This is a genomic window from Gardnerella sp. KA00288, assembly GCF_049244085.1.
Classification (GTDB): Bacteria; Actinomycetota; Actinomycetes; order Actinomycetales; family Bifidobacteriaceae; genus Bifidobacterium; species Bifidobacterium greenwoodii.
Genome location: NZ_CP058373.1, coordinates 1384117 through 1441787 on the forward strand (window position 1 = coordinate 1384117; position 57671 = coordinate 1441787).

The following is a 57671-nucleotide window of genomic DNA, read 5'->3' on the forward strand; positions in this document are numbered from 1 at the left end:
ATAAGCAATTTATGATATAATTTCGTTACGCCGTGACTGCGCCATATTGCAGGTTTGAGGTTAATCTTCAACACGGCGTCTATTTTTATTATTTCAATTTTCAATAATGCGGCTACCATTAGGCACGGCGACTACTCCGAATCCTTCCGCCTTACCTTGACTATTTCTACGAACGTTATTTCTTATCATATTATAAAAAGTTGAATCTCTTTTAGAGCATTTTCTATAAACTGCTCCTGCAACTAAATCTGCAAACTGTACACCTACGCTGTGATGCGAAGCTGCTATAAATAATCCTTCAATTAAATTGTTATAATCAGCTCGATGTGAGTCATGATTATTAAGCAGATCAAAATGGAAATCATCAAGTTGCTTATTTTGCTTACTATTACGAGCATCAATAACTATCATTCCGTAAATTAGATTATGTAAATATTTATGAGCTATTGTATTTAATATAAATACGAGTATACTTTCGTCTTCTACTGGTATAGTGTAGAAATTGTATTGATACGATGCATTAACTAATGTCAAACTTCCGCAGACAATATGGAGCTAACAATGAGAAGAAATAATAAATATAACGGCATGCGCATACTTACTACTTCAACTATCATTGCAGCAATGTCACTACTTTCTGTATGTCCAATAAGTGCATTAGCTATTACCCCCCCCCATCAGCAGAAGTAACCGTAACTAACCCAGCTCCAAAAACACAACTTGTTGTAGATGGCACAAACGGATTAGATTCCAACGATGGATCTGAAAGTAAGCCATTAAAAACTATTCAAAAAGCTCTTGAAAAAGCCACACAAAAACCTGCAAATATCAACATTAAAGGCAATTTTTCACTTAATGCACCTATAGAAATTCCACAAGGCATTACACTTTCTATCGATAAATCCGGCGCCACAATAGCAGGCTCGAATAATACCAACGATGGCATCACGCTGAAATCTGGTTCCACACTTCGCGGTGACGGCGAATTGAAAATGACTGCATTTAGGGTAGCTCTTACAGCAGAACAAGGCTCTCTTATTACGGATGGCACATACACTTTCAAAGATAACGCAGAAGAAGAAAGTCACGGAATCTACCTTGCAGGAACAGTAAAAGGTACAAGTAAAGATAAATTAAAAATTACTGCCGACGACAAATGTAATACAGATTTTTATGCTGATGGTATTACTTTCGAAAACGCTACTATTAACGTTAAATCACAAATTCGCACATGGTTTGATGCAAGAGATTTAACTTTGGAGAATTCTTCACTTACTGTAGCAGGCTTTGGAATGTCATACTACGTAAACAAATTAAACATGGATAATTCGGAGTTTGTTATTAATAAAATTGGCTGGAGGAACTCAACTGGTTTAACAATTCAAGGCAACTCAACTGTTACCAATAATTCACGGATTGTTGCGAATGCAGGATCTACAGCAGGCATTTCCGTTGGAATAGAAAACGGAAAATTAACTGTTACCAACTCTACTCTTGAATTTAATAATGGTGGCACTGGCGGCTTAAATGTAAATACCGGAAAAGTAATTCTCACAGATTCTACAATCAAAGGTAATGGAAAAAATAGTGGAGCGCTTTTTGGAGCTCAAGAAAACGGCTCTATTGAACTTAGAGGAGACTGCTTAATAGATAGCCCAGCAAGTAAAAATGCAGACGGTGGAGCTGGAACAGGAAATAACTATGTTGTGACTGGAGGCTCACACATGGTTACATATGCTCCTGATTATCACAGCAACAAGGGAAGCACTGTTCCTGTAAACGGTAAAGAAAACGGTAATGAAAAGCTAAGCCTTTTTACTCTTGCCGATAGTTCTGTAAATGAGATAAAACCAATTAACAAAAATGGAAATGCCTACATATACTCAGTTAAAAAAGCTTCTAAAGATAACGAAAAACACGTATGGGTTCCAGCAGCAAAAGTGACATTCGAGCTCAATGATACAAAAGCTGAGGATTCTAAAAAAGCTAAAGAAGCTATATTCTCTGACTCTTCAACTAAAGCAAAAGAATCCCTTGCCATACGAGGTTACGCATTAAACTTTGCAAAAACAGTGGCAGGAGGAAGTACTGAAGTACCAGCAAATCCAATTGCTCCTGGATATAAGTTCCTCGGGTGGTTCTTCAAGAACGCTGAGAATAAAGAGCAACAATTTACTGAAAGTATGCCTATAACAAGCGACACAACAGTGTATGCAAAATGGGAAAAAGATGCCTCATCTTATGCTGTTCGCTACCATAATTGCGCTCAAGATGATGCAACATACCTTGTTAGTGAAACTAACCCAAAACGCACCAGCAAAGTTCTTTCATTCGACGAAGTTATTAAGAATAATGCAAAATTTGCCCGCGAAGGAATGGTCTTCAAAGGTTGGACCACAGAGAAAAACGGCAAAGGTGAGACTGTAAAAGCAGGTAGCAATATTGCTATAGCGAAGAATAAAAACTTAATTGACTTATATGCGAATTGGGAAGAAAAAGAATTTACAGTAAAATTCTCTGCGAATGGCGGAACTTTCTCCGATAGCAGCATCTTTAAGAAAAATACAAAAGTATTTGATATTAAAAAAGATAAGCGCGGCGGAGAAGTTGCTGTTGTGAAGAAAACAGCAAAATTTAGCGAAAACAAGACGCTAATCAATCTTATTAAAAGTTTGGATGATAATGTCAATATAGACACACCTGGCATTAGTGGCAAAGCAAGTTCCGATTCGGATGCAAATTATACGAATCTTGCCACGCGCAAATATTATCATTTAATAAATGAGAAAAAAGAAAACTCACTCTTTGGCTATGTGTATAGAACAGATTACTACTACTGGTTCAAAGACAAGGATGGAACAGAAAAAGCTACTATTGACAATGATCCAAAAGTGAACGATGACCTTACCTTCTACCTTAAGTGGAAGATTGATCCAAGCATTGAACACATACAGCAGGAGAATATTGATCTTCCTGCAGATTTATTAACTGGCGATAACACAGCAACTACAGCATACAAAGTTACACCAGGACAAACTATTGATTTCACTGGAACAATCGCAGCTTCAGTAGTAAAAGACCAAATGAAAGCGATAGAAAATACTTTTAAAACAGTGAAAAAGGAAAATTATAGCAATATTGCTCTCAGCGATATGACATCTTCTTTCATGGCTACATTTACTATCCCAGACGGTTTAACGCTGCCTGAAAATATCACAAAAAATACGCTTAAGCTCGATGGATTCTCAGATACTTTTGCTATCCAGAATGTGCAAGTTAAAGACAAGACTGTAACAGTTACTATTAATTTGAAATCTGGTATTAAAACGTATGCGGAATTGCAGACAGCAGTACAAACAAATCTTGGCGACGCAATGAAAATCACTATTCCGGGAATAAAGATAAACCAAGATTTCTCCGGAAAAGCTACAATTGTTGGAACCGTATCGGGCTCATTCCACGCAGCTGCAACATTTAATGGAACAACGAAATTATTTGACTTTACTTGGAACGGCTCACAAACAAGCGAAGGGAAAAACTCTGACGCAGCAGCAGGTGCTAATGGTATTTCTCTCACCGTAGAATATGATCCACAAACGCCTCCAACTCCTCCGACACCGCCAACACCACCAACACCAGTTCCTGAACCAACACCAGTTCCTGAACCAACACCAGTTCCTGAACCAACACCTATTCCAGAACCAAACCCAGAACAAACACCATGGCCAAAATATAAGCCGACTCCAGAAAAAACACAAAACACTACACCACTTCCAAAAGAAAATCCAAATAATAAAATCATAGAAAAGCGCAAAAACGAAAATAACCAACTTCCAAAAACAGGAAGCGAAATATTACTGACTGCCTTTTCTGCGATTGCAATATTCGGACTTGCTGTAGTAATAGCAAAATTAAAGCGCATAAAAATAAATAAGCAATAATTTCATAAAAAACAAACAAAATAGGGGTTAGTATTGTAAAAACAACTGCAGTACTAACCCCTATTAATACACACAAATATTCAACAATATAATCACGGTTATATTAATCACGGTTATATTAAAAATTAAGGTTGCTGTAAATTATTTTGCGGATTGAATTGAAGCCTCTTGGCGAGCAACGTCAAGCGCTTTGTTGAAGGCATCGCTAGTCCAACTTGCTCCAGCAACAACCGAAATATGCAAATCTTTTAACGGCTTACCAACGATTTTGCCGGGGATAGCCTTTGAGAATGCATCCATATGGCCCTTGGAAATCGGCGTAAACGGATGAGACGTTATTTGCACATCGCTAACATTTCCATTTGCAACGCTTAAATTTATTTCAATACTATCTTCTGCAACCGGGCCATACGTAGCTTTGATTTTGTAGTCGCCATCTTTATAATTGCCGGTGTCTGTTTTAGGCTGATTCTGCTGGTTTTTAGAATCTTGCGAATCTCCAGAATCCTCAATTTGCGCAGAAGACTTAGATTGCTGAGCGCCAGCATCGTACTTTCCAGAAGGATTACCACCATCATCCGCGCTCTGACCGGAATTACCAGCGAACTCATCGTTCATCGGCACAGCACTCGGCTCACCGCAAGCAGAAAACATAGCGGACGACGCGGCTACAATCGCAAGCGTAGCAACGGTTTTTGTAACTTTTTTGGATTTCAAATCATCGCGTGAAACATCGTGAAACATATTATCTGAAACCATAAAATCATCGCCTTTAAATCTTGTATATTTTAAAACTTCGCGCAACTAATCATCTAAATTCGCCAACTTAGGCGATTTAGTAGGCTCATGGTCTTGCAAAGCTTCCGCAACGCTTTCATCAATATGCGCACTCGTAAACGCAGGCTTTCCACCAATCGCCTCGTACGCTTTGCGAGCATCCTCATTATTCCAGCGCTCACCAACAAGCACACCGTGATTAAGCATAATTTCGCGATCCGCACACTGAGCAACCAAAGAATCGTGCGTTACAACAATAATCGTAGTGCCCTGGGAATGAAGCTGCTTAAACAAGTCGAGCACAATCTGCTCATTTTTTTCATCCAAATTACCAGTCGGCTCATCCGCAAGCAGCAACTTCGGGCAGTTTATAAGCGCACGCGCAACGCAAACACGCTGTTGCTCACCGCCAGAAAGCTGGCTTGGCAAATGGTGAGCGCGGTCCTTCAAACCAACTCGATCCAAAGCATCCACCGCTTGAGCTTCGTCAACAACAGAATGATAGTATTGCGCAACCATCACGTTTTCAACTGCCGTTAAATGCGGCACGAGATAAAACTTTTGAAAAACTAAGCCAATTACGTTTTTACGAACGTCTGCAAGTTGACCTGCATTCAAATCCTCAAGTTTGCGACCTTGCAAAGACACAGAGCCTTTAGATGGCGAATCCATGCAGCCAATAATGTTCATAAGCGTGGTTTTACCAGAACCACTCGAGCCAACAATTGAAAGCCACTCGCCTTCTGGCACAGTAAGCGACAAATCGTCAACCGCGCGAAGAGATCCATAAATCTTGGAAATATGGTCCAAAGTCAAAAGCATTTTTGGCGTAGCTTTTGTGTTCTCCGGCTTAGTTTCTTTATTCTCTGTCATATTAAATCCTTAACTCAAATCCTTAGTAATCACTCTAAAATCACTCTAAAAGCTATTCTTCTCGAAGCACAATCGCAGGGTCAATTTTTGAAGCGCGCAAAACAGGCGGCAACGCAGCAACGCAAGAAGCAATCAGGCTAAATGCAACAGAAAATGCAACAAGCCACCAATTCACGCCCAAATCTCTAGCAAACACCATTGCTGCAAGCAAACGAGCAAACACATACCCTACTGCAGTACCAGCAATGCCGCCAATCAAGCCGTATAATCCAGCTTCGGCAGTAAATTCCACGCCAATACTCTTGGCACTTGCACCCAAAGCTTTACGCAAGCCAATTTCGTTTCGACGCTGCTGCACAATCGAAGAAATAGTGGTACTCACACCAACCATCATCAACACTAGAACAACTAGCGACACAATGCAGAACAGGCTGCGAAGCATTGTAATAATACCAGTGTCAGCAGCAGTAACTTTAGTAACCTGCTGAGCGCGCACACGCATAGAAGTCATGTCGTTAATACTTCTCACAACAGCATCAACACTAGGCGCAGAAGACGAGTAAGCAATCACGTCTGCTCCGCGCTTAACTCTAGTAAGAGTATTCACATCCGCATTAAGAGCATAAAGCATAGAATCTTCCGCGCCGCCAGTGTCTAAAATGCCACAAACGCGGAAAGTTGTGCCGTGAGTATCCATAATATCCGTTGAAACGCGGCCTTCAACAAGCTTTTGTTGAGAAGATTTTTGCGCAGACTGATATGAAGACTTACTTGCGGACTTACTTGCGGACTTTTCTGCCGGCTTATGCGAACCGTCAGTATTATCCGAAGACCTATACGCAATCGCAATACGAGAACCTATTTTTAAGCCCATCGCCGAAGCAACATCTCGCCCAACCATCACATTTCCGCTGCTCGGCCAAGAGCCATCCACATTCCAATGCTTATTAAGCGACTTTACCGAACGCACATCAATGCCTGCTAAAACATACGGAGCTGCGTTAATACGCACATTTTCGTAACGATATGTAGCAGAACGCATAGCACCTTTTGCAAGAACCATATCGTTTGTGTGCAAAACCATTGCGCGATCAATACCGTTTTTCCACTCACCCTCTAAAGGAGTTACGATAATATTCGCTCCGTACGCGCGCATTTCGTCGCTCATCTGCTGAGGCACAACCAAGCAGATTGCAGCCAAACAAAACAGCGTAGCAGCACCAACAAGAGTTGCAATAACAGCCATTAAAGCACGCGATTTTCGGCGAAATACCGCGCTAAATAGCATAGTTATAAACATCGAATTGTTGGAAGTCATATAAGATTTACCTGCCATGAAGCACCTCCGCAGGACGCACACTCAGAATCGAACGAATCGACGAGCCTGCAGCCGCAAGCACAGTCAACGCAAGCAGCACAAACACCAGAACAAATACCATTGGTCGGAACAAAATCGCAGAGCCAAACACTGTAAAACCAATAATCTGCGCAACCGCAAATCCTAAAGCCATGCCAAGTAACGCTCCACCAAACGCAATAACCGCGGTTTCCATAAGCATAAGACGAGCAACAGCACCATCACGCGCACCTAAAGCCTTGAGTAAGGCAAGCTCGCCCGAACGCTCAGAAATAGAAGCAGCCATAAGATTCGCCACAGCAACAGCCGCAGCAATCAAGCTCAAAGCAGTCATCAAAACCATAACAGCGCGCGTCTTATTTAACACGTTACCCTGAAGAGCTGCAACTTGACGAACCTGCTTTGCAACAGCTCCAGGAATTACCTCCTCAATTTGGTAAGTAATCGAACTCGGGTAAGCAGTGCAATACCAAGTTTCCCACTCTTCCTGGCTGAGCGCTGCCGGATTTTTAGCCGCCTTACGCGCTAAATCATTTTCCGGAGTAGTAAGCGCTTTTACCTCAATCAAATCAGCCATATTCGGCTTATTTGCAAGGTTTTGAGCATCGCTAGAGCTTGCGTAAATTGCGTTATTATCGTCGTCACCAGAATCGTATATGCCAACTAAGCGCAGCGAAACCTCACGTCCGTCGCGAAGCAAATGCAAACGCTGGCCAAGTTTTAAGTGCAAGCGCTCAGCTAACTGCGAACCTACCATTGCTTCGGATTGATTATCTTTTGCCCAACGGCCTGCATTAATTTTCCACCAAGAGCGCAAGCCTCGAACACCAACAACAGTTGTTTCCCCTGAAGCGAGCGCAAGCTTGCGATTAAACCAAGTTCCAACAATAGGCACAACAGTTTTAGTAGAAGACTTCGATTCAAGATTTGCGTGAACTTTTATTTTCGGCGCAAAATTCGTAATATTAAACGCCCAAAAAATCATTTTAATTTTTGCAGCGTCTGATTCCTTCAAAAAAGCAGTAGACTCTTGGCTTTCGGCAGCTGCTAAATTATGCAAAGAAGCAGCGTCTTCCTGCTCGCGAGAAGCATACAAATCATTTACAACAGCGCTAGATTTTGGCTGAACAACAATATTCGAACCGTACGAGCTAAGCTCGGCGTTAATCTTGTCTCCAACGTCGTACACAACGCTAAGCATTGACACGCTAACGCACGCACTTAAGCACACTACAAGCGCAATCAGCACACGCTTTTTTATTTGCCTCACAAGAGATCGAGCAACCATGCGCATCATAAACATTAGTTGCTCCTTACTTAAAGTGCGAACTAAGCACGTCTAAATCAGCAGTATGAATTGTGATTTTGCCATGCCCAGCCTTGTACGGGAACGGAATCGGATTGCAACCACCTTTAAATCCAATAGTTGCTAAGTTAATTGCTACGTCACATTTACGGCAAATAATCTTACCGTCTTTTTCGTAGTAGCCTGCATCTCCACAGTTTTCACACGCGTCCAAGCCAACACCGTACGCTCCACCATTCTTTTTAATGATTATAAAGCGCATAACAGTGCCATCTTTTGCTTTGTATTGGAAACGATGAAGGTGGCCGTCTGAAATTTGCACAAAGTTGATAGTTGCCAAGCCATCGTGCAATTCGTACGGTTCAGGAGGCGTAAGAGTTGGCTTAATATTCATAATAGATACGCCTGCAGTAAGCGTAAGTATTACTGTAAGCGCAGCCAAAAGTGCTGCGAGCGCAGACTTTCGAGATTTCCGCTTAAAAGCTCGCTTTGTGCGAATTTCTGCAGCATTTTCGCCAACTACTGCCGTCTTAAAACCGATTACGAGAGACGCAACTGCAGGAATCAAAAATACGCTAATTTGCGCCATAATCATAAGCGGATTATTGTTAATCAGCCAAACAAGCACGCTGAAAGAAAAGTCGTCAATATAAAGCAGAATACTTCCTTGCATAATCTGCAAAAGTGAAGTTACGTGCTGCACAAGCAGAATAATCATGCTGAGCACAATTGCAATTTTGAAGGAAATTGCGTTAGATGTGGCTCGCAAAGAGCGCACCATAAGACTTATGCAAATCGCGGCAGCTGCACCAAGCACGAATCCGAGCGCGCGAAGAAGCATGTCGGATGTAAAAGGCGGCGTACTTGAATCTACAAAAATAGTAAGCTGCAAAATAACATCCGGAAGCGCATAAAATACTGTAAATGCTAGTGCGCACGCGCCGATTGCGTTGCTTATGTGCATTGCAAGTGGATGCTCACGCCAGTTTTCAACGGTTTTGCGAGAGCGAATTACAACAGCAATCGCTGCAATATCGAAAGGAACTGCAACGCAAAGCGCCGGCATGTTCACAAAGTTACGCTGATTAATTACTACGCTTGCGCGAAGAATTGCAAAAATAAGTGCAGCAACTGTGCCAAACGACAATCCGTACAGTCTCCAGCGTGCACTCAGCGGCTTATCTCGCCCCTCACCCACTGTAAGAGAAGCACTTAAGCCCATTGTAAGTAGCATAAGAGGGAGCAGCCCAGGAAGCACTGTCACGAACAGTCTGAGCATAACTCCCTCCTTTGCTATTAGTTACAATCTATTATTCAATAGTTTCTAATATTTACTAACTATTACTAATTATTACTAACTATTACTACCACTGGCGAGGAGTGTACTTCCAGTCGTCGAATGTGGCCTTGATTGGCTCAGTCCAGAAGCGGCCGGTTACGCCGGTAGCAGGATCGACGTGAAGCATCCAACCCTTCTTTTCTGGGGATTCGACTGAAAGCACGAGCTTGTAGTTTCCAGCCTTGTCGAGCTTAACGTTTGCACCGTAGTGAGGACCATCGGAAGCATTCATCTGCATGAAAGTACCCTTGACAACAGATTCACCGCTTGCCTTGTCAACAATCTCATAGTTCACAGTCAAATCTGGAATGAACTCGCCCTTACCGTAGCCGAGCTTAGTGCCTTTTTGGTTAGCATGAATATCTGCCTCAAGGTGGAAGCTAGCCTCTGAAGCCTTCAAACCCATGCCAGCTGGAACCATGTCCACTGGCTGGAAGTACACGGCGCCAATAGTAAGAGGTCCAATGTTTTGATCCTGGTGAGGGCCAACTGGAACCTCTTCAAAGCCCTTATCGCCGCCTTTGTCATCAGCCTTGTCGTCAGCCTTCTGCTCGGTTGCCTGTGACTTAGAAGCAGACTTTGCGGAATTTCCGTTAGAACCGCAGCCGGCAAGCGCAAGCACACCTGCGAGAGCCAAAGCTGCAATTGCCATCATTTTTTTATTCTTCATATCTAACCTTTTCTTTTGATTGATTAGTTATTTTTATTATTTATGTTTAGTTGTTATTTAGTTATTTATTTGTTGTTTATTTAATTTTGCCTATTTACCTTCTATCGCGCGCTTTCCACGACTCCGCGCAATAGACACGCAAAGTAGCGAAATTACCACGATTGCAGCAACAATCTGAGCCGTAATCGTTTCCACGTACGGATAGAACCCAAGCCAATCGTTAGTTGGCAAGACTTGAATATACATACCTGCGAGCGCATCACCCTCAATAAGGGCATGCACGCCACCGCCGGCAAAAATCACCACAAGCACAGACATAAGAGCACTTGTGCCGGTAAAGAATGGGCGAATTGGTATGCGAACGGAAGCAAAACGAATAAGCAAGAATATAACTACCAGAACTGCAGCAGCGGCAGCAAAACCACCCCAAATCAGGGAGTCAGCTCCGCTTGAAACAGCAAAAATAGCCTGATAGAAGATTACAGTTTCTGCACCTTCACGGAACACCGCAAGGAAGCTAAGCAGAGCGAGTGAAATCAGGCTGCCTTTAGACACTGCAGCCGTAGTCTGATCACTAATATACTTATTCCACGCTTGTACGGAAGAACGCGAAATCATCCAGTTGCTTGTGTACAAAAGCATAAGCATTGCAAACAGTGCAACCACGCCTTCTGTAATCTCTTGCTGAGGTCCGGAACCGTTGAAAAGTAAGCCAAACAGAGCTGCAACAATCAACGAAGCCACAATACCGGCAGCAAGTCCTAAGTAAATGTACTTAACCATGTTTTTGTGGCCGGATTTAATCAGGTACGCAATAATTGCGGCAACAACCAGCAGCGCTTCCAAGCCTTCGCGAAGCAAAATCACAAAAGCTTGTCCGAAAGAACTTGTTATAAACTGCATAAACGGATTCGCGTTTGAAGATGCGCCTTTGTCTAATTTCGCCGAGTCTTCAATAAGCATTGCTTTAAGATCCGTTACGAACTTTTTAGCTTGCTCAACCGTTTTTCCGTTGTTCATTGCTTGGCGGCACTCTTTGAACTGATATTCGACTGTTGAAACGCGACTACCGCTTATTGCATTCATTACGTTCTTCTCAAAACCGAGCTTTTCGTAATACTGGTAGTAGGCTTCGTTGATTAAATCAACTGCTGCTGCAACTTGAGACTTGTTGCCTTTTGCAGATTTGTAGGTTGCAACGGATTTGTCGAGAATAACGTTCATTTCTCGAGCAACTTGACTCCACGTACGGCCATTGCGTCCAAGATTCTTCTTTTTTGCAGCGTCAAGCTTTTTACGCTCTGCTTTGATTTGCGCACGAAGCTTTTGCGCGTAAATATTCGGCTTATCTATTTTTGAGTTTGAGTCAAGCTGAGCTGCAGTCTGCGCAACATCTGCCGAAAGAGCTTTTGACACAGCTGCTATTTGATCTCCCTGATTTTGCTGGTACACAAGCGTTTGCAGCTGTTGGAATTGATCGCTTTGCGACTGAACTTTATTCTGACCAAAAGTATCTCGAACAACAGTAATCATATTCGAAGCAACATAAACGGAATTATAAGCTGCTTGGAATCTAGTGGCAGCTCCCGAATTATTGCCGCTTTTATATTCGCTTTGACCCTGCTGCAATTGGCTATCAATCGCCTTAGAAACATCCGACCAACTAGCGTACGAACGATCTGCGTCTGTTGCAAAAGCTGGCATAGTTACAGCAAACGAGCTTATAACAAAACTCGCAAACGTGCACATAGACATGCACATAACCATGCATACAGCCAGCATGAGCGCGGTAGCACCGGAAACAACTCGGCGCACACTTTTACACGCGCGCATAACATCTCCTCGTGTCTTCTTACACTTCCTGCTTCTCAACGCGCTCTACCCCGATTGAGCGCACCCAACTAAAACTTGCCATCAAAGGCCCCACAGGTACATAATATCGACATATCATGTAGATTGATATAGTTCGGAGCAAAAAACACGCAAATATTGCAAAAATGATATTGATAACGAGAATTATCAATATCATTTTTCGTGATTAGTCAGCAAAAAAGTGCGCTGGGAAAGCGGCCGTTTTGCGAAGCGCATGATTTGGCGAGATTACAGCAAACTCAGCGCTGGTAGTTTGCACGATTTTTTGCAAATCGCTTTCTTGCGATACGAACAACGCAGTTGCGAGCGCATCAGCGTAAGCAGTTGGAAAAGCGCAAGTTTTAGCAGGAACGTAAGTCCAACTTGCAGAAAGTTTTTGCGCAGGAGTTCCATCTAAAGCGTTAATCAAGTGAGTCGCAATTAAATTAGACTCAAAGCCATTTGCATCTTTTCCTAAATAACTTGCGTCTTTTACTTTCCAACGCTTTCTTGCACTAGACGACGCACACAGCGCTCCGCTTGCAATTGATACCACACCTACCGCTTGAGTTGTGTCAAACGGATTTTCCAGAGCCACTTTTATTTGGCTATTTTCTTCACTAAAACAAGCGCACATATCTCCGCCAGCGTTTACCAAAAAATCGCAATCCGAAGGCGAATCACAATCCGAAGGCGAATCGCCGCTAAGCCCATCTTTAATAATCTTCGCTACAAGATCTACAAAATAGCCCTTCCCAACTGCCCCAAAATCAAGCTGCACTGGCTGATTTGTGTGAAGCGTTGCGCTGCCACTATCTCGCGAAATATCTGCCCACTTAACTGGCAGAGCGCGGCGATATTTGCTCCAGCTGCCACTGCTGATATTCTCATCCTTACCTTCGCCAGCTTTCGACTCCGGAACGAATTGCACGGAATTATCATAGCCAAGCGCAAGCAGATCCGCGCCAACGCAAGCATCAAAAGCTCCGTGCGTGGCAGCGTAAAACTCGTCATAAATCGCAAAAAGCGGCTGCACCCACGCTGGAAACTCAAAATCGCCGCCATGCTCCGCACAAGCCATGCGCGAAACAAGCGAATCTGCACGAAAGCGCGAAAGAGTGCGCTCATACTCTTCAACAAAAGCGCGAATCCGCTGCTCAGCGCGCTCAGGAATCGGCTTGCTGCTGGAAATAATAATCCCCGTTCCAAGCGCGCGCTCAAACGCCATTAGATTCCTAAACATCACTTGCCTCACGCAAACATTTCATTCGCTTTTTTAGAAAGCTCATACCGAATAGGACGTTCGCCGATAGAATCAACCATTCCAAACTCAATCAAACCGTTAAGCGCGCTCACAATCTTTCTCTCACCAACCTGCTCACCAATTGAGTTTCCAACGTATTCGCTTAATTGCTTGCGAGTCATCGGAGTTGGATTATACGAAAAAAGCTTATTTTGCAACAAAATAGACAGAGCTTCACGCTGCACTTTAGAAATTTCTTCCTCTGGGAAAAGCTCACGCAGCTTACCCATACAGTAAATAATGTGCTTTAATTGCACACTAATATTCTCAAACACTTCGCCCTGTGCTTTTACAATATATTCCAACATTGTGCAACAAAACATAGTTAAATCATTGCAATTAAATAGTTCCTGAGCTTTAGAAAAAGCAGCATAGTATCCAGACTTTTCTGCATAAATTATAGAACTTAAGCTCAAAATTGTTGGCATCGAAAGCTGCTCATGCAATTGCAAAGCAAGCAAAAACCGCCCAGTTCTGCCGTTTCCATCATAAAATGGATGCACGCTCTCAAAAGCATAGTGGCACATGCACGCCTTAATAAGCGTTGGAACGTCACTACTATTCATCAAATGCAACATCTGCGTTAAATGCTTTTGAATTTCCGCTTCCGTTGCATCGCCATCATGTACTACATTATTTGCACCATCGCGAATACTTACTTTTCCACTCCTAAAAATCTCACCATCTGGAATATTATTTGTTTCTAATTCGCCCTGCATAATACTGTCGTAGATTTTTCGTATATATTGCAAGGTTTGTGGAATCGAAGTGTCACATTCATTTGAATCTGCAAGTTCAAGAAAAAGCTTAGTAAATTCACTAAAACGCGTATGATTATTCTGCTCGTTTGCAGCATCAAGTGCTTTGGAAAGCTCTTTTCTAGTGCTGTGAACACCTTCAATAATGTTGGTATTTTGCACTTCTTTTGCAATAAGTTGCATTAAATACTCGCGCTGAGCAAACCGCGGCAACCTACTCCACGCTTTTTCAACCGCTTTTTCAGTATTCGCAATATAATTCATGCACGTTACAAGATCCGTTACACACATTGCAAAAATCTCATGAGCGTCAAATACGATTCCAGAACGATACGTCGCAGGATTATCAATGCGCGATCGATATTCTTCTTCAGCAATATCGCACGGTTTTGCATTACTTTTAGACATTGCAACTATTTTGCGTATTGTTTTGTAATCCATAATGCGACTCCATTTATATTATTGCGTTTACATTATTGCGTTTATGCTATTGATGATTTTGTAGTAATGTCTTGCAATATTTTGCTTATATACAAACAACGCATTTATCACAAAATGATTGCATAGCTAACGTAAAAATCTATTCTATACCTACATTTTCGCAAAATGAAGGCATAGCACGCAAAAAACATTCATCTATACCGACATTTTGGCAAAACAGCGGTATAAACTACTCACGCGCGTGCTGTTTTAGTCGCTTAGCATAAATAGGAACGCATACGAAGAAAGGGCTTGGAGCCTGATGCCCCTAGTAGCACCAAACCCAAGCCCTTTAACAAAACCGACTCGTTTCCCTAACAAACAAGCCAGCCAAACACTCAACAGTCACGCCCCCTAAAGCCAGCGCACAACACTACCGTGAAGAAAGAGATTTGGCAAAACAGTAGAATCATGCAAAAGCCCGAAAGCAAACCCGCCACAAAACACTAAACAGCATTCGCAGCACGTTGAGTGAAAGATTTAACAAGTGAGCGCACCATACTCACATACAGCACGCTCACAAATCATTAAACAATCAACACACTTAATGTGCTAAAAGCTTAGTGACGGATCTTGCGAAGAGCAACACCCATGCCAGCAAGCACGGAAGCAGCAACAGCAGCCAAAGCTACAGCAGCACCAGTCTTAGCCAATGGAGCAGCCTTCTTAGCTTCAGCCTTCTTGTCAGACTTCTTATCGTTAGTCTTGTCATCAACCTTCTGACCATGACGCTTGAGGTAGTCAGCGACAGCTTTGCACTCGAGAGAATCTTTACCGTAAAGCTTCACACACTTCTTGTAATCCATGTCCTTATTGCCAAATGGAGAATGCTCATACTTATCTTTCTCGTCTTCAGCCTTAGCCTTCTCTTCCTTCTCTTTCTTCTCCTTATTCAAACGATCAGCAAGAGCTTGAGAGTCCTCAGTCTTATAGAATGACTTATCATAAGTAGCTTCATCACCAGCAGCAGGAGCCTTACCCTGCTCACCAGCAGCAGGAGCCTTACCCTGCTCGCCACCAGCAGGAGCCTTACCCTGCTCACCAGCAGCAGGAGCCTTACCCTGATCAGCCTTTGGAGCAGTCTGATCAGTCTTTGGAGCAGTCTGATCACCGTCAGCCATTGCTGGGGCGGCGAAAGCCAAGCCGGAAACGAGGGTGGCGCCAGCAGCGAGTGCGGCGATAGCCTTCTTGTTAAACATAATATTTTCCTTTCTTCTTCTCCACCACGCTTAAAACGCAGTGAAAAACATAAACCCACAAAATCAATCTCTTGTGGATAACTTTCAGATAGAGCATCTAGCTGAAAGCTGTTATTAACATACCCCCCCCCCGTTCGAAAAAGTCAAGAGCAAAAACAAGCGTCCAAAACAAAAAACATCAACAAAATTACAAAAATATTCAAGTAAAAGCGCGTAAAACTATAAAAAAATACGCTAAACAGCAATGTTTAATCGTAAAAAATACTATTTCACGATTTTCAAAGATTTTTCTCAGAAAACTCTCAGGAAACTCGCGGCAGCTCCCCCGCGCCGCCCGCAAACCCTTGAAAAACCGTCACTTTTCCCGCGACACGCGCGGAGGTCGCCTTCACACACGACATAAACTACTCACGACTGAGTCGTTTTGGTCGGAATCACGCGAAAAAGCGGCATAAACTACTCACCGCTGAGCAGTTTATGCCGCCTACCCAGAAATTAATCAAAAATCAGACATAATAACAAAAAGGTAGGAGCTTGAGAATACCCAAACTCCTACCTTGTAAGAGATTACCTTACTTACGTAAGTTTACAAACTTACAAAAGCAACAAACTTACATAAGCAACAAAAGCAACCTAAATCACCTTAGCGTTAGGCAGCACGTTGCCGTCTTTATCAACGTTACAACTGTGCTCAACAGCAATCGTAATATTGTCAGAGTCAACCGAGAAGAAGCCATCCGTCACCTTAAAAACGTGACGCACACCCTTCAAATCGTCAACCTTCACAAAACCGTGATCAATCAACGCAAGCACAGCCTCATGCCCAGGAAGCACACCCATTGTGCCATTCACAGAAGGAATGACCACAAACTTGGCGTCACCTTCCCAAACAGGATGCCTGGCTGCCACAACACTAACGTGCAGCGATTTTACTTGCTTCTCTGCCATGATCACGCACCAAACTCTTGCTGCATGTCGTGCCAACGACGCTCAAGATCGTCAATGCCACCAATACCCGAGAACGCCTGTTCCGGAATATCATCGTAAGTACCATTGCAAATGCGAGTAAACGCCTCAATGGTTTCGTCTGCTGGCACATAAGAACCTGGACGACCTGTGAACTTTTCAGCCACGTAGAAGTTCTGACCAAGGAACTGCTCAATCTTACGAGCGCGGCTCACAGTGGTCTTATCTTCCTCACCAAGCTCATCGATACCAATCAAGGCGATGATGTCCTGAAGCTCCTTGTTACGCTGCAAAATAGCCTTAACGCGGTTTGCGCAATCGTAGTGAGCCTGACCAACGTAACGCGGATCCAAAATTCTAGAAGTAGAAGTCAAAGGATCCACAGCTGGGTAAATACCCTTAGCTGCAATATCACGCGAAAGCTCAGTAGTTGCATCCAAGTGCGTAAAGGTTGTTGCAGGCGCAGGATCGGTGTAATCATCAGCAGGCACATAAATAGCCTGAAGCGACGTAATGGAATGGCCGCGCGTAGAAGTAATACGCTCCTGCAACGCACCCATTTCATCTGCCAAATTTGGCTGGTAACCAACTGCGGAAGGCATACGACCCAGCAAAGTGGACACCTCAGAACCAGCCTGAGTAAAGCGGAATATGTTATCGATGAACAGCAACACATCCTGATTCTGCACATCACGGAAGTACTCAGCCATAGTCAACGCGGTAAGAGGCACGCGAAGACGAGTCCCAGGAGGCTCATCCATCTGACCGAAGACAAGTGCCGTTTTCTCCAAAACGCCAGCCTCAGCCATTTCGCCAATCAAATCGTTACCTTCACGGGTACGCTCACCAACGCCAGCAAACACAGAAACACCACCGTGGTTCTGTGCAACGCGCTGAATCATTTCCTGAATCAACACGGTTTTACCAACGCCTGCACCACCGAACAGACCAATTTTACCGCCCTGAACGTAAGGGGTGAGCAAATCGATAACCTTAATGCCGGTTTCGAACATCTGAGTCTTAGACTCAAGCTGATCGAAAGCAGGTGGGTTACGGTGAATTGGCCAGCGCTCAGTTACTTCAATATTCTCGCCAGGCTTAGCATTCAAAATGTTGCCGGTAACGTCGAAAACGTGACCCTTAGTAACATCGCCAACAGGTACGGAAATTGGGCCGCCGGTATCTCGCACTAAAGCACCACGAACCAAGCCGTCAGTAGGCTTCAACGCAACTGCACGCACAGTCGAATCACCAAGGTGCTGCTCAACTTCCAGCGTAATCTCGTGAACGGTATCACCTTCCGTGTTTCCAACGGTGTTGATATCGACTTTGAGAGCATTGTAAATATCCGGCAGATAGCCGACTGGGAATTCAACGTCAATCACGGAACCCTGAACGCGGGTTACGCGACCAGCTGTTGGATCGACCTCCTGCTCAGCTTCTGGAGGCGCTGTGGTCTGATTTTCAGCCATATGCTCCTAATCCTCCTCATTATTCAGCGCATCAGCGCTGCCGATAATCTCGGTAAGTTCTTGAGTAATGGATGCCTGACGAGAAGCATTAAGCTTTCTTGTCAAATCATCCACCAAATTGCGGGCGTTATCTGTAGCCGTATGCATAGCGTTCTGCCTACTTGCTGTTTCAGAAGCAGCAGAAGTAAGTAAGCACTCGTGAATACGAGACTGAATATACTTCGGCAAAACAGCATCCAGCACTTCATCCGGACTTGGCTCGAAGCAATACTCAACAGCCTCTGGATTGCTGCGACTCACTGCTTCTTCGCGAGCTGAAACTGCACTAGTAGACGACAACGATGCTGAAGGTCCAGAAGCTGCTTCGTAATCAGGACGGTGCATAGCAAACTCCTCACCATCCTTCAAAGGAACCAGCTCAACTGGCAGCATACGCAACGTACGAACTTTTTGCCTCACCATATTAATAAATTCGGTGAAAACAATATACAGTTCCGAAACTCCGCCTTCTGCTTCCGGCGTCATATAAGCGTCCATTAAAGTATCGGAAATCTTTTCTGCAATAGTAACGTCAGGATGGTCAGTAGAACCTTCCCACGTACCTGCCACATCGCGATTGCGATACTTGTAGTAAGTTGCACCGCGTCGACCGTACACGTACAGTTCCGCGTGCTTACCTTCTGCATCGAGCTTGGCTAAAAGCGCTTCAGTCTCACGAATAATCGAAGACGTAAACGCACCAGCCATTCCACGATCAGAAGTAAGAGCTAGAACTGCTACGCGATTGCCAGCATGCTCTTTACCGAAAATAGGATGCTTAATATTTGCTTCGTGATGAGCTACCAACGCCTGCACGGCATCGAAAATTGCGTCACTATAAGGCTTAGCATTAAGCGCAATATCACGCGCTTTTGCAATATGCGAAGACGCAATCATTTCCTGAGCCTTAAAGATTTTACCTAAAGACTGTGTGGAAATAATTCTCGATTTCAATGCAAGTTGGGAGGACATACGCTACTTCCCCTCAGGCTCGCGACTATCTGCTTTTGGCTTAGCTACAAGCTGTTCCTTTTCAACAGGAGCAGGATTTTCAGCCGGCGGCAACGAATCCTTTACAATCAAAGGCTTGCCAACAGAAGTCTTAAACGTCCTACGGAAATCTTCAATGGCCGCATCAAGCTTAGCTTCAGTTTCCTTAGTGAAATCTTCAGTATCGCGAATTACTTGCAAAATGTCAGTTCCCTTATCGAGGTAATCCAACAATTCGTCTTCAAAACGCAAAACATCCTTCACAGGAATATCGTCAAGCTTGCCGTGCGTACCTGCCCACACAGAAACAACTTCTTGCTCCATTGCTCGAGGAGAGAACTGCTTCTGCTTAAGCAGCTCCGTCAAACGCGCACCGCGAGTAAGCTGAGCCTTGGAAGCTGCATCCAAATCGGAAGCAAACATTGCGAAGGATTCCAAAGACTTGTAACGAGCCAAAGAAATCTTCAACATGCCTGAAACTTTCTTCAAAGCCTTAGCCTGTGCCGCACCACCAACACGAGAAACAGAAATACCGACGTCAACTGCTGGACGCTGACCTGCGTTGAACAAATCAGACTGCAAGAAGATCTGACCGTCGGTGATAGAAATCACGTTGGTTGGAATGTATGCAGAAACGTCGTTTGCCTTGGTTTCGATAATTGGAAGGCCGGTCATAGAACCGCCACCCAAATCGTCGGAAAGCTTAGCGCAACGTTCAAGCAGACGAGAGTGCAAATAGAACACGTCGCCTGGGTATGCTTCACGCCCAGGTGGACGACGCAAAAGCAAGGAAATTGAACGGTATGCTTCTGCTTGCTTAGACAAATCGTCGAAAACAATCAAAACATGCTTACCGTTGTACATCCAGTGTTGGCCGATTGCAGAACCGGTGTAAGGTGCAATGTACTTAAAACCTGCAGAATCAGAAGCTGGGCTTGCCACGATTGTGGTGTACTTCATAGCGCCAGCTTCTTCGAGGCTTTGACGCACGGAAGCAATTGTTGAACCCTTTTGACCGATTGCTACATAAATGCAGCGAACCTGCTTCTTTGGATCTCCAGTTTCCCAGTTAGCACGCTGGTTGATAATCGTATCGATTGCAATTGCCGTCTTACCAGTTTGACGGTCGCCAATAATCAACTGGCGCTGACCGCGACCGATTGGCGTCATTGCGTCAATAGCCTTCAAACCAGTAGACAAAGGTTCGTCAACTGGATGACGGTGAATAACGTCTGGAGCCTGGGCTTCAAGAATACGACGCTCACTGCACTCAATCGCACCCAAACCATCGATTGGATTACCCAACGGGTCCACAGTACGACCAAGATAAGCGTCACCAACCGGCACAGACAACACTTCACCTGTGCGGTATACTTCCTGCCCTTCCTCAATGCCTGTGAAATCGCCAAGAATAACAACGCCGATTTCATGCGCATCAAGGTTAAACGCAAGGCCCAAGGTGTCGTTCTCGAATGTGAGCAGCTCGTTTGCCATGCAGCCGGACAATCCAGCTACGTGCGCAATGCCGTCACCAGCCGTAACAACATAGCCAACTTCTTGTGTTGGCATGTCGGTAGGCTTGTACGAGTCAACGAACCCGTCGAGCGCCTTGCGTATCAGGGCGGGATCAATAGATAGTTCCGCCATAATTCTCCTTAATTTACTACTTCACTGCCTGTGTCCAAGCGCCATTGCGCGCAGAACGTTGCAACTGCTTAAGCTGCATCAACATGGTGCGATCAGTTATTTGATCACCAATCTGTATACGCATGCCGCCAAGCACGTTTGGATCCACAATTGGGTTAATGTATGCACGATGACCCAACTTATTACTGTAGATTTCAATCAAACGCTTAATTTGCTTATCTGTAAGCGGCTGAGCAGTAGTGACAGTGACCAATGTTTCGCCAGCTTCACGCTCAAATCCTGACCAAGCGCCGCCGAAGCTGCCGGTTTTGCCACTTTCAGAACCACCATGCCACGTTCCTACTAGATAATGCATAATGCGCAATACGACAGGGTGCGCTTTACCTCCAATAAGCTCGTCAATTAGACGAGACTTATCTTCCGAAGATCTATTCGGATCGGTAATCGCATCAGAAAGCTCAGGATACTGATCAATCATGTCCATCATTGACGAAAGTTCGTCAGCGATGCGCTGCGCTTCATCGTGCGCATCTGAGATGGCCTGCGCAAGAGAAGAACGCGACAAACTGTCGTTTGCACGCGATGCCTTTTCTGGCATTCTTACCTCCTCGTTTCTGTAATAACGAAGTAACGCAATTTACGTATTAATCTCAATAAATTAATTTAGATGAATACTTTAAAGCTTTACTTGCTTTGATCCGAATTTTTAGCTTCTCCAACTTCATCAATCACATGATCAATAATTTTGGAGCTCACAGTATCGTCATCCAGCTTGGATGCAAGAATCTTGCCAGCTAATGCCGCTGCAAGAACCGATACCTCTCCTTGGAGGCTGGACATGGCATGCTGATGCTGAGCTTCAATAGAATGCTGCGCTTCACTAATGATTTTTGCAGCATCCTTTTCAGCGCGTTGTCTAGCTTCGCCAATGATTTTTGAAGCTTCCGTACGAGCCTCTTCTCGAGTTTTTGCAGCATCAGCTTGAGCTTGAGCAAGCTCTTCTTCCATCTGACTTTTTAATTCGTCAGCTTCATGCTGCACGTTTGCTGCTTTAGCTATTCCGCCTTCGATTTTTTCTGCACGTTCATCGAGAATTGCCTGGAATTTAGGCATAACGAACTTGTAGAAAAACGCTGCAAGAACTACCAAAACAACTAACGACCACACTAAGTCATAAGGCTCAGGCAAGAACAACGCCAAACCATTACTCTCAGATGCATGTGCCATGGCTTGTCCTTTCTATTCCTTCAACACTTTTATATTTGTGCTGGAACGAGTTGTTTCGTTCGGTTCACTTTCCCATAATGTAGGCAACGAATCCGAGCAAGCCCAGAACCTCAATAAATGCCAAGCCAACGAACATGAACAACTGAATACGGTTGCCAACTTCTGGCTGACGTGCAGTAGATTCCATAGCTTTAGCAACGACTATTGCCATACCAAGTGCAGGAGAAATTGTTGCGACAGCAAAGCCAAGAATGCTGAGGTTGCCGACCAAACCTGCGAGAGCGATGATATTATTCATTGGTTTCCTTTCTGTTAAAACAGTAACCAGTATAAACCCGTAAGATGGGTAAAATCTGAAGATTTAAGCTATGCTATCAGGCAACAGCAACAGCAGACTTTTCTTCTTCCTCCGGGTAACTTTCCGAAATGTAGACAGAAGCAAGCACAGTGAAAATAAACGCCTGCAAACCGGCTACCATAATTTCGAATAGGGTAAACAGAATGCCACCAAGCAGCCACAAAGCACCGCCGAAGGCAAGGAGTTTATTGCTGGAATCCACCACAAAGAAATTGGTGAATACTAAGCAAGTGGCCACCAGCAAATGGCCAGCAATCATATTCGCAAACAAACGGATTGTAAGCGAAAGTGGTCGCACAATTATTAATTCTATGAGCTGCAATGGCGAAAGAATGAAGTAAATCGGCCATGGCACGCCCGCTGGGAACAACGCTTCACGGAAGAATCGCAAAAAACCTTTTTCACGAATGCCAGCAAGAAGATATTGACACACAACCCACAAAGCAAATACCAACGGACCAGTAATGGTTGCGGTTGCAGCCATATTTAATCCTGGAATCACAGAACAAAGATTAAAGAAGAAAATCGTGATGAAAAGTGTAGACATCATTGGCACGTAACGCTTGCCACGTTCTTCACCAATCATCTCGTAAACGATGTTGTAGCGCACAAAGTCCATTAAGATTTCTAGCACACTTTGGAATCTTCCTGGAACTAACTTTGCGCGAGCGGCACCAATGCCGAAAATAATCATAACGACTACAGCCATAAGAACACGCACCAAAATAATGCGATTCATGGCAAACGGTGTGCCCTGGAACAAAATCTCTGGAGGCAAAAACTCGCCAATATTAGGCAATTCTGGTCCAGACGAAGCCACTGCTGAAGCTACATTGGTAGTCCTCAGTAAAAAGTCAACCATTCCATCCATAAGTGCCTCCTTAAGCAATTCGTTCACACGCCTTCACAACTACGCCACTCACTCACATTATTAAATTCAATCATCTTGCGGCGTTACATATTATCTAAATCATCTATTCCGTATCTCGTAAGGCGCGGGGCACGAAACGAAAAATACATCTAACTGCTGATTGTACTCTTCGCTTGTACATAAATTACGCAACTTCAAAATTTATTTGCTCATACCGTACTTAATACCGTCAAATGGACAAAAGTTATCAGAACGCGGAGAAGCCGGCTCATGTCTTATAGAACGTTCAGTTCCAAGCTTTCCAGCAGTTCTTAAATGTGGAATATCAGAAAGATTGTAAGGCGTAGTTTCGTACACCCAGTTAAGCCAGTTGCGCCAAAGCAAATTCGCGTGTGCACGCCAAGAAAATAGTGGCTCTAATTTTGGATCGTCATAAGGGAAATAGTTGTAAGGGAATGGCACGTTGCTCAAACCTTTTAACATGTCACGCTCATATTCTTGCGCAAGAGTCATTTTGCTGTATTCCCAGTGTCCAAGCGCAAAAACTTCAGAAAAATCACGCGTAGCAACTAAGCCTGGGCCGGATTCGGGACCATACGTAAGAATTTGCAAACGCTGATCTGAAGAAATGCTGTCAACATCAACACTCGCTATCCTAGAATGCGGCTGTAAAGCGATTTCATCAAAACCATTTGTAAGAAAACAGTACTCATCCTGCAAATATTGTGGGAACACACCAAAAATTTTTTCGCTGAGAACATGCTTTTTTATGCCATATCGATAGTAAAGCGCACCCATTGCACCCCAGCACAAATACATTGTTGAGAAAACGTGTGTTGCTGCCCAGTCAAGAATTTGCGTAAATTCGTGCCAGTAGTCGACATCCTCAAATTCCATGTGCTCAACAGGAGCTCCCGTTACAACAAATCCGTCGTAATAGTTGTTACGAAGTGCGTCAAGATTTTCGTAGAATTTTACTAAATGATCAGCGTTAACGTGTGTGGATACATGCGTGGAAGTTTTCATAAAATCGACATCGACTTGCAAAGGAGACTTAGAGATGAGTCTCAAAAGCTGAGTTTCTGTCTCGATTTTTTTGGGCATAAGATTCAAAATCAACAAACGAAGTGGTCGAACATCCTGCTGTTCTGCTTCTGGGCGTTCCAATGCAAAAATTCGCTCAGCATCTAATATGCTTCGCGCTGGCAATCCTTCAGGAATCTTAATAGGCATGTGTTTATTATACTCCACACTTGTTTATGTTTATTGTGTCTATGTCACTAATGTGCACGAATCGTAAAATTTTAACCAAATACAGAGAGACACGCCCGAATTTGACAAATTCAAATTTGCACCTATCGTAGATAGAGCTGCTAAAAGTAGCCGACGCGGGGTGGAGCAGCTCGGTAGCTCGCTGGGCTCATAACCCAGAGGTCCATGGTTCAAATCCATGCCCCGCTACTAAAGCCAAGAATCACACGAATTTCTCACGATTGTTGTGGTTCTTGGCTTTTTTGTTTAGTAACGCATAAGAAGTTCAATCTTCAATCGCCAAAATACAAGTCATCTGCATAAAAATCAATAAAGAAGTATTGCAAGGCGACGGCGAGCGCGCGCTAATCGAGCATCATCTGCAGGAAGCATAGCAAAATACTCAAGCATTCTAGATCGAATAGCTTCAGCATCCGAACGATGCCCCGCAGCCAAAAAATCAAGCAAACGGCCAAAAGCGTCATCAATATGACCATCAATCATATCGACATCTGCCACAGCAAGCTGCGCATCTACATCATTAGGATTATCACCAGCATTTTTGCGCACTAAAGCAACATCTGTATTAGTATTGCGCGCAAGCAGCAAAGCTTTGGCATGTTCACGCGCAGCAATAGAATCGTGCGGATTTGCATCCATAAGCTTCGCATATTCTAAAGCAGCGCCCTCGTAATCACCTTTCATAGCAAGTTCATGCGCTTTTTCATGAGCTGCAGGAACTTGATTTTCACAATTAGAATTATTATCTGAAGATTCTTCTGAATCATCCTTAGCATCTTCAGACGGCTGTACAAAAGGAGCCGTTCCAGCAACCCCCGAACGCTCTGCCACCTGCACTAATTGAGGTAAAATTGCGCTACAAATCTGCTGCAACTCATCATCGCTAGGTAATCCTTGCGAAATTGGCATAGGGCGTCCGCCAATCAAACCATAAATTGCAGGAAGTTGCTCAGCTCTCAAAGCTTGAGCAATACTTGGGCTTTCGTCTGCATCAATACGCGCCAACTGCATACGACCGTCGAGTGAATTTACTGCATCAGCTAATTTTTGTGCAACATCGTAATAAGCAGTATCTCCAGGCTGCCAAAGCAACAAAATAATAGGAAAACTTACGGAAGTTTGAACCATTGCCTGGAAAGACTTATCGTTAACGTCAATAACGTATCCGCCTGCTTTTGGCGCCGAATTATTGGCAGAAGAACCAGCATTCGAACCAGCTCCAGCTTTTGCAGCCTGCTTAGCTTGCGCTTCCACGCGACGCTTCACGCCTTCTAAATCTACAGCTCCAGCAAGCGAAAATCCTCCTGGATTCATTCCTTGCGACTGACCGTTTACCATTATTGCCTCTTTTGCTAATTGCAATATTGTTGATTCTTATATTTACAACGCTTCTACTTTAATAGGCTGTCGTTCAGCACCAACCGGCGTAATTTTCATATGAGATCCAGCAGGCGGCACAACAAGCGCAATAACATTTACATAAGTTACGCGCATAGTACTTTTTGCTCTTCCGTCGCCAAATAGTGCTTTTTCTTCGTCAGATGCTGGCCTGGATTCACGTCCTTCTCCGGCAATACGCGTCCAAACAGAATCAATTCTTGCAACAACTAAATCGCTTCCATCACTCGAACGCATAACGCTTATTTGCTTCAATTGTGGAGTAAAAACCTGTTCCTGCGAACCTTTGTTGCGCTCCATGCCAACTTGTACAGCTTTAGAAAGTTCTGCAAGTTTTTGACGAAGATAATCTTCCTCAAAATATTTTGCATACTTGCTTTCACCACCATGCTGAAGAACATCAGCATAAGCTTTTACTGATTCTTCTGGAGTCATAATTAAGCCAGTGTCATTTGATTTTCCCATTGAAGCACCAATACTTGGAACAGCAAATTTAGGAAGATGCACACCAGGGAAAAGTCGAGCCACAGCCCACAACTTATAATTCGACCTAGCTCGTTGCTGACGCAAAACAAGCAAACGCTTTGATTGCTGATCCTTAGTGGTGGTTGTAATTGTCATTAAGTCTCTAGGCCACCCAGCATTTGTTGGCACAATCGTCTGAGCCGAAGCGCGCGGAATAATAGTTTTAGGGTCTAATTTACCGGTTTTACCAGCAATAACAAGCTCGCTTGTGCGAACATCAAGAGCAGGCCCAGAAACAGCTTTAGGCAAGGCGTTAACGTCTTTTTCATCATTTGCCCGTTCCAGTGTTCGAAGCAAACCAAGACGAATATCCTTTTCTTGAATCATAGTTACATTAGGAAGCTCTTGGCCGCTGCGAGCTTCCACAGGCTTAGGTACTTGACCATCGCAAGCAGATAATCCCGCAACAAGAGCAACAGATACAGCACTTGCAACACAAAGAGAAGCTACGCGCAACGTTTTTCGCATAATTCCGCCATTATTAAACTCGCGAATATACTTATTAAGATTACGCATTTTAATACTACGCATTATTGCTTGTTACCTCGCTCACTCGAGAAATTGCCTCGATAACCTTTATTATTCTTGCGATATCGCGAATTATTGCTATTTGCGTTGTACCCACGACGATTGCCGCGAGTTTTCTTAGAATTATCTGTCTGTTTTGTTGACTTAGATTGCTTATTTTGATTTTCCTGCTTAGCTAGCCTACCCTGACTGTCTTGCTTATCTCGCCTATCTTGCTTTTCCTGCCTATCCTGCCTATTTCTAGAGTTCTTTTTATTCTGCTGATTTCGCCTAGTTTGAGAATTCTTACGATTCTTATCTACGCGAGCGGACTGAAGATCCTGATTATTTTTAGCATCGTCTTTAGTTTCGGAATAAGAGTTCTTTAGATTTTCGTCGTTCAAATCTGAAGATTCATCAACAACACTTTCACGATTTTCCTCATCGCTTGGCAATTCATACGCAAATTCACCATCATCATGCTGTTGAATAAAACGAGCAGCAAATGCAAGCATATCGTCCTTAGAAATAACTGTGGTCTGCGCTATTGAATCTTCAGAAGATACTTGTGACGACGGAGACTCCTGGTTAAGTTGCTTAGAATCAGAATTATTTGCAATATTCTGATTTTCTACAGAATTTTTACCACGACGAGTGTGGCATCCATGGCGCGCATGCGACCCTGAAGCTTTTTTGTGCTTCTTATGAGCAAGCATGCCATGCACTGTTCCAGAAAATGCTTCAGAAAATGTGACTTCTTCATCTTTAGATTGTTTAGATAGCAAACCGGAAGGATTTGCCGCAAGTTGCTTATTCCTGCGACGATGCGGAGCCATGGCGAAAATAGTTGCGGCCAGCAAAGCTAAAACAGCAAAAAGAGCACCTACAAAGTACAAAGGTGTTGCGAAATCTGGAACTTGATGCCTGCGCCAGCGCAATTCCACAGAAGCAGCAGGAACGTTATCTCCCAAATCAATTAATAGAACACGTCGAGCTGCTTGAGATCTAGCTCTCATAGAACGCGAGTAGCGACGATTTGAACTCTTTTTTGAATTCTTACCAGACTTAAGAACTGCACCAGTTGCAACTGCATGGTCATATGAAGCAGAACCTGCAGTTTGAACATAATCATAAGTATTTATTGGAAGCTTTGCTAAACCAATCTGACACGTAACAGAAGACCATAAGTTAGATTGTTGGAACTTAACGTCAGCATCTTTTATATCTGTATTAAAATCTTGTTGCAAAGTGCTTTTGCCAGACATTTCCGATACAGATAGATTATTCCAATCTTTAAGACCTGTAATGCGCTGAACTGGAGAGCCAGCTACCCAACCACGCACATCTTTTGTTAAACCAACAGCAACACAAATAGGTTTACGCGTGCGCAAAGCTGCAACACTTACGCGAACCTTACTGTCAACCAAATTAAGAACACCTGGGTCTGTAACAATATAACGAGTTCCGGTTACTTGCGCATAAGCAATAACCACGTCATTCGGCTTCCAAAATGTTGCGTTAGCAACACCAAGAGCAACACTTAATACTGCAAGCACTACAAAAAATGGAGCTACGATACGTCGCATAATTTTAGTGCGCAATGTTACTCGCCTTGCTGACTGTCGCATTGATTGTCCTTCTTTTTCAGGAGCATTGTTGGTATTAGTCATAACGATACTATTCTACAATCTTTTCATACCAGTTGCAGGTTTTGCCTTAAAATCAATATCAAGCGGTAATGTGAACCTATGCAAAAAACTACAATATCTAAACAAAAATCCTTTATTGCACGCACTTTTGCTGCTATTAGCACAGTAGCATTATGCGTAGGATTAGCTTCTTGCAGCGGCAATTCTGACAATACAAAAGGTGCTGCAGATGAAAACGCACAAAAAGCCGGAATGCAGCTTATTGAAGGCATAAGCGCTTCTGGAGAGCTTGGCAAAAAGCCAAAAATTACGCTTAAAACACCTGCAGATATAAAAAGAAATACTTACGCTATCTTACAGCACGGCAATGGTGAGACTATTCAAGAAGGCGATCGCGTCTGCTCGCAAGGCATTGTGCTTAACGCTAAAGATGGCAAAGAACTTATGAATACGTGGGATAAGGGTAGAGTTGATTGCTCAATTTCTATTGACAAAAACGTCACCAGCCGACCATACTACGCGCTTATTAAAGGCAAGAAGATTAATACAACTATTGCTTTTGGAGTCGCTGGAGAAAATAAGGGACCTTCATACGTTATGGTTCTAACGCTTGTGTCCCGCTCAAAAGCATTAAAGCACGCAGAAGGTAAAGCAGTAACAGATATTCCTGCAAATTTGCCAAAGGTAACTCTTGATAAATCTGGAGTTCCATCCTTAGATAAGAACAACTATGTGCCAGATGGAAAGCTTGTTTCTCAGACTTTGATTGAAGGAACCGGCAAAAAGGTAACCGCAAAAAGCACCGTAACTGCTCATTATGCTGGATGGACCACAGATAAAGACGGCAAAATGCATCAGTTTGATTCCTCTTGGCTTCGCTCAATGCCTGCAGACTTCTCTCTTGCAGGAGGCGTAATACCAGGTTGGACTAAAGGTTTGGCTGGAAAGAAAGTTGGATCTCGAGTTCTGCTTGTAATTCCTCCAGAAGATGGCTACGGCAAAGAAGATAAGAAGGATGCAAAGGGAAATGTAACAATCCCTGCAAACTCCACTCTGTACTTCGTTGTGGATATTCTTTACGCTTCGTGAGTTTGTAAATTTCGCAATGCCTAGCAAAGCAAAATATTTTGCAAAATAATTAGCTAGATAATTTGCGAGATAATTTACAAAAATACGCAAGTGATTGATTACAAAAACCCCTCATTTTCGAGGGGTTTTTGTGTATGCGTCTAAATCTAAAACAGAAGAAGGTCGTCGGATTCAACACCGCGCATATCGTCATAGTCGAGAATAAGACAAGTAAAACCGCGATCTTCCGCCAAAACTCTAGCTTGTGGGCTAATTGTTTGAGCAGCAAAAATGCCACGAACGGGCTTAAGTAACGGATCGCGATTAAGCAACTCACAGTAACGAGTAAGTTGCTCTACACCATCAATGCCACCGTGACGCTTAATCTCAATCGCAACGTGCACGCCTTCAGCATCCTGAGCCATAATATCAACTGGACCAATAGCAGTAGGATACTCTCGACGAACAAGCTTCGCGCCTTCCCCAATGCGCTCAATCTGCTCAGCCAAATATCGCTGCAAATGCTCCTCAACACCATCTTTAACTAATCCAGGATCCTCACCCAAATAATAAGTGCTGTCACTGTATATGTGCTCTAAAGAAATTTTGAGTAAATCATCACCTTTTGATGCAGCAACTCGAAGAATACAACCATCAGAAAGCTCGTTAGAAGTAGATTCTTCACCATTTTCTTTTTGAAGTATGCGCATTGTACAAGGCGCAACCATCCAATTAAGTGGCTTATACGCTCCAAGCTCCGAAAAAATCAGCACACTACCATCTGCTTTAATAAGCAGCACACGCTTAGATAGCGGAAGCGTAGCGTTTAATCTACCTGTATATTCAGCACTACAATCTGCAACAATAATTCGCACACAGTAAGCATAACAGAACTTGTGCAGGAAAGAATGTCACTTGCGCAAAGCAGCTGCTAAATCGCGATTCTGCCAATGCTCGTGCAGAGCGCAGTAACCTCCAAATAGCACAAGCCAAACTAAACCGCCAATTGCAGAAACGCGAGTATCTTCACTAATAAACAATGTGATATACACAAACACGAAGAACGCAATGGTAAGCGAGTTAAGAAGCTTATAATGCGGCATTAAGAAACCATCCGCCATAAAATCAGCAGATTTACGATACTTACGGTGCGTAACCATAATCAGAATGTAAATCATGATGATTACAGCCGAAGACGCAGAAGCGAACAAAATAAACGCACCATGAACTCCAGGAATCGAATTAACTACCGGAGAAAGAAGGATTAATACAGAAGAAAATATGATTGCGCGAGCAGGAACTTTAGTATGCGACACCTTCCGCAACTTACCCAAAATGGGAGAAGGAGATTCAATAGCAATCTGATACATGTGGCGGCCGGCAGAATACAGCAAAGAGTTAAGAGCAGAAGATGCAGCCGTAATAACCACGAAGAATACTAGCGCAGAGGCCCAATGCAAGCCAGCATACTGGAACACCATAATGAACGGAGACATAAATGTGCCTTCAGCATTAGTAGCCTTGAAACGCTGCCATGGAACAATAAGCATAATTGCCACAAGAGCGCCAACATAAAAAATCAAAATACGCGTAATTATGCCGTTTATAGCCTTAGGCAAAACTTTGCGAGGATTTTTTGTTTCCGAAACAGTCACGCCGACGAACTCAATAAGCTGATACGCATAAAACACCATCTGGAAGCTCATCAAAAATGCAACCCAACCATTTGGCATAAGAGAAAAATTATTGAAAATGTTATCGACGCTAGCATGCCCAGCAGGACTAATAACCCCTCCATGAAGTTGAGTTGCTGGGTAATGATACCCAATTACAACCATCACAATAGCAGTAACTATAAGCGCAACAATCAAAGTAATTTTAATCATGGAGAACCAAAACTCAGTTTCTCCAAAAAGCTTTACAGCAACCAGATTTATGCACACTAAAGCCGCTAAAAATACTACTTCTATAAGCCATTTCCAATGACTTACGTCAATATCGAAAGTTTGGAAAAATGTGACGCAATACGTGCTAACTGCCGTAATCTCGCTCATACCAATAAGCACAAGCACAAACCAATAAGACCACCCAGCAAAATTACCCCAGCCTCTGCCAAGATAACGCGTAATAAAACTAATAAAAGTATGCTGGTTCGGATCTTTGTACATAAGTTCGCCAATGCCGCGCATAAGCAAGAACATAATCAAGCCAACAATAATGTAAACAAATACAATACTCGGACCTGTTAAGCTAATAGATTTTCCGGAACCAAGGAACAAACCAGTACCAATTGTGCCGCCGATAGCAATAAATTGCACATGACGCTTAGTAAGACTGCGTTCCATTTGGTTGGAATTGTCATTATTCGCCGTCATATTCATTGCCAAAACTCCGTTCCTTGTATATACGAACTTTTTATTCTATCTGCACCCTTAACTATTGCGCTATTCCACACTTTTTAGAGAGCTAACCGGATCTATGCGATCAAGAGCAGGATTAGTGGCCCACTGCACAATCAAAGCGAAAATTAATGTTGCAACGCCTGCAATAAAGTAACTTAACGGAGCTACTTCCACCTCAAAATAAAGCGATGGCATTCTAAGAGCTTTGGTCAGCAAGCCTGCAATCAACCTTCCCAACGGTAAACCTACAGCGATACCGATTACAGTAAGAGTTAGCATCTCTTTATGTACGTAAGAATGAATTTCTCTTCTATAGAAGCCAAGAACTTTTAGAGTTGCCATTTCACGCGAACGCTCCGAAATATTCGTACTAGCCAAAGTAAATAGCACTGCTAAAGCCAAACCTGCAGCTAACGTTACAATCAGAGCAACAACAGCATTCATAAGATCAAAACTAAAAGCATGCTTCATTTTCGTAATATTCATAACCGCAAGAACGCTATCACGCTCCGAAACATTATTCGCGTACTTTATTTTTTTATCATCGCTGCCACGCAAACGAAGAATCAACGCATTATGCTTTAGAGATTTACTATTTTTATCATTAAACAATCGTTCGTAACATCTAGAAGTCATATACATGTTTGAACCAATTAGATTTCGAACAATAGCATTAACTTTTACTGTTGTGCGCTTAAAACTTGCGTTAGTTACTGTGATTTCATTTCCGCGATTGATATCCAAAGAAGCGGCTGCGCTTTGAGAAAGCAACGGGCCGTCATCTGTGAGCTTAACAGGTTGCAAATTGTTGTCAATATTTTGCAATCGCACAAGACGAGCTAAAGTATCCGCATCTTTTACAACAATCATTTGCACACTTTCAGAATCTTCTACATTGTTATGCTCAGATTTGTTGTTGCCCGAATTTTGATGCTTAGCAATTTCGCCAGAACTTATGTAAGCAGGAAGCATAGTTTCTACTTTATTATTCGACTTATCTTGTTCCACACGCTTTCTCATGCTTTGGAAAGAATCGGGAGCAGAAATCGCGATCATATCGTAATGGTAGATTCCCTCATATTGACGAGTGCCTAAAGTTGCGACGGTATCGTTTAATGCAAGACCGCACACAATAAGTGCAGTGCAGCCAGCAACACCGCCGATTGTCATGCATAATCTGCCTTTAAAGCGCGCTATGTTGCGAATAGTTACTTTATTTAGGAAGCTCATACGCTTCCAAATCCAAGGCAAACGCTCAAGAAGTACGCGAGCGCCAGCTTTTGGAGCTTTTGGACGAAGTAAATCAGCAGGAACTTGCTTTGTTTCACGCCAACTAACAACTATTGTGCAAACTGCTACAGGAATCACAAAAGCAATCACACACAGTGAACCGTATAACCAGTCGTAACGCAAACTAACACCTGGTACAGCGTAAAGTCCGCGCAAAATCTTCAAAAGAAGCGAAGGGATTGCAAGGAATCCAACAATATCCCCAACTCCACCACCAATAAAGCATGCTAAAATAGCGAAGAACGCGTGCCTTGTAACTGCAGCAGAACGTCCATAACCCAGGCTTAGGTACGTTCCAATAAGACTTCGCTCTTCCTCAACCATACGTGCCATAGCTGTTAAACTCATCATCATGGCAACTACAAGAAATACTGCCGGGAAAGCATAACCAAGTGACTGAATCGAAGCAACGTCGGAGCGTAAGCTTGCGTAACTATCATTAGCAATTCTAGTAGATATATGCCATTGTGCTTGAGGAACTTTCTTTTGTATTTCTGGCCTAATCTGCTTTAGAATTTTCGCTTTTACTTGTTCTTTCACAGAATTTGAAGCAAGCTTTATCCTTGGGTCATTCGCAATAATATTTTTCGCTTCTCTATTCGCTATCTCATCAATAATCTGATTTCGACGAACTTTTTCGCGCTTAGACTGCACTTTTTCGCGAATTTGTTCAGACGCGTCGTCAACAATATTGCGATACGATTTAGAAAACGCATTAACATTCTTAGTATCGTTCAATCTCACAGATATTGCAGAATACGGCAGGTCACTCATGTTGCTTGGGGCTGCAGACGTAAAGATTGGGTAGCGAGATGTTACAGAATTACGAAAAGCTTTTGACTGGTAACCTTCAGGATTGTTTAAATCGTTACTATCTAAGACGCTTCCAGTAATTAGAAGATTATATTTTTCAGATTTTTTATTTGAATTATTTGAAACACTGCTGCCGAATGCGGCCGACTGCTGCAAATTTACAACAACGGTACTGCCAATATTTAAGCCGCTATCGTGCAAAAATCGTTGAGTTACAACGGCTTCTCGATTATTAGTAGGCATATTGCCGTGAAGCAAATGAAGACGATTCATATTTTTTTGCGAATCGTAATGCACAAAATTCATTGCATATGTGGAACTTGCATCGTCATCAGAATGCGCTGTAGCTTTCCAAAAACGTTCGGCTTCAATTTCGCTTATGTTAGATAATTTTTGCAAAGAAGCAACATCATCTTTAGTTAAACCCAAGGTAGATACGATTTGCAAATCGTATGCATGCAACTTTTCGTACATGTCGTTCGTACCAAGAAGCATATCGTTGCAGCCAGCGTAAATTCCTGTCATAACAGCAACGCCAAGCATTGCAATAACTGCAAGTACACAGAAACGTCGCCACTGATGAATCCACATTCTAACGGCGCTAATAAATAATGCACTCATTAAAATCACCACTCAATATCAGCAATGGCCATAGGATTCTCTTGTATAGTCTCGCTTACGACTTTTCCAGAGCGGAAGCGCACAACTTTATGTGCCATAGGCGCAATTGCAGCATTATGGGTAATGATTAAAACTGTCATGCCTTCCGTGCGGCAAATATCTTGCAATAATTGCAACACTGACTTGCCTGTTTCATAATCCAAAGCACCTGTAGGCTCGTCACATAGAAGAAGCTTCGGCTTTTTAGCAAGAGCGCGAGCAATAGATACGCGCTGCTGCTCGCCGCCGGAAAGTTGCGCTGGGAAGTTTTGTAAACGATCTGCCAAGCCAACATCTTTAAGCGTTTGGGCAGGATCAAAATGATCTGAACAAATCTGCGAAGCCAGCTCAACATTTTCAAGAGCAGTCAAATTTGGAACTAAATTATAGAATTGAAAAACAAAACCAATATCTTCGCGGCGATAACGCACTAAACCTTTTCCTTTAAGCTTAGTAACATCGCAATCCCCAACAATAACGCGACCACTCGTAGCCGTATCCATACCGCCTAAAATATTTAAGGCCGTTGTTTTTCCAGCGCCAGATGCGCCCAAAATTACTGTAAGCTCACCACGTTCTGCCGTAAAACTGGCATCATCTAAAGCCCGAACGGCAGAAGAACCAGACGGGTATTCTTTTACAACATGATCAAAAGTTATATATGCCACAATGCGCCTTTCGTAAGTATCATCCATTGATAGTGGTTTTCAACTTTTGTTATGGATTCTTGTTTTATTGCTATAACTATTTTACGTAATAACCGTGAAGATTTTATGAATTGTACTTAAAGAATCGAGATTCCACGGCGTGCCATGCAATACGCGTTACCAAGCCAAGTATGACGAGAATTTGGCCAAACTGCACCTAAGCGTGGAGCGCCCTGACTCATCCAAATGCTAGGAACTCTTCCATCCGTGCTTTGAGAGCCGAGCAGATTAAACCCATTCTTATTTTCCAACCAATCCGGATGTTGAGTAACAATCGCAAGCCCTTCTTCCAAAGTAAGAGGTAAGCGTTCGTCGGAATCAATAAGCTTACTAGCAACATCCGGCTCTCTGTTTAAGTAAGATCCGCCCGCATGAGGATCAATTGCCAAATAGAACGGACCTTCCGGAGGCTCAAAACCATCTTTTGGCATAAAACTAGCAATATCGCGAGGAGGCATAGTTGTAAAACCAGCCATGCGGTCAATACTCGTACGAGAAATCAAAGACTCTGGAGAAACAAGCTCACGCGTAGGAACCAATAAAATATTCGTTCCTAAATCACTATTTTTAAGCGCGCGCAAAAGAGGCAGAGCAAGAGAACGAAAAGCATCAGCACTCATATCCGCCACGTCCGGATACCCGAGTGCTACTATACGATCAAGCTGCTGCTGTATTTCTTCCGATGCTACCGACATACTTACAGTTTACGCAGAGACTTTCACAATTGCGAGCAATTAATTTCGATATTTAAGCAAAATTACGTTTTTTCGCAATAATTTCCGCCAATTGAACAGCATTAAGCGCAGCGCCTTTCCTAAGATTATCGTTAGTAATAAAAAGCGCCAGCCCTCGCTTGCCATCCACAGCTTGATCTTGACGAATACGCCCAACATAGCTTGCGGATTTACCTGCAGCAAGCTGAGGAGTAGGAATATCATTCAATTCAACACCAGACGCCTTGCTTAAAACTTCGCGAGCCATATCCGGTGTTACGTCATTATCAAACTCAGCATTAACACTCATACCGTGGCCAGTAAAAACGCCTACTCGAACGCAAGTGCACGACGCAGCAAGATTTGGCAGATGCAAAATCTTACGACTTTCATTACGCAACTTTTGCTCTTCGTCAGTTTCTTCAGAACCATCGTCAACAATTGCACCAATAAAAGGCACTGCATTGAATGCGATTGTGCGAACAACTTTGGTAGGTTCTGGAAAATCTATTGCACTACCATCAAAAACTAATTTATCCGCGCCTTGATTCAGCGCAGCTTGAGCCTCATTCATAAGCTGCAAAGCACCAGCTCTTCCAGCTCCAGAAACAGCCTGATAGGAAGATACTATTAACCGCTTTAATCCAAAAGCATCTGCAAGTGGCTTCAACACTGGCATGCAAGCCATTGTTGTGCAATTTGGATTTGCTACTATTCCACAAGGGATTGTGTCTAAATCTTCGGGATTTACTTCTGCAACAACTAGAGGCACATCGTCATGCATACGCCATTGAGAAGAATTATCTACTACTATTGCGCCAGCTTCAGCAAATTTTGGAGCCCAAATTTTTGAAGTTCCACCGCCTGCAGAAAAAATAGCTATATCAATTCCGCGCAAATCAGCTTTTTCTACATCTTCTACAACAATATCTTTCCCACGATATTGCAAAACTGTTCCCGCAGAGTGAGCAGAAGCCATAAAACGTAAATCTCGAACGGGAAAATCACGCTCATCAAGAACACGGCGCATTACCATACCAACTTGGCCAGTAGCACCTAAAACAGCTACGTTTACACCTGTTTCATTGATAATCGTCATCTTATTTCTCCCTTAATAGTGGTTATGCCAATAATTTCGATTTTTAACGTCCGCTGCCGCCGTAAACAACAGCTTCGATTTGGTTAGCATCCAATCCGTAAGCCGTGTGTAAGGCTCGAACAGCTTCATCAAGCTGATTAACAGGAACCAAAGCGGCAATACGAATTTCTGAAGTAGAAATCATAAGCGTATTGATACCGTGATCACTTAATGCAGTAAAGAAAGTAGCCGCTAAACCAGAGTGCATCTTCATACCAACACCAACCACTGCAACTTTCCCAACAGTAGGGTCAACATCCATAGAAGTAAACTTCAATTCATCACGCGCTTCTTCAAGAACTTTACAAATTGCTTTCATCGACGAGCTAGGAGCAGTAAGGGAAATATCCGCAGTACCCGTAGATGCGCTTGCTTGTGCAATCATATCTATATTTGCATTAGCTTTTGCAAGAGTAGTAAATACTTTTGCAGCCATTCCAGGAACGTCCGGAATACCGCGAACTGTAATCATAGACTCACTGCGATCGTGAGCAACACCTGAAATAACAGGCGTTTCAACACCTAAATCTGGGAACAAGTCGCCCATAGTAGAACGAATCTCCTGGTTTACCATTATTACCGCCCTTAATTTCTATTTGCTTAAATATTATCTATAAAAAATAATTATCTATAAAAATAAACTTGCTTAAATCAACTTAAATTAGGTAAAGTACGTGGATTAACATTTCGCGGCACAATAAGAGTTCCATTTCTGTGAGAGAAGGAACTCCTAACGTGAAGCGGCATACTAAAACGCTGAGCATACTCAACGCAACGCAAAGCGAGCACACGCGAACCACATGAAGACATTTCTAGTATCGAATCGTAATCAATAACTGGAATACGTTTAGCAGTTGGAACAATACGAGGATCTGCGGTGAAAACACCATCAACATCTGTATAAATTTCACAAACGTCAGCTCCTAAAGCAACTGCAAGAGCAACTGCTGAAGTATCCGAACCTCCGCGGCCAAGAGTAGTGTCATCCCCCATTTCGCTAATGCCTTGGAATCCGGCAACAATCGCAACACTTCCCTTACTAAGCGCGCGACGAACACGGTCTGGTTTTACTGCGCGAATATGAGCTGCACCAAATTTCATGTCGGTCATAAAACCTGCTTGAGAACCGGTAAAAGAGTATGCGTGAGATCCTTGAGCATGAATAGCCATAGCAAGCAAGCTCATAGAGATGCGTTCGCCTGCAGTCATAAGCATATCCATTTCGCGAGCAGGAGGATGCGCATTAACACTAATTGCCTGATCAATTAAATCGTCAGTAGTGTCCCCCATTGCAGAAACTACAACTGCTACATCATTGCCAGCTGCTTTTGTGGAAAGAATACGTTTAGCAACGCGCTGTATGGAATCAGTGTCAGCCACAGACGAGCCGCCGTATTTCTGTACGATAAGCGCCAATTTTTACCCCTTGCTCATGTATAAACAGATGAACGAACGGATATTCCAAATATTTGGTCTGGTATCAGAGTATCAACTGCGCCCTATTATTCGCAATTATTGATAATTTGCTCGTTAAATTTTACTACTACACAGCTTGTCGCCCGCTGAAAGCGCGTCCGAGAGTAATTTCATCCGCATATTCCAAATCACCACCAACAGGCAAGCCACTTGCCAAACGCGTAATTTTAATACCTAGAGGATCTAACAGGCGAGCCAAATATGTAACTGTTGCTTCGCCTTCAATATTTGGGTCAAGCGCGAGAATAACCTCTTTAATTTGAGGATTTTTAAGACGCTCAAGTAATTGAGTAATTGATAAATCTCCAGGACCAACATTTGCCATTGGGTTTATAGCTCCGCCAAGAACGTGGTAAACGCCATCATATTCGTGAGTGCGCTCAATGCTCATAATGTCTTTAGGCTCTTCAACTACGCAAATTTTGCTATGGTCTCTGCGAGGATCTGCACAAACCGCACAAGGGCTTTGTTCGCAAACATTTCCGCAAATATCACAAAAGCGCACACTCGACTTCATATCGTTTATGGCATCTATTAAAGATTGCGCTTCTTGCTCAGACGCAGAAAGTATATAAAAAGCAATGCGTTGAGCGCCTTTAGGTCCGATTCCAGGAAGTTTTGAAAACTCGTCAATTAAACGACCAATTGCGCCATCGTACGACGATGCATTATGCACAGTTAACTACTCCTCTTGCTTTTTCTTAACGTTTGCAGAAATATTCTTTGGATTTTTTGGATCGGTTGCAGCAAATTCTTCAACCTTTTTAACCTCAAACATTGCCTTAAGATCATCCACGTCTACTGAAGATGCAGCTTCCAAGGAAATATCATCCATAGAACATTCATCTGCAGACGCTCCACTTGTAGGGACTACAGGCTCTTGCGTAATTTCTTTTGGACTAGCAGAACCTGAATCAGAAATACTTGACTTAGAAGCGCCTAAAACAGCCACATTTGAAACATGCGCGTTAGCAACGTCAGCATTAGTAACGTCAGCATTAGTAACGTCAGCATTAGATTGCGCAGACTGCATTTTTACTTGCGGCGTGCTTTGCGTTTTAGTAGATACATCAAGTGCCGAAGTAGAAGCGTTAGGAAGTGTCATAACATCCGCAATAGGCACAGATGACATATCCGCCCAAGCATCATCTTCAACGTCCGGCAAAGCAGCTTCTTGCTTTGCATCTTCCGCAGTATTCTCAAATACTACTGATGCTGCGGAGCCATCAGCGTTTAGAAAATCCGAGGAATCCTTTTCTGTTTTACTTTCAGTAAATCCACCGCTGTCAGAAGTTGTTTTACCAATAAATCCTGCAGTCATGCCAGTTTTGCGCAATAAAATATCGCGTTTTACTTGAGCAAGACGCTTAGGATCCATTCTTGCAACAGATTCCACCGCTTCTCCGTTAGACGCAACAGGAGCAGGAGCAATCATTACCTGATTACCAAAAACGTCTTTCACTACGCTCATTACCACTTTTGGTACTTTTTGACCATCGTAAGGAGATGTAGTGCATACTGCGAGCGCAAAAGCATGCTGACTCATAGGCTCATTAAAAGTAAGCACTAAACGCTGACGCCCAGATTGCTCAGAGTTTAATTGCACTTTAGGAACGTACTTACGCGTCACATATTCGCGCGCATCTTCTGGCAACTTAGAGACTACTTCATCCCACATTTCGTCTGCACTTAGAGAATCATTATTCTGCGTTTTTGTAACAGAATTAGAGGATTCTGCAGAAGATTCTGACGAAGATTGCAACGGAGATTCCAAAGAAGCTACCGGCGAAGGTCCAGCAGAAGATTCAGCTAAAGATCCAGCAGAAGATTCCGAAGGCTCTTCTTGCTTAGTTTCTTTCACAGAAGACTTATCTTGCTGCTTTTGCGCAAAAGATTTATTTTGCGGATTTGTTGCACCTATAAAAGATTTACCTTGCACATTTGCAGTAATGTCACTATCTGCAAGCAAACGAGCAACAAGAATTTCCAGATTCATGCGAGGCGAAACAGCACCAGCCATTGAGCTTAGCGCTTCATTAATAGTTTGAGCCATACGCGCTAAATTAGGTAACGTCATTTGCGAAGATTGACGCTGCAAGGTTTCCAAATCTTCTGGAGCAATATCATTAAGCAGATCGGAAGCAGCTTTAGCTCCGGCAGAAACCATAAGAAGTAAATCTCGCACTCTGCCTAACAAATCTTCAACAAATTTTCGAGTATCGTAGCCGCCAACAACAACGCGACGAACAACGTCATATATTGCAGCACCATCATGCTCAATAAGCGCATCAATGGCTTCAGAAATTAATTCACTAGGCGTAAACCCAAGCAAAGCAACTGCAGAATCCAGAGAAATAGCACCATCAACTGCGCCGACCATAAGTTGATCAAGCACAGAAAGAGTGTCACGCATGGAACCCGCACCTGCTCTCATAGCAAGACGTAAAACACCAGGAGCAGGATTAATGCTTTCCTTCTTACATATATCTTCAAGATAAGGACCCATAACTTCTGGAGGAACTAGACGGAATGGGTAGTGATGGGTGCGGGAACGAATAGTGCCAATTACTTTATCTGGTTCAGTGGTAGCAAAAATGAACATAACGTGCTCAGGAGGCTCTTCCACAATTTTCAACAATGCGTTGAAACCTTGTGGAGTTACCATATGAGCTTCATCGAGAATAAAGATTTTATAGCGGTCTCGAGCTGGAGCAAAACCCGCACGCTCTCGAAGCTCTCGAGCATCGTCAACACCGTTATGGCTTGCAGCATCTATTTCTACAACATCAATAGACCCAGGGCCACCAGTTGCCAAATCTTTACAGCTCTGACATTTACCACATGGGTGAGAAGTAGGACCTTCTTCGCAATTAATGCAACGTGCCAAAATGCGCGCAGAACTGGTCTTACCGCATCCGCGAGGACCAGAGAATAAATAAGCATGAGTGATTTTGCCTTGGTCTAATGCTCTAGACAAAGGTACGGTAACTTGATCCTGCCCAATAACACCATCAAATGTGTCCGGACGATATCTACGATACAGTGCAAGTGCCATGTTTTCTAACCTACCGCGACCTAAATGTTTCCCCGATATATCTTATTTCAGATTAGCAGCAGCCGCCACCCTCTTATAAACAAAAGAATATTAATTACTTTTATTTATCACAATTTTCCAATGCTGCTCGAGCCGAAGCTTCTACGCTTGGAGCTAAAGGAATATTCAAAGGAACTGTAACGCTTACAGTGACTTCATCTTTAGCCGACTTACAAGATTTCAATATTGCGTGACTTGACGTAACAGTTCTAGTAGAAAATTCACAAGGATTATTTTCCATGCGCTGTAAAGCGGAAGCCCCTGACAACGCAGCTGCAGTAGCAACTGCGTAAGCTTGATGCCTAGCACTAAGAACATGCCCCAAAATTGCAGCAACAGCAAGCATTGAGCAGACTGCGATTACCAGCATAATGCCTAGCGCTGTGCCAGAACCGCAATCTGCCTTACTGCTCTTCTTACGAGCGAAAGATACTAAACAATTAAAACAACAATGCGAACTCATTCCAAAACCTGACTTACGCGACTTTCCACCAAAGGAGGCAATATGTGAAGCGGATCTGGAATAAGAGGACATTTCACAACAATATTAGCCATATTCCCATTACGATTTATTTGCACAGATGCTCCTGAACCTGCAACTTTCTGCACGATACTTGCAGCAGCTTTATCGTCGTGATGAGTAACCATGTAGTAAGCAACCTGGGAAGCTGCATCATGACAATTCATATTGCATACTACTGCTCTACCAACTCCAAGAAGTACAACTACAAGCACTATTGCACACGGCAAAACAACTGCAAATTCAGCAGTTACAGCACCAAAATCACGCGTATTAATATTACGCAATAATTTTTTGCATAACACAAAACATTCATGCAAAATATTCTTCCGCATCATAAGCTCATTTCACTAAACATAAAGCATCAATAAATTAGCCAAAATCAATCAACCAATTTTCAACGCTTTTTTCACTAATTCTGTCAATGTTTTGCGTATTGCATCTGATTTCAAAATGGCAACTAATAATGCAGCAAAACCAGTCGCAGCAATAAGCACTACAGCATACTCGGCGGTTACAGCACCAGAATCTTGCTTTTGAAGATTGTTAATATACTGCTTACCTTTTTGATGCAGGCGCATTTCTACAACTGATAATTGGTCATTTAGTTGAAGCATCGATACAGTGTATCTTGCAACAAGTTTTTGAATTATCCCAACCATTATTTGTACCTTTCCCTTCAATTTATCCGAAATTTTCGGATAAAAATATTTTTGCAGGTTGATTTGCAAAGTCCAAGAAAAAATCTTCATTGTGGATAAAAGCTAAAAAGCATTGAAATCTTTTGGAAACCGCTTAAGAAAATTCAAAAATAAGATTTTCTTAACAAAATTTAATCTACTATCGCATAAGAGAAGCAACCGTAGGAAGAATACCAATACATATAAAAGCTGGCAGAAAGCACAATCCAACTGGTAGCAATAATCGCACAGACAGCCTGGAAGTTTCCTGCCTAGCAACATTTTCCATAGTGATTTCGTAATGCTTAGAAAGCGCAAGTAGTACCGGAACAGGCGAAGAACCATTACACCAGGATTCGCGCAAAGAAGTCATTAACCAAGTTGCTAAAACTGACGATGAATCTATTTTTTCAAGTTTTTTGTGACGGTTTTTGCTTTTTGAAACAGATTGAATATTTTTAAGAACATGCGGAGGAGACCACGCTTCATGCCAGCTATCCCCAGAAATCAAAGCTCTGGATACATCACACATCCACAATCCGTGGCCGCCAGGCAAAACAGCACCGACTACGTTCAAAGCTCTAGGAATAGCAACGCCACTGCGCAAAGCAACAATAATCATATGCAATCCAAGCAGAGGATCAATATCTTTAGAATAAGCATTACGCCACTCATATTTAGTATCAAAATAGCCAATATTTAATCTTTTATAACCAATCAATGTTTTAGATCCAAAAGAAATATTGCAAAATTGCCAAGCCATAATAACGAATACAGGCACAATCAGCAAAAGACGACTGTTATACTCCATTTTTACTTCCTAATAACCGAACTTGCCATATTATGATTAGATATTCGCAACATTGACTTAACCCATGCAAAGCCAAGACTGTAAGAAATCGCGCCAACAATCAACAAAACCCACCCATATACGGTAGTTAGCAAAATAAGAATCGGATGACCACCAAGCAATTCGCCTGCTAATAGAGACAAAAAAGGCAATGCGGTAAGTAATTTTATTGTGGCAGATGGCATTGCAGATACGTCTGCTTGCAGATCTTCAGCTCTGCGGCGAGCATGATACGATGCCGAAGCAGCTTCTACACAAGTAGCCATTTCACAGCCTAACGTATTGCTTAATTCATAAGCCGCCATAAGATTTTCGCAAACAGATTGCATATGGTTTTCAATTCGCCTACGCTGGGCTGCAGATAGATTACGATTTTTAATAGAACATCTACTATTAAGCCACCTGTAAATCATCTTTGTGCTGACCTCATTAGAACAAATATTATTCTTAAAATCAGCATCATTTTGCAATATCATTTCAAACGTTGAGCCGGATCTCAATGCAGCAATTAAACCGGCAAGAGCTTCTTCAATATCCATATTCCCCCCAATCAAAGAATGAAAGTTACGAAGCTATTTGATTAAAATTACGCTGATTAAAATTATTTTTACTAAAATTACTCGCGAAAATGTTACTAATATCTTCTGGAAGCCGCCAACACTTAGCAAACTTTTTCCACTCAGGTAAAACAAGCACACGGATACTACCATCACTAAAACATCGCTCCAAACGCAAAACTGCTTTGCCTTGTAAAGCTGAAGCGGCAGGCAAATATTGCAGAACACCAATTTCGTGAACCATACGTCTGCCATCCGAAGCACGCTCCACATGAATTACTACATCAAAAGCTCCTGCAGCCAAAGCGCATAATGCTGCAGGCTCTAATTTTGCAAGCAAGCCAAGAGCCATAAGCCGAGCAGGAACTTTTTCTACTTCATCCGCATGAATCGTAGTCATGCCGCCTTTATGGCCGGAAGTAAAAACGCGTAGCAAATCAGCAATTTCTTCCCCTCTGCACTCGCCTAAAACAATTCTGTCTGGACGCATCCTCAAAGTTGCTTTTACTAATTGAGATAATCCAATTTCTCCAACCCCTTCCACATTGGCTTCGCGAACGCTTAGCGAAACATGATTTGCAGTCAGCTCACCTAATTCACGAGTTTCTTCCACAGAAATAATTCGATCACGCGCATCCGCCATAGCAAGAAGAGCTTTCATAAGCGTAGTCTTACCAGAACCAGTGCTGCCTGTAATCAATATGTTTGCCTTTAATTTCACAAGGAATCCAAGAATATACGCAATTTCTTTAGGAAACATTCCTTGGCTACTTAATGCTAATAAATCATACTTTTTTAAAGTTGGGAATCGCACTGACAAAGCTGCACCTTGTGCTACAACTGGTGCCAAAACTGCGTGAATACGAATACCAGAGTTAGTTGAAGCATCTGCAATAGGGCAAGCATCATCAAGCCTCTTGCCAAGCTGAGCACATAACCACACTGCATACTCTCTTAATAATTTGGGGCTATGCATTGGCACTCTAGGCTTACACTCTCTTAAACCCTGACCACAATCTACCCACACGCGTCCATCTTCGCCCACAACCATATCTGTAACTCGTGAATCATTTGCAAATTCCTGCAAAATTCCGAAATCAATATCGTGAGAATTATTTACGACCATACTTTCCCCTTGAATATGAAAAATGACTAAATTTAGAGTGACGACGTTTGCTTGAACTTTCTTTTTTGCTAAAGATTGCCTCTGTAAAAAGCCAGTTTCCTAGTTTTTTCATAGCAGATTTCATACAAGAAGGGACTTCGCGAATACCGTATCCTCCTATAATGTCTGCATGAAGGTTTGAATCATACGGCAAAAACCCTAATATCTGCATTGAAAGATATTCAGAAGCTTCGTCAACACTTAAAACATATGATTTTTGTTTTAGACCTCTAGGGCACATCCCTATTGCGGCAAAGTCATCGCTGCTAATATCAACATTGCAAGTTGACTTAAGCACATGCGAATATGCGCGAAAACGAGCTAAATCAAGAACAGATAATTCAACAGAAGCAAGCGTTGCAGAAGCAGAAAGTTGGGGAATACTTTTGTAAATTTCAACTGAGGATTTCCCAGATCCAATATCTACAATAACCACATCGCACGCTTCAGCCAAAGCGCGAATTACAGCCTCAACAACCCACGGCTCTGGACGCTCGCTGCGCCAAGGAGAAAATGCTAAAACATCAACATCATCCCAATGAATAAGCTCATTTTTTAGCACATATCCATCGCAACGACCAAGAGGTGCTTCTACTTCTTGCAGGCGCCTACCTTCATCGGATTCTAACCCCAACAAAACATCCAAACCGCCATGCGTTAAATCAGCATCTACAATCGCAACACTGTAGCCTTGCTTGCTTATATAACGAGCCATAATAGACAATAACGTGCTCAAACCAATTCCATCAGTTGCCGCAGTTCCAACCAATATATTCGAAGGCAGCGCCTCAAGAAATTCGCTTTCAAGCGGCGCTTCTTCTGAATATTCACACAAAGACTGATTCAGATTTTGTAATGAAATATTGCGATTTTTGGGCGCAATAGTAGTTATTACAGTATGATCGTCTACAAGAGTAGATGAATTAACACAATCGCTACGAATTGCGCTTGGATTAGAATAGCTCGACGCTTGAGGCGGGTAAACGTAACGATTAACGTCTTTCGACGCACTAAATCTAGCTAAATTACTAGTACCGCTTGAATCAGTTTGCCTAGCGCTAACCAACTTGTTATTTAAATCAATATTTGTACTCATGCGCCTATTGAAACGCATACGCAAGTTGGTTTGCAATAAAATTAAATCAATGTGGTTAAAACATTAATCATTCGGCAATTAGCGCATTATTAAGAACAAGATCTCCATGAGATTGCATATACCGTTCAAGAAGTTCACCATAGACCGGCTTAGTTTTTAGAATATCCGAAACAAGCAACGCAATAAATGCGCAAGCTGCCACTGGAAGTGTATGGATCATAGTTCCAGACATTTCAACTGTTAGCAAAATCGAAGTAAGTGGAGCTTTTACAGAAGCAGATAGCGTTCCAGCCATCACACAAACTGCAAACACAGATACGAATTTTGCGTCAATACCAAATGCTGAAACGCTAGTGATACTGCGAGCTGCGACTCCGCCTGCGAGCGCACCAACAGCAAGTATTGGCATAAAAATGCCTCCAGGAGCACCGCAACCAAAACTTGTTGACGTAAAAAGCATTTTTGCAACAAAAAGCAAACAGAGCATCGCAATACTTATTTTTCCATATTCCGAAAGACGCACTAAGTTAGATCCGCCTCCAAGGACTTCTGGAAGGAATAAACCAACTGGTATTGCAATTAAGCAGGCTACTACAACCGGCATCCACTGAGGCAAATATCCATACAATGTTTGCAACCCAAGAAGAGAACGATTCATTAAAGAGCCCACAAATCCGGCAAAAATACCAAGTGGAATAAGCCAAATATGCAATCCCATTGGCAAATCTGGAATTTGGCCGAAATCAAGTACTGGGCGCAAACCGAAGCAGCTTTGTGAAACAAAATCAGCAAAAAGAGAAGCAACAGCAGCGCCCATTAAAACTGTAGACGACATTCCATTCTGTACTTCTTCTAAAGCAAACATAACTCCAGAAAGAGGAGCAGAAAATGCTGCAGAAAGACCAGCAGCAGCACCAGCAGTTACAATATAATGCTCCTCAATGTCGTCTCTCTTTCCTTTACGGAAGATTCGAGACAACATTTGAGCGCCGCACGCGCCGATTTGAATTGACGGACCTTCACGCCCAAGCGACAATCCAAATAAAGAACCTAGCAAACCGCCAACAAAACGCACCGGCAAAATAGTGTGCCATCGCATATTCAAACCGCGGCGAACGTAGCCAACAACTTGTGGAATACCACTTCCGGAAGCCATGCTTTCCTTAACGCTCATCCAACCAATAATCAGGCCTGCAATTATGGCAAAAATTAAGCATGGCACAATCCACCATGTGTTATGCAAAATTTGCAAGTACATCCAACGCGCAAAATCAGTACCATACTCAATGCCAAATCTGTAGAAAGCTACGAGAGAACCGGAAACTACGCCAACTAAAACGCCCGCTAATATTACTTTCCAGCGAAGCTGACAAAAAGTTTCTAATATTTGCTTTGACTGCTTACTTAAAAAGCTCACCACATTCTTAAAGCTCACAACTACTCGATTCTGCGCGCAAAACTTAACTTTTAAATACTAAAAATTTGGAATAACAAAATTTGCAAAGCAACATAACCAATAGAAGCAGACAAAAATGGCGCAATAAGCTCCGCACAAAGTAGAAAAATGCCATCTTTTATGCGCTTTCTTTGAATAAGATCCACACCTTCAAAAATCGCGGTAGAAAACGTGGAAAATCCACCCAAGAATCCCAAAATCATCAAATAAACAAAATTAGCGCCAAAAATTGTTACTGCAGCCATAAAAACATTAGAAACAACTCCTAAAGCAAACGAAGCTACACAATTGATAAACAGAGTTGCAACAGGAATTCTACTATCATGGCTTGCAGAAATTTTTTTAGTCATTGCGCATCTTAAAACAGCACCCAAACCACCAAAGAAGCAAGGCAAAACAAATATAGTAAAAACGTACAATGGATTCATCACTTCACCGCCTTAGTATTATCTTCTTGAACAGTTTGCTCTTGCTTGCTATTAATGCGCTTTGCAATTCCAGTTCCAATCCAACTGCCAAAAAACGCCATAAAAACGCCAAATATTAAGGAAAGAACCATACCCAAAATAGCAAACGTCATGCGCGGAGTAACAAAAGACACTGCACTTTCAAATGCGAAAGTAGACATAGTTGACAATCCGCCGCAAAAGCCCGTTCCTAAAGCATATTTATAAAAAGTTTGCTTTTCTTTAGATAACGCTTTAACAGATATTGCAGTAACAAGAGCGAAAATAAAGCAAGCAATCATATTAGACAAAAAAGTGCCTAAAGTAAGCTGACCAAATATAGAAGATTGTAGATTTACCGGGTAAATTAGAGGCGCGTAGGAAGAAATTACCCCACGCACAAATGCTCCTAAAGTGCCACCAATAAAAACTAAAAGGTATAAGCGGCGGCTATTTTTACAATTTTTCTCGCTTGTTTTACTCATTTGCACTCTTTTACAAAACTCTTTGCATAAACCAAAACGACACTCTCAATTGAGAAGTGCCGTTTTGTTAAGTTAATCATCAGCCAATAAACAATTTCAGTCAGTCAGAGAGTGAACACTAATAATGTGATCTCGCTGCGGGCCAGTGCCAATGGCAGAAATACGGCAATTAGAAAGCTCTTCCAAACGCTTCACGTAATTCTGAGTATTCTGAGGCAAGTCTTCAAACTTGTGAATTTGAGAAATATCCTCGCTCCAACCAGGAACCATCTCATAAACTGGCTTTGCACAAGCGAATAGAGACTGGTCCACAGGCATTTCTTCCACGCGCTTGCAAGTTCCGTCTGCCAAAGTCACGTCGTAAGCTACACAAACTGGAATTTCCTTCAAGCCTGTTAAAACATCAAGCTTGGTAAGAACAATATCTGTTAAACCATTTACGCGAGTTGCGTAACGGCTTACTACAGAATCAAACCAACCGCAGCGACGAGGACGGCCTGTTGTAACACCATACTCATGACCCTGCTCACGCAGCCAATCGCCCTGCTCATCCAAAAGCTCAGTTGGGAATGGACCTTCGCCAACACGAGTGATATAAGCCTTAGCAACACCAATTACGCGAGTAATGCGAGTTGGACCAACGCCCGTACCTGTGCAAGCGCCGCCAGCAGTAGGATTCGAAGAAGTAACGAATGGGTAGGTGCCGTGGTCAACGTCAAGCATCGTTGCTTGTCCGCCTTCGAACAGAACGGTTTTGCCTTCATCCATTGCCTTATTCAAAACTAGCGAAGTGTCAGCAACATAAGGCTTCAAACGCTTACCCAGCTCAACAAGCTGGGCAGTTACAGCGTCAATATCAATAGGATGCTGATTATAAAGCTTCACAAGCATCTGATTCTTTTGATGCAAGCTCGCCTCAACTTTGTCACGCAAATGCTCAGCATTAAATAAATCGTGTACGCGAATTCCGACGCGATTAATTTTATCCGCATAAGTAGGTCCAATACCGCGACCGGTTGTACCAATTTTGTGCTTTCCAAGGAAACGCTCTGTAACCTTATCTATTACGCGATGATACGGCGTAATAATGTGCGCAGCTTCGCTTACCAGCAAACGTGAGCAATCAACTCCACGAGATTCCAAAGCATCAATCTCTTCAAACAAAACTTCCGGATCAACAACAACGCCGTTGCCAATTACAGGAGTTACATTAGGGCTAATAATGCCGCTTGGAAGCAAATGCAGCGCGTAAGACTTATCTCCAACTACAACGGTATGGCCAGCATTGTTGCCACCATTAAAACGTGCGACAATATCAACTTTAGATCCAATTAAATCTGTTGCTTTACCTTTACCTTCGTCACCCCATTGAGCGCCAATAAGCACAATACCAGGCATGCCGCACCTCCATTTTTTGGGCTAACGTTGCCCAAATTTGCACAATCCTACCTGACAAGATTATCGCTACGCCCCTACCGATTAAGAGGTAAGAAAAATCTTTTAAGTATTAAAGCTAACTATTTCAATGCTTTACCAGCAGAACCAAGCTGCACACAAGCTTCTACCACGCGTTGAGCCATGGCTTTTTCAGCTTCACGACCCCAAGAACGAGGATCGTAAAGTTTCTTTTCTCCAACTTCGCCATCTATCTTAAGAACAGAATCGTAATTGCTAAACATGTGTCCTGCAATAGCGCGAGTAAAAGCATATTGCGTATCCGTATCAATATTCATTTTAACTACGCCGTAGCGCACAGCTTCTGCAATTTCTTGAGCAGTAGAGCCAGATCCTCCGTGGAATACCAGCAGGAAAGGCTTTTTAGATGCGCCAAATGTACGAGTATCGCAAGTATCTTTATATTCTTCGTACACAGTTTGTTGGATTTCTTGCAACAATTGCGGACGTAACTTTACAACGCCAGGCTTATATGCTCCGTGAACATTGCCAAAAGTAAACGCTGCCATATATCTGCCGCGCTCTCCCAAACCAAGCTTTTTTACAACGCGTAAAGCATCTTCAGGCGTAGAATATAGGCGCTCGTCAATATCGGCACGATGCCCATCTTCTTCTCCACCAACCGCACCAATTTCAATTTCAAGAATTGTACGAGCCTTTTGCGAAGCGTCAAGTAACTCTTCTGCAACATCTAAATTATGTTGCAAATTAACTGTTGAGCCATCCCACATATGCGATTGGAAAAGAGGCTCTGCCCCCTTTTTTACTTGCTCTGCTTCTTTAGCTAAAAGCGGTCGAATCCAGTCGTCAAGATAAGCCTCTGCACAGTGATCGGTATGAAGAGCAATAGTAATATTTGGATACTGAGATGCAACTTCATGCGCAAAAGCAGCAAACGCAAGAGAGCCAACAACGCGATTATTTACGCACTGCCCAGAAAAATAAGCCGAACCGCCAACAGAAACCTGAATAATGCCATCAGACTCAGCTTGCGCAAAACCTTGAAGAGCCGCATTAAGCGTTTGAGTACTTGTAACATTAATAGCAGGATACGCGTAGCCACCTCGACTTGCAGCATCAAGCATATGCGCGTAACGTTCAACGGTTGCAATAGTCATACTTGTATTATCCGCCTTTATAATTCACAAAGCTACACAAATACACAAAAGTGTTACAAAAGCTGTTCTAATAACTTACTAACTGAAACGCTTTAAGTTACGACTGCATCTTTTGATGACGCTTTTTAGCTTCTGTAACTACAAATTTGTGATATTGCAATGCGATTGATTCATCTAAGCCAGCAGCAGCAGAAAGATCTAGCAGACGCTGAACCTGCTCCTGCTCACGCTTAGAATCCAAAGGAGCAAATTTAGCTTTAGCTTTAAGCTCACCAATGCGATTAGTAGTCTTAAAACGTTCCGATAGAAGCGCAATAATCGCACCGTCAATATTATCAATCGATTTGCGCAGCGTTAAAATCTTATCCGCAGCATCTTCACAACTTTTATTTAATGAAGTATTGCTCGGATTAATTGTCGTTTCAGAAAAATCACACATAATATGATTTATACAAAACTTTAATCAAAATAAGTCTGCAAAACCATTGTGGTTTCCGTACTTACTGGCACAATGCGATGAATAGTATTGATTAGCTCTTCCAACTTACTTGGCGTTGCAACACGAACTACCAGCATAAAACTTGGGCTTCCTGTGACGGAATAGCACGCTTCAATACCAGGAATATCGCGCAACTTTGTAGGAATTGTTGCTTCCTTACCAAAATCAAGCGGAGTAACTGACACGAATGCACTAACTGGCAAGCCACGACGCTCGTAATCAATAAGCGCACGATAACCAGTAATAACACCCTTGCGCTCAAGCTTTTGAACACGCGACTGCACGGCAGAAACAGATAATCCTGAAGCCTTTGCTAAACGCGTTAACGTGGCACGACCATCATGCTCGAGAATATCTACAATAACTCCATCGGTTGAATCCATTGGCAAAGCGCCTTCAACTTTACGGGAACTTCCTGTCATATTTTCTCCATTCTCTAATCGACGCTGAACGAGAATTATAGTCGGATTTATGCTAGCGCCGGCAGGCAGCAATACCTATGTTACCTTATTTTTTACAGAAAAAGAACAAAATAATATAAAAAATTTTTTTATACCTTGCTTTATTCAGTTTTTTTGTGGAAAAATAATAAAAAATATAAACTAAATAATAATATTTATTGTCGAAAGAGTATAGGGAGATAATATGGCTGTTGTAGCAGAACACGCAATCTCAATACCTAGATCTGGTATTCGTGACGTATTTGACCGCGTAGAACAAATCCCTGATGCTATTTCACTATGCCTAGGAGAGCCTGGCGAAACCGCTTCCAATCATATTGTTAAAGCAGCTTGCGAATCTATTGAAGCCGGAAAAACAAAATATACCGACGTTTTAGGAATTCCAGAATTCCGCAAAGCTGCAGTTGATTACACAAAGAGAGTGAAAGGCTTAGTTTATGACGCCGATACTGAAATTCAAGCAGTTGACGGCGCTACAATTGGTTTATATTTAGCTATTAAAGCAGTAATTGATCCGGGCGACGAAGTAATTATTCCTTCCCCATACTTCACTTCTTATGATGCAGAAGTGTTAATGTGCGACGCAACTCCTGTAACAGTTGCCCTTAAACCTGAACATGGAATGCATGTTAATGCTGAAGAAATACGCAAAGCAATTACTCCACGAACTAAAGCTATTATTATCAACTCACCTTGCAACCCAACTGGCGCAGTAACTACAGCCGAAGAACTTGCAGAAGTAGCAGAATTATGTAAAGAATTTGATTTGTGGGTAATTTCTGACGAAGTGTATCATCCATTTGTATTCGCGAGTGACCCTGACACAGAACCTGCAGGAGATGCTGTAGCGCCATCTATTGCAGCAGTTGAAGGAATGAAAGATAGAACCATTATTGTAGAAAGTTTGTCTAAAACTTACGCAATGACCGGCTGGAGAATCGGCTATATTCTTGCACCAGCTAACGTTATTGAGCAAAGCAGTAAAATTGCGGAAATGATACACTCTTCCGTCAATTCGACTGCACAATACGGCGGAGTTGCTGCTCTTACCGGACCTCAAGATCATGTTCGTCAAATGCGTGAAGAATACCGTGAAAAACGAAATCTGGTACTTAACGCATTACAAGATTGCGACGCACTAAAACTTATTGAGCCACAAGGAGCTTTCTACGTTTTCGTCGACGTTCGCCCAACTGGATTAACTTCCAAAGAATTCAGCAGAAGACTTTTGGAAGAAGAAAAAGTTGCTGTTGTACCTGGAGAAGCTTTCGGAAAAGAAGGAAGCGGATTTGTGCGACTTTCTTATGCTGGAAAATCGGAAGAACTTAAGGAAGCTGTGGCTCGCATGCGAAAGTTTGCGCTTGAGCAGCAGGCTGCTAATAATGCGTAAAAACAATTAAAAGCAACAATTAAAAGCAATAAATAAAAGCGCACAATCCTAGGATAGATTCTTAAGATTGTGCGCAAAATCATTTATTCTGTTATTTTTCAGCTTACAAACTTAAAAATAACACTCAAATCACTTAAGCAGCAGTTGGCGCAGAAGTATTTGAAGAACCGTTTGCTTGCTGAACAATAGCAGCCAAAAAATCACGGTTTGAAGCAGTCTTCTTTAAGCGAGGAATCAAAGTCTGATACGCTTGCTCAGGCTCAAGACCGCCAAATAGGCGACGCAAACGGTAGATAATAGGAAGTTCGTTAGCCGGAGTAATCAATTCCTCACGACGAGTTCCAGAAGCATTAATATCTACAGCAGGGAACAGACGCTTATCTGCCAAGTCGCGGCTCAAACGCAATTCCATGTTGCCAGTGCCCTTGAACTCTTCGAAAATAACCTCATCCATCTTAGATCCAGTTTCAACCAGAGCGGAAGAAATAATCGTCAAAGAGCCGCCGTCTTCAATATTTCGAGCAGCACCAAAGAACTTCTTTGGTGGGTACAACGCCTGAGCATCAACACCACCAGAAAGAATACGTCCAGAAGCAGGAGCAGCGATGTTGTATGCACGAGCCAAACGAGTCATAGAATCAAGCAAAACAACAACATCCTGGCCGAGCTCAACTAAACGCTTAGCGCGCTCAATTGCAAGCTCTGCAACTGTAGTATGGTCGGAAGCAGGACGGTCAAACGTTGAAGAAATCACTTCACCCTGAACCGTACGCTCCATATCCGTAACTTCTTCTGGACGCTCATCTACAAGAACAACCATCAAATGCACTTCAGGATTGTTCGTAGTAATAGCGTTAGCAATATTTTGCAGCGTAATAGTCTTGCCAGCTTTTGGAGGAGACACAATCAAACCGCGCTGACCCTTACCGATTGGCGCAACCAAATCAATAACACGACCAAGCATGCGATTAGCAGTAGTTTCTTGGCGTAAGCGCTCATTAGGGTACAGCGGCGTAAGCTTAGCAAATTGCGGACGATTCTGAGCTTCTTCAACACTCATTCCATTGATGCTATTAACAGTTTGCAACGGAACAAACTTCTGACGCTGATTCCTGCGATCACCCTCGCGAGGTGCACGAATAGAGCCTTGCACAGCATCGCCCTTGCGCAAACCATACTTTTTAATTTGGCTCATTGAAACATACACGTCATTTGGCCCTGGAAGGTAGCCAGAAGTGCGTACAAATGCATAAGATTCGAGCACATCAACAATACCTGCGACTGGAACAAGATCTTCCTGAGGCTCTTCGCGGCGAGATTCTCGAGAATCGCGCTCTTCGCGGCTCTCACGATTATCACGGTCTAAACGAGAATTGCGCTCAGAGCGATCTTTACGATCTTGACGTTCCTGGCGATCCTGTCGATCTTGACGATCATCATGATCAGAATAATCCTCTCGATCATCCTCATAATCTCTACCGCGGCCACGCATGCGGCGCTGGAAACGCTCCGACTTATTATCTTGCTCTTCTCGATCAAAATCACGAGAAGCTCCACGCTGTCGACGAGATTCGCCTTCAGAGCGAGATTCATCTCCTGGCAAAGTTGCCAAAATCTGATCTAAATCGCGCGAATCTACTCCTTCTGCACGACGATCACGATTGTTGTCTCGCTCATCATTTACACGACGACGCTGGAAAGAAGAATTACGATTGTTATCTCGTCGATAATTCTTAGATCCAAAATCTTCGTCGCGCCTACGACGATCATTAGTTGCATTTGGCACTAAGTTTTCCAACGCTTCTAAGTCTTTATCGTCACCCAACGAACGAACTTCTTCATTATCTGCACGAGTATCTGCAGACTTACTTGCACTTGTAGAATTGTAAGGCGTGCGAACAGTTACACCAGCAGGCGCTTCTCCCCCATTGCGTGCCGCATTCAATGTAGCTAACAATTCAGGCTTACGCATGGTCGAAGTGCCGCGCAAACCCATTTGCTTCGCAAGATCTTTCAATTCTGAGAGCTTCATTTTCTCAAGATTTTGGCTTGTTGCCACAATTTTACCTTTCCCTAACTCACACGGAATATACTACCGGTAAGCCTTTGTATGGAAGATTACGGAAAAATCCGTCACGAACTCATGATTATTACATAACAATGTACACAACCACGAACATTATGTATGCTACTACAGCTCTACGACGCTGCAAACCGCGACGCGCCAGCAAGTCTAATTATTTTTTAAATTATAAACTGAATATTCTAATAAAAAAGCGCCAATAATAATGGACTATGCCACTACTATTGACGCTACTTTTAGCTTAATTTTTACTTAAGTTATTTATAAATACTTACTACTTCTTTTCGTGATAAGACTTTTCAGTATTTACAGACCACACATTTGCTTTAGATTCTGCGCCAGTGTGAATATTTTCTACAGCTTCGATTGCGGTAGCCATGGAATGATCCTGGTTATTATAACGATGCTGTCCGTTTCGACCAACGCAATACAAGTTGCCGAAGCTATCCAAGTACTTAATCAACTCAGGCATTTGTGCATAAGTGTCAAAGTAAGCTGGGTAAGCTTTTGGAACACGTTCACGATGGGAATCAATAACATCTTCTTCGCCATTAATAACCTGCATGCGAGTTAATTCGTCGATAGCCATCTTACGAGCGTCTTCATCACTCATATTCCAGAAGTCGTCGCCTTCTTCGCAGAAGTACTCAAGACCAATCCAAACAGTGTTGTCAACATCTTTAACAAGATAAGGACTCCAGTTGTTGAAGATTTGCAGACGGCCAACCTTGTAACCAGGGTCCTGAACATAAATCCAGCAATCTGGAACAATAGGCGGATTTCCAAGAGTTGGAATAGTAGTAGTATTACGCAGACGTACACGCTTAACAAGCAAGCCTACAGTCACAAAATCGCGGTAAGGCAAGCCCTTAGCCACTCGCTGCATTTCTGCTGGAACTTCAGCCTTTTTGTCACCATTTGCACCCTGCTCAAGAGCTGCAACCAAATCTTTAATAGGCATAGAAGAAACAAACTCGTCAGCATGCAATTCAGAACGTTCACCGTTTGCATCTTCAATAACAACGCTTGAAATCTTGCCATCGGACTGCTTAATAGCAACAACCTTAGCATCTGTACGAACTGTAGCACCATTTTCACGGCAACGGCGTTCAACAGTTTCCCACAATTGGCCAGGGCCAAGCTTTGGATACCAGAATTCCTCAATTAAAGAAGTTTCTACTTCCTTCTTCTTACCCTTTTTCTTAGGGAAAAGCTTAGAAAAAGCATTCTTCAAAACTTCAACAATGCTCAAGCCCTTAACGCGCTGAGCACCC

Annotated in this window: 51 protein-coding genes, 1 tRNA gene and 1 pseudogene (1 of these 53 running past the window's edge); 4 read left to right on the forward strand and 49 right to left on the reverse strand. The window is 42.8% G+C overall.

Features of this window, described 5'->3' with window-relative positions:
* Positions 1–93 precede the first annotated feature (93 nt).
* Positions 94–420: pseudogene (locus tag HXT52_RS05430) on the reverse strand (DUF3800 domain-containing protein); the annotation flags it as partial.
* A gap of 221 nt (positions 421–641) precedes the next feature.
* Between HXT52_RS05430 and HXT52_RS05435 the strand changes: the two are divergent.
* The gene (locus tag HXT52_RS05435) at positions 642–3941 is read left to right on the forward strand and encodes an InlB B-repeat-containing protein (protein WP_421775873.1); all 3300 of its coding nucleotides are present in this window, start codon (positions 642–644) and stop codon (positions 3939–3941) included.
* Between the two features lie 141 nt (positions 3942–4082).
* Here HXT52_RS05435 and HXT52_RS05440 read toward each other — a convergent pair whose 3' ends face one another.
* From HXT52_RS05440 to HXT52_RS05530, 19 genes are all read right to left on the reverse strand, one after another.
* Positions 4083–4700, reverse strand: coding sequence for an FMN-binding protein (locus tag HXT52_RS05440; protein WP_421775874.1), 618 nt, complete (start codon positions 4698–4700; stop codon positions 4083–4085).
* A gap of 45 nt (positions 4701–4745) precedes the next feature.
* Positions 4746–5591: an ABC transporter ATP-binding protein gene (locus HXT52_RS05445; protein WP_421775875.1), complete on the reverse strand. Its 846-nt coding sequence runs from the start codon at positions 5589–5591 to the stop codon at positions 4746–4748.
* A gap of 52 nt (positions 5592–5643) precedes the next feature.
* Positions 5644–6927, reverse strand: a complete 1284-nt coding sequence (locus HXT52_RS05450; RefSeq protein WP_421775876.1) for an ABC transporter permease — start codon at positions 6925–6927, stop codon at positions 5644–5646.
* On the reverse strand, positions 6917–8251 hold the full coding sequence (locus HXT52_RS05455) for an ABC transporter permease (RefSeq protein WP_410314674.1): 1335 nt from the start codon (positions 8249–8251) through the stop codon (positions 6917–6919). The genes HXT52_RS05450 and HXT52_RS05455 overlap by 11 nt, the downstream gene beginning before the upstream one ends.
* A 10-nt stretch (positions 8252–8261) precedes the next feature.
* Positions 8262–9533, reverse strand: coding sequence for a DUF2318 domain-containing protein (locus tag HXT52_RS05460; protein WP_119521409.1), 1272 nt, complete (start codon positions 9531–9533; stop codon positions 8262–8264).
* A gap of 85 nt (positions 9534–9618) precedes the next feature.
* A complete protein-coding gene (locus HXT52_RS05465; RefSeq protein WP_102695043.1) occupies positions 9619–10263 on the reverse strand; it encodes an iron transporter in 645 nt (214 codons plus the stop codon).
* A gap of 90 nt (positions 10264–10353) precedes the next feature.
* Positions 10354–12096, reverse strand: a complete 1743-nt coding sequence (locus HXT52_RS05470; RefSeq protein ID WP_421775877.1) for an FTR1 family iron permease — start codon at positions 12094–12096, stop codon at positions 10354–10356.
* A 205-nt stretch (positions 12097–12301) separates the two neighbouring features.
* Entirely contained in the window at positions 12302–13357 is a 1056-nt protein-coding gene (locus tag HXT52_RS05475; RefSeq protein WP_421775878.1) for an FAD:protein FMN transferase, read from the reverse strand.
* 8 nt (positions 13358–13365) lie between these two features.
* The gene (locus HXT52_RS05480; protein WP_421775879.1) at positions 13366–14616 is read right to left on the reverse strand and encodes a Fic family protein; all 1251 of its coding nucleotides are present in this window, start codon (positions 14614–14616) and stop codon (positions 13366–13368) included.
* A gap of 599 nt (positions 14617–15215) precedes the next feature.
* Complete coding sequence (locus tag HXT52_RS05485) at positions 15216–15854, reverse strand: peptidase (protein WP_421775880.1); 639 nt, start codon at positions 15852–15854, stop codon at positions 15216–15218.
* 633 nt (positions 15855–16487) lie between these two features.
* The gene (locus HXT52_RS05490; RefSeq protein ID WP_375169151.1) at positions 16488–16802 is read right to left on the reverse strand and encodes a F0F1 ATP synthase subunit epsilon; all 315 of its coding nucleotides are present in this window, start codon (positions 16800–16802) and stop codon (positions 16488–16490) included.
* Positions 16803–16804: 2 nt separating this feature from the next.
* Entirely contained in the window at positions 16805–18292 is a 1488-nt protein-coding gene (gene atpD / locus HXT52_RS05495; RefSeq protein WP_004134078.1) for a F0F1 ATP synthase subunit beta, read from the reverse strand.
* Between the two features lie 6 nt (positions 18293–18298).
* A complete protein-coding gene (locus tag HXT52_RS05500; RefSeq protein ID WP_004134077.1) occupies positions 18299–19303 on the reverse strand; it encodes a F0F1 ATP synthase subunit gamma in 1005 nt (334 codons plus the stop codon).
* Between the two features lie 3 nt (positions 19304–19306).
* Positions 19307–20968 carry a F0F1 ATP synthase subunit alpha gene (gene atpA / locus HXT52_RS05505; protein WP_004126217.1) on the reverse strand — a complete coding sequence of 554 codons (1662 nt, stop codon included), beginning with the start codon at positions 20966–20968 and terminating at the stop codon, positions 19307–19309.
* A 16-nt stretch (positions 20969–20984) separates the two neighbouring features.
* Complete coding sequence (locus tag HXT52_RS05510; RefSeq protein ID WP_116794577.1) at positions 20985–21566, reverse strand: F0F1 ATP synthase subunit delta; 582 nt, start codon at positions 21564–21566, stop codon at positions 20985–20987.
* An 86-nt stretch (positions 21567–21652) separates the two neighbouring features.
* The gene (locus HXT52_RS05515; RefSeq protein WP_421775881.1) at positions 21653–22195 is read right to left on the reverse strand and encodes a F0F1 ATP synthase subunit B; all 543 of its coding nucleotides are present in this window, start codon (positions 22193–22195) and stop codon (positions 21653–21655) included.
* A gap of 64 nt (positions 22196–22259) precedes the next feature.
* Entirely contained in the window at positions 22260–22493 is a 234-nt protein-coding gene (gene atpE / locus HXT52_RS05520) for an ATP synthase F0 subunit C (RefSeq protein WP_004126223.1), read from the reverse strand.
* A gap of 76 nt (positions 22494–22569) precedes the next feature.
* Positions 22570–23424 (reverse strand): F0F1 ATP synthase subunit A, encoded by an 855-nt coding sequence (gene atpB / locus HXT52_RS05525; RefSeq protein ID WP_004126224.1) that lies wholly within the window; start codon positions 23422–23424, stop codon positions 22570–22572.
* A 201-nt stretch (positions 23425–23625) separates the two neighbouring features.
* A complete protein-coding gene (locus HXT52_RS05530) occupies positions 23626–24657 on the reverse strand; it encodes a homoserine O-succinyltransferase (protein ID WP_004136437.1) in 1032 nt (343 codons plus the stop codon).
* Between the two features lie 154 nt (positions 24658–24811).
* Between HXT52_RS05530 and HXT52_RS05535 the strand changes: the two genes are divergently transcribed.
* Positions 24812–24885: transfer RNA gene (locus HXT52_RS05535), tRNA-Met, on the forward strand.
* 117 nt (positions 24886–25002) lie between these two features.
* Here HXT52_RS05535 and HXT52_RS05540 read toward each other — a convergent pair.
* Genes HXT52_RS05540 through HXT52_RS05550 form a run of 3 tightly spaced genes read right to left on the reverse strand, consistent with a single transcriptional unit; the run spans position 25003 to position 28796 of the window.
* On the reverse strand, positions 25003–26034 hold the full coding sequence (locus tag HXT52_RS05540; RefSeq protein ID WP_421775882.1) for a tetratricopeptide repeat protein: 1032 nt from the start codon (positions 26032–26034) through the stop codon (positions 25003–25005).
* Positions 26035–26076: 42 nt separating this feature from the next.
* Positions 26077–27150 (reverse strand): hypothetical protein, encoded by a 1074-nt coding sequence (locus HXT52_RS05545; RefSeq protein ID WP_004136439.1) that lies wholly within the window; start codon positions 27148–27150, stop codon positions 26077–26079.
* On the reverse strand, positions 27150–28796 hold the full coding sequence (locus HXT52_RS05550; protein WP_421775883.1) for a hypothetical protein: 1647 nt from the start codon (positions 28794–28796) through the stop codon (positions 27150–27152). The genes HXT52_RS05545 and HXT52_RS05550 overlap by 1 nt, the downstream gene beginning before the upstream one ends.
* A 78-nt stretch (positions 28797–28874) precedes the next feature.
* On the opposite strand from HXT52_RS05550, the gene HXT52_RS05555 reads away from it, so the two are divergent.
* Positions 28875–29864, forward strand: a complete 990-nt coding sequence (locus HXT52_RS05555) for an FKBP-type peptidyl-prolyl cis-trans isomerase (RefSeq protein ID WP_375169157.1) — start codon at positions 28875–28877, stop codon at positions 29862–29864.
* 146 nt (positions 29865–30010) lie between these two features.
* On the opposite strand, the gene nucS is transcribed toward HXT52_RS05555, so the two are convergent.
* The 24 genes from nucS to HXT52_RS05675 form a co-directional block, all read right to left on the reverse strand.
* A complete protein-coding gene (gene nucS / locus HXT52_RS05560) occupies positions 30011–30718 on the reverse strand; it encodes an endonuclease NucS (protein WP_375169158.1) in 708 nt (235 codons plus the stop codon).
* Positions 30719–30754: 36 nt separating this feature from the next.
* Positions 30755–32224, reverse strand: coding sequence for an amino acid permease (locus tag HXT52_RS05565; protein WP_375169159.1), 1470 nt, complete (start codon positions 32222–32224; stop codon positions 30755–30757).
* Positions 32225–32287: 63 nt separating this feature from the next.
* Positions 32288–34969, reverse strand: a complete 2682-nt coding sequence (locus HXT52_RS05570; RefSeq protein ID WP_375169160.1) for an ABC transporter permease — start codon at positions 34967–34969, stop codon at positions 32288–32290.
* A gap of 5 nt (positions 34970–34974) precedes the next feature.
* The gene (locus HXT52_RS05575) at positions 34975–35676 is read right to left on the reverse strand and encodes an ABC transporter ATP-binding protein (protein ID WP_004136445.1); all 702 of its coding nucleotides are present in this window, start codon (positions 35674–35676) and stop codon (positions 34975–34977) included.
* A 116-nt stretch (positions 35677–35792) separates the two neighbouring features.
* On the reverse strand, positions 35793–36410 hold the full coding sequence (locus HXT52_RS05580) for a DUF5701 family protein (protein ID WP_004136457.1): 618 nt from the start codon (positions 36408–36410) through the stop codon (positions 35793–35795).
* Between the two features lie 52 nt (positions 36411–36462).
* Entirely contained in the window at positions 36463–37527 is a 1065-nt protein-coding gene (locus HXT52_RS05585; protein WP_119521092.1) for an aspartate-semialdehyde dehydrogenase, read from the reverse strand.
* A gap of 43 nt (positions 37528–37570) precedes the next feature.
* The gene (locus HXT52_RS05590) at positions 37571–38140 is read right to left on the reverse strand and encodes an ACT domain-containing protein (protein ID WP_004136461.1); all 570 of its coding nucleotides are present in this window, start codon (positions 38138–38140) and stop codon (positions 37571–37573) included.
* A gap of 77 nt (positions 38141–38217) precedes the next feature.
* On the reverse strand, positions 38218–38982 hold the full coding sequence (locus HXT52_RS05595) for an aspartate kinase (protein ID WP_375169161.1): 765 nt from the start codon (positions 38980–38982) through the stop codon (positions 38218–38220).
* A 127-nt stretch (positions 38983–39109) separates the two neighbouring features.
* Positions 39110–39718: a recombination mediator RecR gene (recR, locus tag HXT52_RS05600; protein WP_004126278.1), complete on the reverse strand. Its 609-nt coding sequence runs from the start codon at positions 39716–39718 to the stop codon at positions 39110–39112.
* A 6-nt stretch (positions 39719–39724) separates the two neighbouring features.
* Complete coding sequence (dnaX, locus tag HXT52_RS05605) at positions 39725–42097, reverse strand: DNA polymerase III subunit gamma/tau (protein ID WP_421775884.1); 2373 nt, start codon at positions 42095–42097, stop codon at positions 39725–39727.
* A 100-nt stretch (positions 42098–42197) separates the two neighbouring features.
* Positions 42198–42599 (reverse strand): Rv3654c family TadE-like protein, encoded by a 402-nt coding sequence (locus HXT52_RS05610; RefSeq protein ID WP_375169163.1) that lies wholly within the window; start codon positions 42597–42599, stop codon positions 42198–42200.
* On the reverse strand, positions 42596–42991 hold the full coding sequence (locus HXT52_RS05615; protein WP_308582723.1) for a TadE family type IV pilus minor pilin: 396 nt from the start codon (positions 42989–42991) through the stop codon (positions 42596–42598). Before HXT52_RS05615 ends, HXT52_RS05610 begins: the two co-directional genes overlap by 4 nt.
* Positions 42992–43042: 51 nt before the next feature.
* Complete coding sequence (locus HXT52_RS05620) at positions 43043–43318, reverse strand: DUF4244 domain-containing protein (RefSeq protein WP_308582725.1); 276 nt, start codon at positions 43316–43318, stop codon at positions 43043–43045.
* A gap of 178 nt (positions 43319–43496) precedes the next feature.
* The gene (locus HXT52_RS05625; protein WP_308582709.1) at positions 43497–44147 is read right to left on the reverse strand and encodes a type II secretion system F family protein; all 651 of its coding nucleotides are present in this window, start codon (positions 44145–44147) and stop codon (positions 43497–43499) included.
* 2 nt (positions 44148–44149) lie between these two features.
* Complete coding sequence (locus HXT52_RS05630; protein WP_421775885.1) at positions 44150–44725, reverse strand: type II secretion system F family protein; 576 nt, start codon at positions 44723–44725, stop codon at positions 44150–44152.
* Between the two features lie 25 nt (positions 44726–44750).
* Positions 44751–45869: a CpaF family protein gene (locus tag HXT52_RS05635; RefSeq protein ID WP_116794564.1), complete on the reverse strand. Its 1119-nt coding sequence runs from the start codon at positions 45867–45869 to the stop codon at positions 44751–44753.
* Entirely contained in the window at positions 45856–47004 is a 1149-nt protein-coding gene (locus HXT52_RS05640; protein ID WP_421775886.1) for an ATPase, read from the reverse strand. The genes HXT52_RS05635 and HXT52_RS05640 overlap by 14 nt, the downstream gene beginning before the upstream one ends.
* A gap of 67 nt (positions 47005–47071) precedes the next feature.
* Entirely contained in the window at positions 47072–48439 is a 1368-nt protein-coding gene (locus tag HXT52_RS05645) for a ClC family H(+)/Cl(-) exchange transporter (RefSeq protein WP_421775887.1), read from the reverse strand.
* A 32-nt stretch (positions 48440–48471) separates the two neighbouring features.
* The gene (locus HXT52_RS05650) at positions 48472–48888 is read right to left on the reverse strand and encodes a fluoride efflux transporter FluC (RefSeq protein ID WP_375169580.1); all 417 of its coding nucleotides are present in this window, start codon (positions 48886–48888) and stop codon (positions 48472–48474) included.
* On the reverse strand, positions 48888–49391 hold the full coding sequence (locus HXT52_RS05655) for a fluoride efflux transporter FluC (protein WP_004136481.1): 504 nt from the start codon (positions 49389–49391) through the stop codon (positions 48888–48890). Before HXT52_RS05655 ends, HXT52_RS05650 begins: the two co-directional genes overlap by 1 nt.
* Before the next feature lie 96 nt (positions 49392–49487).
* Entirely contained in the window at positions 49488–50789 is a 1302-nt protein-coding gene (locus tag HXT52_RS05660; RefSeq protein ID WP_004136482.1) for an adenylosuccinate synthase, read from the reverse strand.
* 119 nt (positions 50790–50908) lie between these two features.
* Positions 50909–51964, reverse strand: a complete 1056-nt coding sequence (fbaA, locus tag HXT52_RS05665) for a class II fructose-bisphosphate aldolase (RefSeq protein WP_004136484.1) — start codon at positions 51962–51964, stop codon at positions 50909–50911.
* A 97-nt stretch (positions 51965–52061) separates the two neighbouring features.
* Positions 52062–52403, reverse strand: a complete 342-nt coding sequence (locus HXT52_RS05670) for a chorismate mutase (RefSeq protein WP_116794558.1) — start codon at positions 52401–52403, stop codon at positions 52062–52064.
* 20 nt (positions 52404–52423) lie between these two features.
* Positions 52424–52885 carry an Lrp/AsnC family transcriptional regulator gene (locus tag HXT52_RS05675; protein ID WP_004126304.1) on the reverse strand — a complete coding sequence of 154 codons (462 nt, stop codon included), beginning with the start codon at positions 52883–52885 and terminating at the stop codon, positions 52424–52426.
* Positions 52886–53108: 223 nt separating this feature from the next.
* Between HXT52_RS05675 and HXT52_RS05680 the strand changes: the two genes are divergently transcribed.
* Positions 53109–54314: a pyridoxal phosphate-dependent aminotransferase gene (locus tag HXT52_RS05680; protein ID WP_004136489.1), complete on the forward strand. Its 1206-nt coding sequence runs from the start codon at positions 53109–53111 to the stop codon at positions 54312–54314.
* A gap of 133 nt (positions 54315–54447) precedes the next feature.
* Here HXT52_RS05680 and rho read toward each other — a convergent pair whose 3' ends face one another.
* Positions 54448–56373: a transcription termination factor Rho gene (rho, locus tag HXT52_RS05685; protein ID WP_410314660.1), complete on the reverse strand. Its 1926-nt coding sequence runs from the start codon at positions 56371–56373 to the stop codon at positions 54448–54450.
* Positions 56374–56671: 298 nt separating this feature from the next.
* Positions 56672–57671, reverse strand: partial view of an NAD(P)/FAD-dependent oxidoreductase gene (locus HXT52_RS05690; protein ID WP_410314659.1) — the 3' portion only. Its footprint extends 620 nt past the window's final position; only the last 1000 of its 1620 coding nucleotides appear in the window; its start codon lies off the right edge, out of view — the gene reads right to left on this strand; it ends in the stop codon at positions 56672–56674.

Excerpts from the sequence above, each read along its gene's own strand:
- atpE (WP_004126223.1), bottom strand. The coding sequence starts at position 22,493 with ATGAATAATATCATCGCTCTCGCAGGTTTGGTCGGCAACCTCAGCATT.
- fbaA (WP_004136484.1), bottom strand. The coding sequence starts at position 51,964 with ATGACTATTGCAACCGTTGAACGTTACGCGCATATGCTTGATGCTGCA.
- dnaX (WP_421775884.1), bottom strand. The coding sequence starts at position 42,097 with ATGGCACTTGCACTGTATCGTAGATATCGTCCGGACACATTTGATGGT.
- HXT52_RS05465 (WP_102695043.1), bottom strand. The coding sequence starts at position 10,263 with ATGAAGAATAAAAAAATGATGGCAATTGCAGCTTTGGCTCTCGCAGGT.
- HXT52_RS05625 (WP_308582709.1), bottom strand. The coding sequence starts at position 44,147 with ATGGAGTATAACAGTCGTCTTTTGCTGATTGTGCCTGTATTCGTTATT.
- HXT52_RS05670 (WP_116794558.1), bottom strand. The coding sequence starts at position 52,403 with ATGTGTGATTTTTCTGAAACGACAATTAATCCGAGCAATACTTCATTA.
- HXT52_RS05475 (WP_421775878.1), bottom strand. The coding sequence starts at position 13,357 with ATGTTTAGGAATCTAATGGCGTTTGAGCGCGCGCTTGGAACGGGGATT.
- HXT52_RS05610 (WP_375169163.1), bottom strand. The coding sequence starts at position 42,599 with ATGAGTTCGCATTGTTGTTTTAATTGTTTAGTATCTTTCGCTCGTAAG.
- HXT52_RS05530 (WP_004136437.1), bottom strand. The coding sequence starts at position 24,657 with ATGCCTATTAAGATTCCTGAAGGATTGCCAGCGCGAAGCATATTAGAT.
- atpD (WP_004134078.1), bottom strand. The coding sequence starts at position 18,292 with ATGGCTGAAAATCAGACCACAGCGCCTCCAGAAGCTGAGCAGGAGGTC.
- HXT52_RS05480 (WP_421775879.1), bottom strand. The coding sequence starts at position 14,616 with ATGGATTACAAAACAATACGCAAAATAGTTGCAATGTCTAAAAGTAAT.
- atpB (WP_004126224.1), bottom strand. The coding sequence starts at position 23,424 with ATGGATGGAATGGTTGACTTTTTACTGAGGACTACCAATGTAGCTTCA.
- HXT52_RS05635 (WP_116794564.1), bottom strand. The coding sequence starts at position 45,869 with ATGGTCGTAAATAATTCTCACGATATTGATTTCGGAATTTTGCAGGAA.
- HXT52_RS05565 (WP_375169159.1), bottom strand. The coding sequence starts at position 32,224 with ATGAATATGACGGCGAATAATGACAATTCCAACCAAATGGAACGCAGT.
- HXT52_RS05550 (WP_421775883.1), bottom strand. The coding sequence starts at position 28,796 with ATGACTAATACCAACAATGCTCCTGAAAAAGAAGGACAATCAATGCGA.
- HXT52_RS05540 (WP_421775882.1), bottom strand. The coding sequence starts at position 26,034 with ATGGTAAACGGTCAGTCGCAAGGAATGAATCCAGGAGGATTTTCGCTT.
- HXT52_RS05580 (WP_004136457.1), bottom strand. The coding sequence starts at position 36,410 with ATGTCGGTAGCATCGGAAGAAATACAGCAGCAGCTTGATCGTATAGTA.
- HXT52_RS05460 (WP_119521409.1), bottom strand. The coding sequence starts at position 9,533 with ATGCTCAGACTGTTCGTGACAGTGCTTCCTGGGCTGCTCCCTCTTATG.
- HXT52_RS05620 (WP_308582725.1), bottom strand. The coding sequence starts at position 43,318 with ATGGTTGGGATAATTCAAAAACTTGTTGCAAGATACACTGTATCGATG.
- HXT52_RS05490 (WP_375169151.1), bottom strand. The coding sequence starts at position 16,802 with ATGGCAGAGAAGCAAGTAAAATCGCTGCACGTTAGTGTTGTGGCAGCC.
- HXT52_RS05650 (WP_375169580.1), bottom strand. The coding sequence starts at position 48,888 with ATGAATCCATTGTACGTTTTTACTATATTTGTTTTGCCTTGCTTCTTT.
- HXT52_RS05470 (WP_421775877.1), bottom strand. The coding sequence starts at position 12,096 with ATGCGCGCGTGTAAAAGTGTGCGCCGAGTTGTTTCCGGTGCTACCGCG.
- HXT52_RS05510 (WP_116794577.1), bottom strand. The coding sequence starts at position 21,566 with ATGCCAGAAAAGGCATCGCGTGCAAACGACAGTTTGTCGCGTTCTTCT.
- HXT52_RS05515 (WP_421775881.1), bottom strand. The coding sequence starts at position 22,195 with ATGGCACATGCATCTGAGAGTAATGGTTTGGCGTTGTTCTTGCCTGAG.
- HXT52_RS05445 (WP_421775875.1), bottom strand. The coding sequence starts at position 5,591 with ATGACAGAGAATAAAGAAACTAAGCCGGAGAACACAAAAGCTACGCCA.
- HXT52_RS05500 (WP_004134077.1), bottom strand. The coding sequence starts at position 19,303 with ATGTCCTCCCAACTTGCATTGAAATCGAGAATTATTTCCACACAGTCT.
- HXT52_RS05440 (WP_421775874.1), bottom strand. The coding sequence starts at position 4,700 with ATGGTTTCAGATAATATGTTTCACGATGTTTCACGCGATGATTTGAAA.
- HXT52_RS05615 (WP_308582723.1), bottom strand. The coding sequence starts at position 42,991 with ATGCGGAAGAATATTTTGCATGAATGTTTTGTGTTATGCAAAAAATTA.
- HXT52_RS05680 (WP_004136489.1), top strand. The coding sequence starts at position 53,109 with ATGGCTGTTGTAGCAGAACACGCAATCTCAATACCTAGATCTGGTATT.
- HXT52_RS05640 (WP_421775886.1), bottom strand. The coding sequence starts at position 47,004 with ATGAGTACAAATATTGATTTAAATAACAAGTTGGTTAGCGCTAGGCAA.
- HXT52_RS05660 (WP_004136482.1), bottom strand. The coding sequence starts at position 50,789 with ATGCCTGGTATTGTGCTTATTGGCGCTCAATGGGGTGACGAAGGTAAA.
- HXT52_RS05570 (WP_375169160.1), bottom strand. The coding sequence starts at position 34,969 with ATGAGTGCATTATTTATTAGCGCCGTTAGAATGTGGATTCATCAGTGG.
- atpA (WP_004126217.1), bottom strand. The coding sequence starts at position 20,968 with ATGGCGGAACTATCTATTGATCCCGCCCTGATACGCAAGGCGCTCGAC.
- HXT52_RS05590 (WP_004136461.1), bottom strand. The coding sequence starts at position 38,140 with ATGGTAAACCAGGAGATTCGTTCTACTATGGGCGACTTGTTCCCAGAT.
- HXT52_RS05585 (WP_119521092.1), bottom strand. The coding sequence starts at position 37,527 with ATGACGATTATCAATGAAACAGGTGTAAACGTAGCTGTTTTAGGTGCT.
- HXT52_RS05545 (WP_004136439.1), bottom strand. The coding sequence starts at position 27,150 with ATGCGTAGTATTAAAATGCGTAATCTTAATAAGTATATTCGCGAGTTT.
- HXT52_RS05485 (WP_421775880.1), bottom strand. The coding sequence starts at position 15,854 with ATGTTTAACAAGAAGGCTATCGCCGCACTCGCTGCTGGCGCCACCCTC.
- HXT52_RS05555 (WP_375169157.1), top strand. The coding sequence starts at position 28,875 with ATGCAAAAAACTACAATATCTAAACAAAAATCCTTTATTGCACGCACT.
- HXT52_RS05450 (WP_421775876.1), bottom strand. The coding sequence starts at position 6,927 with ATGGCAGGTAAATCTTATATGACTTCCAACAATTCGATGTTTATAACT.
- HXT52_RS05675 (WP_004126304.1), bottom strand. The coding sequence starts at position 52,885 with ATGACAGGAAGTTCCCGTAAAGTTGAAGGCGCTTTGCCAATGGATTCA.
- HXT52_RS05435 (WP_421775873.1), top strand. The coding sequence starts at position 642 with ATGTCCAATAAGTGCATTAGCTATTACCCCCCCCCATCAGCAGAAGTA.
- HXT52_RS05455 (WP_410314674.1), bottom strand. The coding sequence starts at position 8,251 with ATGTTTATGATGCGCATGGTTGCTCGATCTCTTGTGAGGCAAATAAAA.
- HXT52_RS05630 (WP_421775885.1), bottom strand. The coding sequence starts at position 44,725 with ATGGATATTGAAGAAGCTCTTGCCGGTTTAATTGCTGCATTGAGATCC.
- HXT52_RS05655 (WP_004136481.1), bottom strand. The coding sequence starts at position 49,391 with ATGAGTAAAACAAGCGAGAAAAATTGTAAAAATAGCCGCCGCTTATAC.